Origin of the sequence: Streptomyces sp. NPDC007164 (assembly GCF_040634135.1) — a bacterium.
GTDB lineage: Bacteria > Actinomycetota > Actinomycetes > Streptomycetales > Streptomycetaceae > Streptomyces > Streptomyces sanglieri.
On the sequence record NZ_JBEYFB010000037.1, the window covers coordinates 1 to 57,671 of the forward strand.

37 protein-coding genes and 1 pseudogene are annotated in these 57,671 nt (G+C 70.7%); 31 read left to right on the plus strand and 7 right to left on the minus strand.

The annotated features are described in order from the left end of the window. From ABZ622_RS31855 to ABZ622_RS31865, 3 genes are all read left to right on the plus strand, one after another. The coding region (locus tag ABZ622_RS31855; protein ID WP_360549132.1) for a glycosyl hydrolase family 18 protein at positions 1-237 on the plus strand (237 nt) is incomplete at its 5' end. 215 nt (positions 238-452) lie between these two features. Further along, positions 453-3,782 (plus strand): right-handed parallel beta-helix repeat-containing protein, encoded by a 3,330-nt coding sequence (locus ABZ622_RS31860; RefSeq protein WP_360549134.1) that lies wholly within the window; start codon positions 453-455, stop codon positions 3,780-3,782. Further along, entirely contained in the window at positions 3,779-4,978 is a 1,200-nt protein-coding gene (locus ABZ622_RS31865; protein WP_360549136.1) for a S8 family serine peptidase, read from the plus strand. The genes ABZ622_RS31860 and ABZ622_RS31865 overlap by 4 nt, the downstream gene beginning before the upstream one ends. 61 nt (positions 4,979-5,039) lie before the next feature. On the opposite strand, the gene eccCa is transcribed toward ABZ622_RS31865, so the two are convergent. After that, a complete protein-coding gene (gene eccCa, locus ABZ622_RS31870; RefSeq protein ID WP_360549223.1) occupies positions 5,040-8,972 on the minus strand; it encodes a type VII secretion protein EccCa in 3,933 nt (1,310 codons plus the stop codon). Between the two features lie 299 nt (positions 8,973-9,271). Between eccCa and eccD the strand changes: the two genes are divergently transcribed. The 13 genes from eccD to ABZ622_RS31935 all read left to right on the plus strand — a co-directional run bounded on the left by eccD (position 9,272) and on the right by ABZ622_RS31935 (position 35,707). Continuing rightward, positions 9,272-10,672 carry a type VII secretion integral membrane protein EccD gene (gene eccD, locus ABZ622_RS31875; RefSeq protein ID WP_360549138.1) on the plus strand — a complete coding sequence of 467 codons (1,401 nt, stop codon included), beginning with the start codon at positions 9,272-9,274 and terminating at the stop codon, positions 10,670-10,672. 17 nt (positions 10,673-10,689) lie between these two features. Further along, positions 10,690-12,249 (plus strand): type VII secretion protein EccB, encoded by a 1,560-nt coding sequence (eccB, locus tag ABZ622_RS31880; protein ID WP_360549140.1) that lies wholly within the window; start codon positions 10,690-10,692, stop codon positions 12,247-12,249. A gap of 103 nt (positions 12,250-12,352) precedes the next feature. After that, positions 12,353-12,718, plus strand: a complete 366-nt coding sequence (locus ABZ622_RS31885) for a hypothetical protein (RefSeq protein WP_241196407.1) — start codon at positions 12,353-12,355, stop codon at positions 12,716-12,718. Positions 12,719-12,824: 106 nt separating this feature from the next. Then, positions 12,825-13,148: a WXG100 family type VII secretion target gene (locus ABZ622_RS31890; RefSeq protein ID WP_259930064.1), complete on the plus strand. Its 324-nt coding sequence runs from the start codon at positions 12,825-12,827 to the stop codon at positions 13,146-13,148. 13 nt (positions 13,149-13,161) lie between these two features. Next, positions 13,162-13,605, plus strand: a complete 444-nt coding sequence (locus ABZ622_RS31895; RefSeq protein WP_360549143.1) for a type VII secretion system-associated protein — start codon at positions 13,162-13,164, stop codon at positions 13,603-13,605. A gap of 135 nt (positions 13,606-13,740) precedes the next feature. Beyond that, positions 13,741-16,416: an AAWKG family protein gene (locus ABZ622_RS31900; RefSeq protein WP_360549145.1), complete on the plus strand. Its 2,676-nt coding sequence runs from the start codon at positions 13,741-13,743 to the stop codon at positions 16,414-16,416. Between the two features lie 101 nt (positions 16,417-16,517). Beyond that, positions 16,518-16,943 carry a YbaB/EbfC family nucleoid-associated protein gene (locus ABZ622_RS31905; RefSeq protein ID WP_360549225.1) on the plus strand — a complete coding sequence of 142 codons (426 nt, stop codon included), beginning with the start codon at positions 16,518-16,520 and terminating at the stop codon, positions 16,941-16,943. Beyond that, positions 16,940-17,284, plus strand: coding sequence for a hypothetical protein (locus ABZ622_RS31910; protein ID WP_360549147.1), 345 nt, complete (start codon positions 16,940-16,942; stop codon positions 17,282-17,284). The genes ABZ622_RS31905 and ABZ622_RS31910 overlap by 4 nt, the downstream gene beginning before the upstream one ends. Positions 17,285-17,303: 19 nt before the next feature. After that, a complete protein-coding gene (locus ABZ622_RS31915; RefSeq protein ID WP_360549149.1) occupies positions 17,304-30,335 on the plus strand; it encodes a hypothetical protein in 13,032 nt (4,343 codons plus the stop codon). Beyond that, a complete protein-coding gene (locus ABZ622_RS31920) occupies positions 30,332-31,042 on the plus strand; it encodes a type VII secretion system-associated protein (protein ID WP_360549151.1) in 711 nt (236 codons plus the stop codon). The genes ABZ622_RS31915 and ABZ622_RS31920 overlap by 4 nt, the downstream gene beginning before the upstream one ends. Further along, positions 31,039-32,514: a hypothetical protein gene (locus ABZ622_RS31925; protein WP_360549153.1), complete on the plus strand. Its 1,476-nt coding sequence runs from the start codon at positions 31,039-31,041 to the stop codon at positions 32,512-32,514. Before ABZ622_RS31920 ends, ABZ622_RS31925 begins: the two co-directional genes overlap by 4 nt. Before the next feature lie 141 nt (positions 32,515-32,655). Further along, complete coding sequence (gene argG, locus ABZ622_RS31930) at positions 32,656-34,104, plus strand: argininosuccinate synthase (RefSeq protein ID WP_360549155.1); 1,449 nt, start codon at positions 32,656-32,658, stop codon at positions 34,102-34,104. Positions 34,105-34,333: 229 nt separating this feature from the next. After that, positions 34,334-35,707, plus strand: a complete 1,374-nt coding sequence (locus tag ABZ622_RS31935; RefSeq protein WP_360549157.1) for an alkaline phosphatase — start codon at positions 34,334-34,336, stop codon at positions 35,705-35,707. Positions 35,708-35,822: 115 nt separating this feature from the next. On the opposite strand, the gene ABZ622_RS31940 is transcribed toward ABZ622_RS31935, so the two are convergent. Further along, positions 35,823-36,299, minus strand: a complete 477-nt coding sequence (locus ABZ622_RS31940) for an SRPBCC family protein (protein ID WP_360549159.1) — start codon at positions 36,297-36,299, stop codon at positions 35,823-35,825. Positions 36,300-36,629: 330 nt separating this feature from the next. Here ABZ622_RS31940 and ABZ622_RS31945 point away from each other — a divergent pair, with 330 nt between their 5' ends. Further along, positions 36,630-38,222, plus strand: coding sequence for an oleate hydratase (locus tag ABZ622_RS31945; RefSeq protein ID WP_360549161.1), 1,593 nt, complete (start codon positions 36,630-36,632; stop codon positions 38,220-38,222). 122 nt (positions 38,223-38,344) lie between these two features. Here the strand turns inward: ABZ622_RS31945 and ABZ622_RS31950 are convergent. Next, positions 38,345-38,485: pseudogene (locus ABZ622_RS31950) on the minus strand (peptidase C39 family protein); the annotation flags it as partial. Positions 38,486-38,738: 253 nt separating this feature from the next. Between ABZ622_RS31950 and ABZ622_RS31955 the strand changes: the two are divergent. The 12 genes from ABZ622_RS31955 (at position 38,739) to ABZ622_RS32010 (ending at position 50,055) form a co-directional block, all read left to right on the plus strand. Continuing rightward, positions 38,739-39,338 (plus strand): MFS transporter, encoded by a 600-nt coding sequence (locus tag ABZ622_RS31955; protein WP_360549163.1) that lies wholly within the window; start codon positions 38,739-38,741, stop codon positions 39,336-39,338. Further along, positions 39,314-39,679, plus strand: coding sequence for a hypothetical protein (locus ABZ622_RS31960; RefSeq protein ID WP_360549165.1), 366 nt, complete (start codon positions 39,314-39,316; stop codon positions 39,677-39,679). The genes ABZ622_RS31955 and ABZ622_RS31960 overlap by 25 nt, the downstream gene beginning before the upstream one ends. 231 nt (positions 39,680-39,910) lie before the next feature. Then, on the plus strand, positions 39,911-40,570 hold the full coding sequence (locus ABZ622_RS31965; protein ID WP_360549167.1) for a cyclic nucleotide-binding domain-containing protein: 660 nt from the start codon (positions 39,911-39,913) through the stop codon (positions 40,568-40,570). A gap of 157 nt (positions 40,571-40,727) precedes the next feature. Then, positions 40,728-41,693 carry a hypothetical protein gene (locus ABZ622_RS31970; RefSeq protein ID WP_360549169.1) on the plus strand — a complete coding sequence of 322 codons (966 nt, stop codon included), beginning with the start codon at positions 40,728-40,730 and terminating at the stop codon, positions 41,691-41,693. Next, complete coding sequence (locus ABZ622_RS31975) at positions 41,690-43,816, plus strand: hypothetical protein (protein WP_360549171.1); 2,127 nt, start codon at positions 41,690-41,692, stop codon at positions 43,814-43,816. Before ABZ622_RS31970 ends, ABZ622_RS31975 begins: the two co-directional genes overlap by 4 nt. Beyond that, a complete protein-coding gene (locus ABZ622_RS31980) occupies positions 43,813-44,697 on the plus strand; it encodes a hypothetical protein (RefSeq protein ID WP_360549173.1) in 885 nt (294 codons plus the stop codon). The genes ABZ622_RS31975 and ABZ622_RS31980 overlap by 4 nt, the downstream gene beginning before the upstream one ends. 230 nt (positions 44,698-44,927) lie before the next feature. After that, the gene (locus tag ABZ622_RS31985; RefSeq protein ID WP_360549175.1) at positions 44,928-45,173 is read left to right on the plus strand and encodes an S-type pyocin domain-containing protein; all 246 of its coding nucleotides are present in this window, start codon (positions 44,928-44,930) and stop codon (positions 45,171-45,173) included. Next, entirely contained in the window at positions 45,160-47,193 is a 2,034-nt protein-coding gene (locus ABZ622_RS31990; protein ID WP_360549177.1) for a hypothetical protein, read from the plus strand. The genes ABZ622_RS31985 and ABZ622_RS31990 overlap by 14 nt, the downstream gene beginning before the upstream one ends. 14 nt (positions 47,194-47,207) lie before the next feature. Next, positions 47,208-47,930: a hypothetical protein gene (locus tag ABZ622_RS31995; RefSeq protein ID WP_360549179.1), complete on the plus strand. Its 723-nt coding sequence runs from the start codon at positions 47,208-47,210 to the stop codon at positions 47,928-47,930. Beyond that, positions 47,927-48,199 carry a DNA-binding protein gene (locus ABZ622_RS32000; protein ID WP_360549181.1) on the plus strand — a complete coding sequence of 91 codons (273 nt, stop codon included), beginning with the start codon at positions 47,927-47,929 and terminating at the stop codon, positions 48,197-48,199. Before ABZ622_RS31995 ends, ABZ622_RS32000 begins: the two co-directional genes overlap by 4 nt. Positions 48,200-48,242: 43 nt before the next feature. Beyond that, positions 48,243-49,283 (plus strand): hypothetical protein, encoded by a 1,041-nt coding sequence (locus ABZ622_RS32005; protein WP_360549183.1) that lies wholly within the window; start codon positions 48,243-48,245, stop codon positions 49,281-49,283. Between the two features lie 385 nt (positions 49,284-49,668). Then, positions 49,669-50,055 carry a tyrosine-type recombinase/integrase gene (locus tag ABZ622_RS32010; RefSeq protein ID WP_360549185.1) on the plus strand — a complete coding sequence of 129 codons (387 nt, stop codon included), beginning with the start codon at positions 49,669-49,671 and terminating at the stop codon, positions 50,053-50,055. On the opposite strand, the gene ABZ622_RS32015 is transcribed toward ABZ622_RS32010, so the two are convergent. Further along, positions 50,003-51,361 carry a peptidase C39 family protein gene (locus tag ABZ622_RS32015; protein ID WP_360549187.1) on the minus strand — a complete coding sequence of 453 codons (1,359 nt, stop codon included), beginning with the start codon at positions 51,359-51,361 and terminating at the stop codon, positions 50,003-50,005. The genes ABZ622_RS32010 and ABZ622_RS32015 overlap by 53 nt on opposite strands. 198 nt (positions 51,362-51,559) lie before the next feature. Between ABZ622_RS32015 and ABZ622_RS32020 the strand changes: the two genes are divergently transcribed. Both ABZ622_RS32020 and ABZ622_RS32025 read left to right on the plus strand, forming a co-directional pair. Then, positions 51,560-52,189, plus strand: coding sequence for a hypothetical protein (locus ABZ622_RS32020; RefSeq protein ID WP_360549189.1), 630 nt, complete (start codon positions 51,560-51,562; stop codon positions 52,187-52,189). Between the two features lie 361 nt (positions 52,190-52,550). Next, entirely contained in the window at positions 52,551-54,464 is a 1,914-nt protein-coding gene (locus ABZ622_RS32025; RefSeq protein WP_360549191.1) for an AAA family ATPase, read from the plus strand. Positions 54,465-54,516: 52 nt separating this feature from the next. Here the strand turns inward: ABZ622_RS32025 and ABZ622_RS32030 are convergent, their stop codons facing one another. The 3 genes from ABZ622_RS32030 to ABZ622_RS32040 all read right to left on the minus strand — a co-directional run bounded on the left by ABZ622_RS32030 (position 54,517) and on the right by ABZ622_RS32040 (position 57,641). Beyond that, positions 54,517-55,623: a hemolysin family protein gene (locus tag ABZ622_RS32030; protein ID WP_360549193.1), complete on the minus strand. Its 1,107-nt coding sequence runs from the start codon at positions 55,621-55,623 to the stop codon at positions 54,517-54,519. Beyond that, positions 55,620-56,990 carry a hemolysin family protein gene (locus ABZ622_RS32035; protein WP_360549195.1) on the minus strand — a complete coding sequence of 457 codons (1,371 nt, stop codon included), beginning with the start codon at positions 56,988-56,990 and terminating at the stop codon, positions 55,620-55,622. The genes ABZ622_RS32030 and ABZ622_RS32035 overlap by 4 nt, the downstream gene beginning before the upstream one ends. Positions 56,991-57,176: 186 nt before the next feature. Continuing rightward, on the minus strand, positions 57,177-57,641 hold the full coding sequence (locus ABZ622_RS32040; RefSeq protein WP_360549197.1) for a PH domain-containing protein: 465 nt from the start codon (positions 57,639-57,641) through the stop codon (positions 57,177-57,179). Positions 57,642-57,671 lie beyond the last annotated feature (30 nt).

Consider the following 57,671-nt stretch of genomic DNA (forward strand, 5'->3'; position numbering starts at 1 on the left):
GGCACCTACGAGGCCGGCATCGAGGACTACAAGGTCCTCAAGACCAGCTGCCCCGCCACCGGCACCGTCGCCGGCACCGCGTACGCCCACTGCGGTACCAACTGGTGGAGCTACGACACCCCCGCCACCATCTCCACCAAGATGGACTACAAGAACCAGCAGGGGCTCGGCGGCACCTTCTTCTGGGAGCTGAGCGGTGACACCACCGACGGCGAACTGATCAAGGCGATCAAGTAGTCACGCGACTCCGGGACGGGGCGGAGGGCCGGTCGGCCCTCCGCCCCGTTTCGCCCGTGATGAGGTGATCCGCGCGGGGGCCGACGTGCCGTGGTTCACGCGCCGTTCCCGCTCCGGCCGAAGCTCTCGCGGCTCACTCCGGCATGATGGAGCCGCACCCGCTCCGACAATGTGTTCCCAGGACCGCGGTGTGGCCCCAAGGAGGAGGATTCCGCTTGTCACGCCAGGTTCTGACGGTCTGTCCCGAGCGGCCCGACGGCTTTCGAACGATCGGTGAGGCGCTCGCCAGGGCGCGCAACGGCGCCGTGATCAGCGTCCGTTCCGGCACCTACGCCGAGAGTCTGGTCATCACCGTCCCCGTCACCGTCGTCGCCGAACAGTCCCGCGGCAGCGTCGAGATATGCCCGCCCCACGGCAGTGCCGTGGTGCTCCAGGCCGAGGCCGTGATGCTCACCGATCTGGTGCTGCGCGGCCGTGACGAGGAGCTGCCGGTGGTGGACGCCCCGCGCGGTCAGATCGCGATGGACGGCTGCGACATCACCGGCACCTCGTGGACCGCCCTGCTGGCCCGCGGGTCCGGTTCGGTGGCGCTGCGGGACTGCCGGGTGAGCAATCCGCGCGGCGCCGGTCTGGTGGTGACCTCGGCGGTGGAGAGTTCCGCCGAGTCCTGCACGGTCGAGCACCTGGGCACCTCGGGCGTGGTGATCGGTGAACGCGGCCGGATCACGCTGCGCGGCTGCACCATCCGTGACGCGCGCGCCAACGGGGTGCTCGCCAACGGCGAGGGACAGGGCTCGGTGGAGGAGTGCGACATCTCCTCCACCGACAAGCCGTCCATCGCGCTGGAGGAGCAGAGCACCACCCGGGTCCTGCGGACCGTGGTCCACGACACCGGGGTGGGCGTCCACCTCTCCTCGTCGGCCCGGACGGTGCTGGAGGACCTCCGGGTGACCGGTACCAACGGGCCGGGCATCGTCCTGTCCAACGGCACCGATCCGCTGCTGCGCCGGTGCCGTACCGCCCGTACGAAGGGCCCCGGCCTGCTGGTGTCGGACCGGGCCAGGGGCACCTTCGAGGACTGCTGGCTGGATTCGGCCGAGGACGCCGCGCTGCACGTGCGGGGCTCGTCCTCGCCGGTGCTGGTCGGGCTGACCGTCCGGGACAGCGTGCAGACGGGTGTGCTGCTGGAGGAGGAGTCGGTCGCCGAGCTGGACCGGCTCGAAGTGCTCGACGCGGGCGGCGCGGGCCTGCGGATACGCAGCGGCGCCAATCCGCTGGTGCGCAGGGCCAGGATCGGCGCCGCGAAGGGACACGGCGTGGAGGTCGTCAAGGACGGCCGGGGCCGGCTGGAGGACTGCGAGATCGAACGGCCGGGCGGCGCCGGGATCCGGGTCGCCGACAACGGCAACGTCTATGTCGGCGGGGGCGCCGTGCACGGTGCCGCGCACGGCATGTCGGTGGCGGCGGGCGGCAGCGTCACCGTCCGGGACTGGGACGTCCGGGAGGCCACCGACTCGGGTGTGGTGGTCGAGGACGGCGGCGAACTGACCGCGACCCGGCTGCGGATCGCCGCCGCGGCGGGGCACGGGGTGCTGCTGGCCCAGGGCAGCCGGGGCGCCTTCACCGCCTGTGAGGTGAGCGGATCGGGCCGGGACGGCTTCCGGGTCGAGACCACGGCCGCGGTGTCGGTGGTCAACTGCACGGCGCGGAACAACGAGGGCGGCGGTCTGGTGCAGGCCCTGGCGGGCGACCGGCTGGCGGTCGAGCATCTGACCAGCACGGAGAACGGCAAGCGGGACGCCTGGGGGCTCGGCGAGGCCGAGGGCACCGATCCGGCCGGCACGGGCGCCTCCGCCACCGGCGCGGGGGCGGCGCGCGAGGACGGCCCGCTGGCCGAACTGGACGCGCTGATCGGCCTGGAGAACGTCAAGCACCAGGTGCGCACACTGGTCAATCTGATCCAGCTCGCCCAGCGGCGGGCCCGTCTCGGGCTGCCGGCCCCGCCGATGAGCCGGCACCTGGTCTTCTCCGGGCCGCCCGGCACCGGCAAGACCACGGTCGCCCGGCTCTACGGGGCGATCCTCGCCGAGCTGGGCGCGCTGCCCTCCGGCCATCTGGTGGAGGTGTCGCGCGCGGACCTGGTGGCGCAGATCGTCGGCGGCACGGCCATCAAGACCACCGAGACGTTCAAACGGGCGCTGGGCGGGGTGCTGTTCGTCGACGAGGCGTACAGCCTGCTGTCGGACGGACGGGGTTCGGGCGCCGACTTCGGCCGGGAGGCGGTCGACACGCTCCTGAAACTGATGGAGGACCACCGCGACGACGTCGTCGTGGTCGCCGCCGGGTACGCGGACGAGATGCGGGACTTCCTCGGCTCCAACCCGGGTCTCGCCTCGCGCTTCTCCCGGACGGTCGAGTTCGAGAACTACGCGGTCCCCGAACTCGTCGCGATCATCGAGAGCATGTGCGCCCGGCACCGTTACGAGCTCGACGAGTCGACGCTCGGCGCGCTCGCCGCGCACTTCGAGCGGATGCCCAGGGACGCCGGCTTCGGCAACGGGCGGGCCGCCCGGCAGGTGTTCGAGGAGATGGTGGACCGTCAGGCGTACCGGCTGGCCGCCCTCCCCGACGCCGACGAGCAGGACCTCACCCGGCTGCTGCCCGAGGACGTCGGCGAGGAGGCCGCGGCCGCGGTGTCCGGGCAGCCGGCCGACGGCGGGGCGGAGAGCGACCCGCTGGCCCGGCTCGGGGACATGGTGGGTCTGGCCGCCGTCAAGCGCGATGTCACCGACCTGGTCAATCTGCTGGCCACCGCGAAGAAGCGGGAGGCGGCCGGGCTGCCCGCGCCGCGGATCAGCCATCATCTGGTCTTCACCGGGCCGCCCGGCACCGGCAAGACCACGGTCGCCCGGCTCTACGGCGAGCTGCTGAAGTCACTCGGGGTGCTGCCGCGCGGCCAGCTCGTCGAGGTGGCCAGGGCGGACCTGGTCGGCCGGTACGTGGGACACACCGCCCAGCTCACCCGGGAGGTCTTCGACCGGGCCAGGGGCGGGGTGCTGTTCGTCGACGAGGCGTACACACTGACCCCGGAAGGGTCCGCGGGCAGCGGCGACTTCGGGCGCGAGGCGGTGGACACGCTGCTGAAGCTGATGGAGGACCACCGCGACGAGGTGGTGGTGATCGTCGCGGGCTACACCGGTGAGATGGAGCGCTTCCTGGCGTCCAACCCCGGTCTGTCCTCGCGGTTCTCCCGGCGGGTGGAATTCGCCGACTACTCCTCGGACGAGCTGGTCACCATCGTCCGCCAGCACGCGGCCGCGTCCGGCTACGAGTGTGCCGCGGGCGCCGGTGCGGTCATGCGCGAGTACTTCGACGCGCTGCCCAGGGACCGTTCGTTCGGCAACGCGCGGCTGGCGCGGCAGGTCCTGGAGGGCATGATGACCCGCCAGGCGGGCCGGCTCAGCACCATGGCGGCGCCCGGTCTGGACGATCTGCGGCTGCTGCTCCCGCAGGACGTCGTACGCCCGCAGGCGGTGCCCGAATGAGGGCCGGACGGGTTCCGGCCGCGGCCCTGCTCGCCGCGGTGATGGTGCTGCCGGCCGCCGGTCCCGCCGCGGCCGACGGCGAGAAGGTCAGGCTGCCGGTGATGCCCGCCCGGCTCGGTGCCGGTGATCCGTGCACCGGCGGGTCGAAGGCGCGGGCCACGGCGGTGCCGTGGGAGCAGCAGAACCTCCAGCTCGCCCGCACCTGGACGTTCGGCAGCGGTGCGGGGGTGAAGGTCGCGGTGGTGGACACCGGGGTCTCGGCTCAGGCGCCGGCACTCGCGGGCCGGGTCTCGGCGGTGGGTTCCGCCGGGGCGGACTGCGTGGGCCACGGAACGTTCGTGGCCGGGCTGATCGCCGCCGCGCCCGCGAAGAACGTGCGGGTCGCCGGGGTCGCCCAGGAGTCCCGGATCATCGCGGTGCGGGGCACCGACGAGCGCGGGGCGGCGACCGCGGCCTCGGTGGCCGCCGGGATCCGGGCGGCCACCGACTCGGGCGCGAAGGTCGTCCAGGTCTCCCCCGCGCTGGCCGCCGACTCGGCCGGGCTCGCCTCGGCGGTGAAGTACGCGGCCTCCCACGACGCGCTGATCGTGGCCGCCGCGACCCCCGACCCGGCGCGTTCGTCGCCGGGCCGGGAGCCCGAGCCGCCGCGCGACTACTGGCCCGCTTCGGCGCCCGGGGTCCTCTCCGTCATCGACATGGACGCGCGGGGCACCCGCCCGGACGGCGCACCGGCCACCCGTGGCGCGGACCTCGCCGCCCCCGGTGACGGGGTCGTGGGCGTGGGGCCGCGCGGGACGGGGCACTTCATCGGGTCGGGGGCGTCGTTCGCCGCCGCGTACGCGGCGGGCACGGCCGCGCTGGTGCGGTCGGCGCATCCGGAGCTGTCGGCCGCGGAGACGGCGCGGCGGCTGACCCGTACCGCCTACCCGGCGGACGTGCCGCGGCTGGACCCGTACGCCGCCGTCACCTCCGTACCTGATCCGGTGCGGCGCACACGGGCGGTGCGGGACGACTCGGTGGTGATGCCGCCGGGCAACGGCAGCGGGGGTGCCACCCGCAGGGCGGTGTGGATCGCGGTGGGCGGCGGCTCGCTCGCGCTGCTGGTCGCGTGGGCGGCGCTGGTCGCGCCTCGCGGCCGTGCCCGCGGCTGGCGTCCGGCGGGCCGCCGCCCGGTGGCCGGCCCGACGGGCGACTGAGCGGCCGGGCAGACGCGAAGGGCCCCGGGGTGCGCGCACCCCGGGGCCCTCGCCGTGTCGCTCAGGCCCCGGCCTCCTCGGCCAGTGCGGTCTGTACGAGGGTGGCCTTGCGCCGGACGATGTACTGGGCCCTGCCCGGCGGCAGGTTGCGCGGCTTCACATTGCCGAACACATAGCCCTCGGACGGCGGGCAGGACAGCAGCATGCCGGGCGTGTTGACCTCGTCCAGGCGGCGCAGCAACTGGTCGTTGAGACCGCGGCCGGAGCCGGTGGCCGACCGAACCGCCACCACGTGCAGCCCGACCTCATAGCCGAGCGCGAGGTGGTCCAGGAGCGGGGCGAACGGGTGGTCGTAGGAGCCGGTGCCGCTGACCATGTCGTAGTCGTCGATCAGGACGAACAGCCGGGGCCCGGTCCACCAGTCGCACTGCCGCATCCGGGACGGGGCGATGTCCGGGCCGGGGAGCCTGGTCTTGATGGCGCGGGCCGCGCCGCCGACCATTTCGCGCAGGGCGTCGACGGCGACGACGTGTCCCAGGCGGTACTCCTCGGGTACGGCGTCGACCAGTTCGCGGCGGTAGTCCACCACCAGGACGCGGGCCTCGGCCGCGGTGTACCTGGCGGTGATGGAACGGACCAGCAGACGCAGCAGGTTGGTCTTGCCGCTCTCGCTGTCGCCGATGCCGATCAGGTGCGGGGTGCGCCCGAAGTCGTGCCAGACCGGCGAGAGGGTCTCCTCGTCCAGGCCGATCGGGACGCGCAGCCCCTCGGTGCGCTCCGGCTCCGGGAGTTCGGCGGCCGGGAGGCGGTGCGGCAGCATCCGTACCGGCGGGGCCGGCGGTCCCTGCCAGTGTTCGGCGATCCGGTCCACCAGGTCGGCGACGCCCTCGGCGAGGTCGTCGGCGCTGTCGCTGCCGTCGATGCGGGGCAGGGCGGTCAGGAAGTGCAGCTTGCCCTCCATGGTGAGGCCTCGGCCGGCGCCGCGCGGCACGGTGGCCGCCTTGCGGATGTCGATCATCGAGTCCATCGGGTCGCCGAGCTTGAGCTCCAGCCGGGTCAGTGACTGGTCGCGGACCTGGGCGGGGAGTTCGATCCAGCGGGCGGTGGTGACGACCAGGTGGACGCCGTAGTTGAGGCCGCGGGAGGCGATCTGGTGGAAGGTGGGGATCAGCGAGTCGAAGTCCTGCTTGACCGTGGCCCAGCCGTCCACGACCAGGAAGACATCGCCGTGCGGTTCCTCGGGGAACTCCCCGGCGGCGCGACGGCGCCGGTAGGAGGCCATCGAGTCGATGCCGCTGTCCTGGAAGAACTGCTCGCGTTCGTTGAGCACGGCGGTCACCTCGGCGACCGTACGGCTGATGCGTTCGGTGTCGAGCCGGCCCGCGACGCCGCCGACGTGCGGCAGCCGGGACAGTGCGGAGAGGGCGCCGCCACCGAAGTCGAGGCAGTAGAACTGCACTTCGCGCGGGGTGTGGGTGAGGGCGAGGGCGCTGATCAGGGTCCGTACGACGGTCGACTTGCCGCTCTGCGAGCCGCCCGCGACCGCGACATGGCCGCCGGCGGCGGAGAGGTCCACCGTCAGCGGGTCGCGGCGCTGCTCGAACGGCATGTCCACGAGCCCCAGCGGCACCTTGAGCCTGCCCGGCCCCGAGGTGCCCGCCGGGGTGAGGCCCCGTTCCGGGTCGGGCTCGGGCGAGGGCAGCAGCAGGTCGAGGGCGGGCGGCAGGTCCAGCGGCGGCAGCCACACCTGGTGGGCGGCCGGTCCGGAGCCGCGCAGCCGGTCCAGGGCGACGGAGAGCAGTGTGTCGCCGGTGTCGGGCTCCTCGGCCGAGGCGGCGGGTTCGGGGTCGGGGGTACGGGCGGGGGCCCGCGGCACGACCCAGTCGGTGGTCCAGGGCATCACCTGGCTGGCGACCCTGGCCTGCACGGCCGCGCCGCGCCGCTTGCGGTAGGGGCCGGAGACGTACGCCGCCCGGAAGCGGGTCAGCGCCTCGACGCCGCTCTTCAGGAAGCCGCTGCCGGGCTGGGAGGGCAGCTGGTAGGCGTCGGGCACGCCGAGCACACCGCGCGACTCCATGGCGGAGAAGGTGCGCAGCCCCACCCGGTAGGAGAGGTGGCTCTCCAGCTGGTGCATGCGGCCCTCGTCCAGCCGCTGGGAGGCGAGCAGCAGATGGACTCCGAGTGAACGGCCGAGCCGTCCGATCATCACGAACAGGTCCATGAACTCGCGGTGCGCGGAGAGCAGTTCGCTGAACTCGTCGACGACGACGAAGAGGCTGGGGAGCGGTTCGAGGTCGGCACCGGCCGCGCGGGCCTTCTCGTACTCCAGCGCGGAGGTGTGGTTCCCGGCGCTGCGCAGCAGTTCCTGGCGGCGGACGAGTTCGCCGTGCAGGGCGTCCTGCATGCGTTCCACCAGGGCGACTTCGTCGGCCAGGTTGGTGATCACCGCGGAAGTGTGCGGGAGTTCGTCGAGGCCGAGGAAGGTGGCGCCGCCCTTGAAGTCCACCAGGATGAAATTGAGTGTTTCGGAGGAGTTCGTGAGGGCGAGGCCGAGCACGAGGGTGCGCAGCAGTTCGCTCTTGCCGGATCCGGTGGCACCGATCAGCATGCCGTGCGGGCCCATGCCGCCCTGTGCGGACTCCTTGATGTCCAGTTCCACCGGGATTCCGTCGGCGCCGACGGCGACCGGGACGCGCAGCCGGGCGGCGCCGGTCGAGCGTTCCCAGAGGGTGGCCGGCTCGTGCCGGTAGAGGTCGGGTATGCCGAGCAGGGTGGTGAGTTCGACGTCGGTGTCCAGCGGCTGGGCGGCGTCCGCCGAGAGGCTCATCCGGTACGGCGCGAGGAGCCTGGCCAGCGATTCGGCGGCGGCCGGGCCCATGGCGTCGGGACGGCCGAGGAGGGTGGTCTGTTCCTTGCGGCTGCGGTCGGTGCGTACGAGGTTCAGGGCGTCCGGCTGCACGTCGAGGCGCAGGGTGGTGCGGCCGGGGCGCCAGCTGAGGGCGCCGGACAGGTCGAGCACGACGACGTTGCGCAGTCCGGGGCCGTCCAGGCGGTGGCCGGTGGGCACGGTGGTGCCGTCGACGACGATCACGGTGAACGGTTCGTCGCGGCCGGGAACGGCCTCGGGGTCGAAGACGGGCCGCTCGGAGAATTCGGCGCCGAGCAGCTCCTCCAGGTCACGGAAGGCGGAGGCGACCAGCCGGGAGGGGCCGGCGCCGTCCTGCTCCTGGGCGTGCTGGCTGTGCGGGAGCCACTTGACCCATTCCCATTCGGCGCGCCGCTCGTCGGCGACGCACAGGGCGATCCACAGCTCCTCCGGCGGGTGGAAGAAGGCGAGCTGGGACAGGACCGCGCGGACGGTGTCCCGTACGGCCCGGTCGTCGCCGCGGAACAGGATCCGGGTCCAGGACCGCAGGTAGAGGCCGGTGGGCTGGTCGGGGACGACTCCGTACGCCTTGATGAAGCGGCGCAGCGCGTGGGCGCAGAGCGGTTCGAGGTCCTCGACCGGTTTGGTCGCCGTCGGGGTGAGGCGCAGCGCGAGCTGCTGGTCGCCGACGGCTATGCGCACCTCGGCGAAGTCGTCGTCGGAGACCCGGCGTTCCCAGAGCCGGGTGGAGCGCACCATGGTGCGCAGCACCCGGGGTTCGGGGTGCCGCCAGGCGAGGGCCTCCTGCTGGTCGCTGACCGCCTCGTGGACGCTGCGCCGGATCTGCGACAGATAGCGCAGGTAGTCGCGTCGTTCGCCGCGCAGCCGTTGTTTGCGCTCGCCGCCCTTGCGCATCATCTGGCCGATGAGCATGGCGGCCGAGGCGGTGACCATCATGCCGAGTGCCAGGTAGGTGAACACACTGCTGCCGCCGCCCGGACGCATGAACATCAGCATCATGGACACCGACATCATGGCCATCGGGAGGTAGGTCCAGATCGCCGAGGAGTCAGGAACCGTCTCCGGCAGGGTCGGTGGCTCCTGGAGGTTCAGCTCTCCTTCGGGCATGTCCGGGCCGCGACGGCGGGCTGGGCGGCGGAAGAGGACCACACTCAACGAACAGACTCCTTCGACGACGGCGACGGCAGGCCGCGGACGGCGGCGGGCCGCCCGCCGTGACGGGTGGACCGGACCGGGATGGGCGCACAGGAGTGCCGACCGGCGCACAAGCCAGACGGTTCCGGACCAACAGGGACTCGTGAGAGGTCCGTTGACGACGGCCCGGATGATGATCAGTAGTCTGCATCCGAATCACCAAGCGCGTCCACGTCGCATCCGACAAGTCCCCGAGAACGCGAGCCCTGACCTTGACCGACAGCTCCGTGGCGGGCCTGTGCCGCCTCACCATACGTGCCCCCGAAAAGACCATCGACCTTGCGGTGCCCGCCGATGTGCCGGTGGCCGATCTCCTTCCCACCGTGTTGCGTTACGCGGGTGAGGAACTGGAGGAGAACGGCCTGGACCACAGCGGCTGGGTGCTGCAACGGCTGGGCGGACCGGCCCTGGACGACGAGGGGACGCTGGAGACCCTCGACCTCAAGGACGGCGAGGTGCTGTATCTGCGTCCGCACACCGACGCCCTGCCCGAAGTGCGGCTGGACGACCTGGTCGACGGCATCGCCAGTGTGGTGCGCGACCGGCTGCACGGCTGGAGTGCCGGCTCCAGCAGGCGGCTGTTGCGGGCCCTGTGTGTGCTGTCCCTGATCGCCGGACTGGCCCTGCTGGCCTGGCCGGGCGGCCCGGCCGGGGTGCGGGCCGCCGGGGCGGGTGCGGTGGGGGCGCTGTTGCTGGCCGGGGCCGCCTCGGCGAGCCGGGCGGTGGGTGACGCGGCTGCCGCCGCGGTGCTCGGATCGATGGCGAGTCCGTATCTGGCGCTGGCCGGCTGGCTGCTGCCGGGCGGCGATCTGGGCGGACCCGATGTGCATCAGGTGCTCGGGGCAAGGCTGTTGGCGGCGGGGGCCGCCGGTGCGGGCGGTGCGGTGCTGGGGCTCGCGCTCGCGGCGGTGTCCGTGCCGTTCTTCCTGGCGACGGCGGTGTTCTGGTGCGCCGTCGCTCTGGGCGGGGCGCTGGCCGGGCCGGCCGGTCTGACGATGGACGGGGCGGCGACGGTGCTCGCCGCGCTGGCGGTGGTGCTGGGCGGTTTCGTACCGGCCCTGGCGTTCAAGCTGGCGGGGATGCGGATGCCCTCGCTGCCGACCAACTCGCAGCAGCTCCAGGAGGGCATCGAGCCCTACGCGGGTGGTGATGTGACCACCCGCACCGAGCTGGCGAGCGGCTGGATGACCGCGCTCTACGGGGCGGCGGGCACCGTCTGCGCGGCCTCTCTCGTGGTGCTGGCGGACGATCCGAACCTGCCGGAGACACTGACCGCCTCGGTGCTCTCGCTGCTTCTGCTGCTGCACGGGCGCGGCATGGTCAATGTGCCGCAGCGGCTCGCGCTGCTGCTGCCCGGCATCTGGGGCGCGGCGCTGCTGACCCTGGCCCTGGCGGCGTCCCTGACGCCCGACGAGCGGCCGCTGCTGGTGGCGGGGCTCGTGGCGTTCACCGCGCTGCTGGCGATCGTGTCGTGGACGGTGCCCGGGCGCCGGCTGGTGCCGTACTGGGGCCGCGCGGCCGAACTGCTGCACTCGGCACTGGCGATCAGCCTGCTGCCGCTCGCGCTCTGGGTGCTCGGCGTCTTCGCCGCGCTCCGGGCGATCAACGGCTGACCCGGAAGGTATGCGACATGCAGTCCAAGCGTGACCAGGTCCAGGCCCACACCTTCGTGATGGGCCGGCTGACCTCGGGGATGCTGCTCGCCGACCCGGACGCCCCGGAGAGCCCGCTCGGGCGGACCACCCGCGGGGTGCTGGTCGGTGTGGTGATCACCGCGCTGGTGGCCGCCGGTTCGCTGGTGTACGGCCTCATGTCCCCGGGCGGCAACGACGCGTGGCGGGCGTCGGGGACGCTGGTGGTGAACCGGGAGACCGGCGCGCGTTACGTGTACGTGGGCGGCCGGCTGCGGCCGGTGCGCAACTACGCCTCCGCGCTGCTGGTCGGCGACGGGAAGCTGAAGTCCGAGGACGTGAGCACCTCGTCACTGAAGGGCACCGCGGTGGGCGCCCCGGTCGGGATACCGGGTGCGCCGGACTCCGTACCGGGTGCGCAGGACCTGGAGAAGGACCCGTGGCAGGTGTGCTCGGTGCTCGCCTCGGAGGCCGGTGCGGGCGCCGGGGGTTCCGGCGGTGCCACCGGCAAGGGCGGTGCGTTCACCGCGTTGGTGGCCGGTGCGCCGGTCGAGGGGCGCGGGATGAGTGCCGGGCAGGGCCTGGTGGTGTCGGGGCCGGACCGGGCCCGGTATCTGGTCTGGCAGGGCAGCCGGCTGCGGCTGGACCGGAGCGGGAACGCCGCGGTGTCGCTGGGGTACGGGTCGGTGACGCCCCGGCCGGTGTCGGCGGCGTTCCTGGACGCGCTGGTGCAGGGGCCGGACCTGGTGCCGCCGGCGGTGCCCGGGCGCGGTGGGGCGGGGCCGTCGTTGGGCGGGCGGCCGTCGAAGCTGGGGCAGGTGTTCCAGTCGCGGACTCCGGGGGCGGCGCGCCAGTACTACCTGCTGCGCAAGGAGGGGCTGGTTCCGCTGACGGAGACCGGGGCGGCGCTGGCGCTGGGGTCCGCCGAGACCAAGGACCGGGCGTACGGCGGCGCGGCTCCGGCCGCGGTGGTGATCGGCGCGGCCGAGGTGAAGGCCGGGCTGGCGCCCGGTGCGGAGGGCAGCGAGCCCGTGCCGGCCGGTCTGCCGGCCACGCCGCCGCGCGCCGAGGCCGTGCCGGCCGGCTGGGCGGCCTGTGCCCGGGTGCGGCCCGACCAGGGGGACGGCACCCGGGTGACCGGCGCGCTGGTCCCGCTCGGCTCACTGCCGCCGGCCTCCGAGGCGTCGCCGGAGCACATCGCCCCGGCCTGTCTGCCGGTGGACGCGACGGCGATGCGACCGGGGCACGGGGCGCTGGTCAAGGCGCTCGGCGCCGGTGGCACCGATGTCGGCTCCACCACGTACTTCGTCGCCGACAACGGGGTGAAGTACCGGCTGCTCTCCCAGGCGGCGCAGAAGGCACTGGGGTACGACGGGGCCGCCGCCCAGGCGCTCCCGTCACCGCTCCTGGCGATGCTGCCGTCCGGCCCCGACCTGAGCACGGAGGCGGCCGCGGCGGGGCGCACGGCGGGCACCACTGCGCCGTCCTGCCCGCAGGCGGAGGGTGACGGGAGCGGCGACAAGGGCAACGGAACATTGCCGACGGGTGAAAGAAGTTGATGGATCCTCAGGAAAAGCTCAGATGCGGACGAGGATCATTGAGCACACCACGGATCTGATCATAGGATCACGGCCATCCAGCAGTTGAGGCATGGGAGACACCGTGGCAGACGCAGGCGCTCAGGCGGCACCGGGCGGCAACCTCCAGCAGTCGAGCGAGAGCTCGACCAGGAACGGCATTCAGGCGCTTGAGGCCGCCTACAGCGGAATCCTCAAGTCCCGCCAGGACGTCGACGACACCCGCAACAACCTGAGCAAGGGGTACCAGGGCAGCGACGGCGGCCAGTACGGGGCCCTGCTGAAGCAGTGGGACGACCAGGTCAACATCATCCTCCGCAACCTGGAGGACATGGTCGACAAGCTCAACACCAGCCTGGTGGAGCACGGCAAGACGCAGGGCTCGTCCAACGACGCGATCAACCAGGCGTACAGCGCCTCGCAGAAGGCGTTCGACGACCTGATGGCGTAGGACCCGCCCCGGACGACGGATCCCGTCGTTCCGTCCGCCGGACGACCGGCACCCCTCGCCGCCACCGCGGCGGGGCCCTCCCAGGCAGTGAAGCGAGGTCTCCCCGATGCCCGACAACCTGACCGACGGTTACATCCTGGTCGACTACGGCCACATGAACAACGCCGGCGACGACATGGTCCGCCAGACCCAGGCGATCGCCCGGACCCTCGCGTCCCTGGAGGCGGAGCTCGGCGAGCTGCGCAAGACGTGGTACGGCTCCGACGCCGACACCTACCGGCAGAAGCAGGCCGCCTGGGACCAGGCGGTGCGGAACATGGAAACGCTGCTGAACTCGCACGCGGCCCTGCTGACCGACATCTCGGGCAACTACAAGTACAGCGAGAACTCGCTGTCGCAGATGTGGTCCGAGATCGCCATCGGCCGCTGAGCGGGAGCCCCCGATGGCCGATCTGACCCACCTCGACGGCAAGAGTCTCAAGTCGTTCGCCGAGAACGACATCACGGATTTCCAGACGGCGCTGGACAAGATCCGCAAGGACGACCCCAACGGCCTCAAGGCTCTGAAGAGCATCCTCGACGGGCGTACCTCCCCGACGACGCTCCAGCAGGACCCGGCGCTGGCCATCGGCCTGATGGGGACGGACGACAGTGTGCACGGCCAGTCCCTGGTGGCGGCGGTCAAGAAGGCGGCCGGCTCCGTCGACGACATCTTCGAGAGCCAGGAAACACTGTTCAAGCACATCAAGAGCGATCTGCTGACGACCATCGAGAAGCTGCTCAGCACTCAGGGCAAGAGTCTCGAATCGATCGACGGCGCCGCGCTGCTCGACATCTTCTCGGACGTGGACAAGGAACTGAGCCCGACCACGAAGACCGGCACCTGACCCGCCGCCCCCTGCCGGGGGCAGTCCGCTCCGGCGATCCGCCCGGGCCGCTCCGGCGGTCCGGGCCGGCCCGTCTGCGCACCACCTCTTCTCCGCCCGCCCCGACCCTCCTTCTTCGTCCCCGGAGCGTTCCGCATGTCGACCCCCACTTCACAGAACTACGACGCCGACGACTACTGGGGGCAGGCCGTCACCAAGCTGACCGGCTATCCGATGCCCAGCCGCAAGGGCCTGTTCACCGGCCTGAGCAGCAAGGAGAAGAGCCCGCTCTTCCGGATGAGCCTGGACAAGATCGGTGTCCAGTCGGTGGTCAACGCGGCCACGCAGGGTTCGCTGAAGAGCGACGGCCAGGACTACGACCTGTACTTCTACTCCAACAAGAACGGCCACGTGGAGATGTACCACGCCCGGCTGGTCTTCATCGGCTCCTTCATGTCGGAGAAGGGGCGCAGCCGGGGACTGGAGGCCAATGAGTCCCTGAGCGGCGGGAAGTACAAGGGCAAGTACGGCGACGACTTCGACATCGGCCCGCTCGGCCAGTACATGGGAGGCCCGGGGGCGGCCCTGGGCGCCCTCATCGATTCGAAGACCACACAGGGTGCGTCCTTCAACGGCGCCTCGGTGCCGGACGCCAATGTGGTGGACCTCAACTCCTTCCGGAGCACCGCCCAGGCCTTCGACCGGGCGGCCCAGTTCTTCGTGGACCAGACGGCGATCCTCGCGGGGTGGGAGAAGTCGCTGGGGAGCGAGCAGTCGGCCTGGAAGGGACAGGCGGCGGGAATCTTCTGGCAGTTGGTGCATCAGCTGCACGGGAACTACGACAACTACAAGGAACAGCTGGGCGCGGGCGACAAGTTCGACGCCGTCGGGGATCCCGCCTTCACGCCGAAGTCCAACCATTCCAAGCAGCTGATGGCGGCGCAGCAGACGCTGCTGACCCAGGCGAAGTCGCTGCGAACGGCCTGGAACGCGTGGATGGGGCGTAACGAGCACGACCCGCACTTCCACCTGATCAAGGTCCTGAACGGCATCCTGGACTGGCTGACCCAGCACAACATTCCGTACATCACGTCGACGACCTCCACCGGGAACGTCATCACCCCCACCACCACGACGACGTACTCCACCAAGGACGGTTTCCAGGAACCGCATCCCACCTACGGCGATCTGACCGACATCCAGAACTGGGCCGCGGTGGGCAATGAGGCCGTCAGGTTGTGGAACGAGTACATCGAGCAGCCGCACCCCGACGTCGAGGGCCTCCAGGCCGGTCTGAACGGCACGGCGATGACGGTGCTGTCCGATCTCAACAACAGCTGGATCGACGCCACCAAGCCGTTCGAGTCGCCGCTCACCACCAAGAACACCGGGTCGCTGACGGAGTTCTACACCAAGGAGAAGACCGAGAAGGCGAAGGAGGAGGCGGACAAGAACAACAAGGACCTCAACACGACCCTGGAGAACCTCAACAAGGGCATCGGTGACATGGGAAACAACGTCACCAAGTCCCTCAACGACTTCGGGGGCGGGCCGGGGGGTCTGAAGGACCTGCTCGGCAACAACGGGACGAAGGATCTCAACGGTGACTCGGGCAACGGTCCCGGCGGTGGCACCGGGAAGGATCTGACGAGCGACCTCAACAAGAACATCGACGACATCCTCAACCCCAACGGCGACTCGACCCAGGGCAACGGGGACACGACGCACACCGGCCCGCTGAACCCGACGGTTCCGCCGCCCAACCTCCCGAACACTTCGGTCCTGAACCCCGGTGGCGGTACCACCTCGCTCGACAAGAACCACAACCTGGTCACGACGTACCCGAACGGCGACCGGGTGACGTACGACCCGAAGACCGGGAAGTACACGGTCACACCGCACCAGGGCAAGACCACGGTGCAGGACCTCAACCCGGGCCAGAGCGTGACCAACCCGGACGGCAGTGTCACCAAGCTGAACAAGGACGGCACGCTCACCACCACGTTCAAGGACGGCAGCCGGCAGATCGTCGATCCGGAGACCGGCAAGGTCACGACCATCGACAAGAACGGCAAGGAGACGGTCACCGACCTCAACCCGAAGAACGAGTTCCAGTGGCCGCCGAACACCAACAACCACCTCACTCCCCCGCCGACCCACCAGGATCTCAATCACAACCTGAACCGTGACCTGAACCGCGATCTGAACCACGACCTGGACCGGGATCTCCACCGGGATCTCAACTCCCTCGGCGGGAACTCCCACACCTCGTTGAACAACTCCTCGTCCGGCGGCGGTCAGAACCGTTCCGGCAACGGCGACTACGAGGAGTACGACAGCACCTTCCATCCCGGCGGGACGCTCGGAGCGCCGCCCGGCGCCACCGGCAACCAGCCCCCGGCCTCCCTGCCGGACACGGGCATCGGTACGGGCTCGGGTTCGGGCGCGTCGTCGGACGGCTCCACACCTCTCAACCCGATGATGCCGATGGGTGGCATGGGCGGGATGGGCGGGATGGGTGGCATGGGTGCCGGTGGGCAGGCAGGCGGCTCGTCGGGCGAACGCGTCCGCAACGTCCTGACCGAGAGCGGCCCCGCCACACGCGGCGGATCGTCCCGCTCCGGCGGGCGGCGTGGCGCGGACGAGGAGCGCAGCGCCCGCAGGGCCCGTACGGCCACCAGCTCCACGGCCGTCGCGGGCGGTGCGGCCGGCGGCACCCAGGGCGGGCAGGCGACCGGCAGCGGTGAACGCGACCGGGTGCACTGGGTGGCCGAGGACGAGGACGTGTGGGGCGCGGAAGAGGGCGGCACGCCCACGGTGATCGGGCGGTGAACGGGCGGATGGGCGGAGCGGCGGACGAGGCGCCGGACAGCGCGGGACGCGGAGAGGTGTCGCCGTACGCCAGGTCCGTGGAGGCCCGGCTCGCCACGGCGATGGCCGAACTGGAGGCCACCGAGAAGGGTGTGGCGAAGGCCGAGGCCGAACTGCGGCAGGCGACCCGCACCGTGCGGTCGGCGGACCGGTCGGTGGAGGTCACGGTCGGGCCGCAGGGCGAGCTGACCGCGCTGCGGTTCCTGGAGGGGAAGTACCGGACGATGTCGCCCGGCGAGCTGTCGGGTGCCGTGCTGGACGCGTTCGGCCGGGCGCGTACGGAGATGGCCCGGCAGGTGATGGAGACCTTCGAGCCGTTCACCCGGCCGAGCACCGAGGTGCCCGAGCTCACCGGCGTGGACATCGACTGGGCGCGGATCTTCGGGCCCGAGGTGCTCCAGGACCCGGAGGAGCAGGCCCGGCAGGAGTCGGGGCGCCGGCTGCGGGACGAGATCGACGAGGACGAGGAGCGCCTGAACACACCATGAGCGACGGCTACTTCGCCGAACCCGCCCGGATCCAGGCCGGGTTGCGGCAGATGTTCTCGATCAGCACCTCGATCGGCGCGATGGTGGACGACTTCGTCGTCGACGTACGTGCCACGAGCGACTGGCCGGGTCAGGACGACAGCTTCGCCAAGGAGGTCATCCCGCAGGAGCAGAAGGAGCGGGAGAGCAGCAGCGAGACGGCGATCGCCCTGTCCGAAGCGGTCAACGGTGTGGCGCACGGGACCTCGGTCAACCTGAAGTCGATCAAGTCCAACCAGAACAACATCCTGGACGCGATCCGGGACCACCGGATCAAGCCCAACAACAGCGGAAAGCGCTGACGGCAGAGAGCACGGCCCCATGTCGATCAAGGCGACGCCCGAGCTGAACAACCTGTTGTTCGTCCTCATCGGCGAACGGTTGTTGCAGGCGGACGAGGATCTGGCGTACGCCAGCCGGCGGCCGTACCACCGGCTCGCCGACCGTCTCACCGACCTGTCCGGCGAGATCGAGCAGTCGGTCGTCGGGATCAGCAGGTCGCTCCCGCCCAAGGTGGGCGCGAGCTATCTGCAGTCGATGAAGCTGTTCATCGACAACGGGGGCACCAACCATCTCCGGGACTTCTCCGACCAGTTGAAGACCATCGGCGACGGTCGCACCGACACGTCGATGAACATCATCGAGTCGAAGTGGCAGATCATCGCCGAGCTGATCCGGCTGATGATCGAGCTGCTGGTCATCTTCGTGATGTCGTTCTTCTCGGGCGGGGCCTCGGCGAGCGACGCGGCGGTGGCGAAGGCCCGCAGCCGGGTGGTGCTGCTGACGGTGCTGGACACGCTGTTGAAGCGTACGCATCTGATGCCGAGCCTGAGCGAGGCGTTCCAGGAGGCGTTCCAGACCTTCGCGGTCCGTCTCGCCCTGATGATGGCGGGGCCCGACGGGCGGCGGCCGAAGGGGTTCGACTGGAAGGCCATCGCGCAGGACGGTGTCTTCGGCGCGTTCGCGGGTCTCTTCCACGGCGCGTTCTCGTCCGGGCTCGGCAAACTGCTGAAGAACTTCACGGGCAAGGGCCCGGTGAAGAACCTCACCAAGGACGTGACCGACAAGGCGCCCCGGCCGAGCAAGTTCTCGCCCAAGAACCTGGCCAACACCGCGCTGAACGACACGAAGGACTTCCTGACCTCCGGTGGCTCGGAGGCCGTCGCGGAGATCGTGGCCGGCGGCCTCATGACGGGGAACTGGACGACGAGCTGGGACACGTTCCTGGGCTCCGGGATCAGCAGCAAGGCCGAGCACCTGCTCGGGAACGGTGCGTCCAAGCCCGGTACCTGGGTGAAGAACAACTTCACCGGGAAGAACGTGCCGACGTCGAGCCAGGCCGACGGTGACGGCACGGGGTCGAAGTCCGGGAGCGGAACGGACTCCGGCGCCGGGAACGGAACGAACACCGGGAACACGGCCACGACGGGCACCGGGACGGGGACGGGGGCCGGGACCGGGGCCGGGACCGGGACCGGCGGGGGCTCAGGGAGCGGCAAGAACGGCGGCAGCACGAACGGCGCCGGTTCCCAGAACCAGACGGATTCGACTCAGGAGACCGAGGGGACGCAGGAGACCGAGACGACGGACGAGTCCGGGCAGACGGGGAACAACGAGCACACGGGGCCGGCATCGAAGTCGCCGTCGTCGGGCTCGTCGGGACCGTCCGGCTCGAACGGACCGGCCACCAAGGGGTCCGTCAACACCTCCAGCAACGGCGATCACGACTACACCGCTCCCACCGACGACACGAACGCGGCCGAGGAGGAGTCCCAGCAGACTCCCGACGAGCGCACGGTCCCCCCGACGCACACCGATTCGCGCGGCGGCCCGACGCCGAACCACAACCCGGCTCCCACCCAAGGCCACCGGACGCCCGACGCACAGCAGGACGAGCAGCAGGACAAGCAGCAGAAGTCCGGGCCCGAGTCGGAGCAGGAGACCGGCACACCACCCACGCAGCCCAACACACAGCCCGATTCGCAGACCGATTCGCAGACCGATTCGCGCACCGACGCCCCGGAGAACGAGAGCGAGACCGAGCCCAGCACCGGGCTGCTCACCGAGGACGGCTCCTCCGACAACGAGCAGTCGCCGTCCGACGCCGGGTCCCCGTCCACCTCGCAGGCCGCCCCCCACACCGTCACGCGGCCGGAGCATCAGCTGTGGTCGGAGCTCCTCGGCACCCCCGGTCCCCCGTCCCAGCAGTTGCTCGACGACATCGCCGCCCACCGTCGGGGGGCCGTGCCGTCACCGGAGGAGATCGACCTCCGTAGGGAGCTGCGCCAGAAGCTGAACGACACCTCGGGCGGTGTCACGATCTTCATCGACGACGCGGCCAACTTCGGCCATCAGGCCGCCGCCACGATGCTGATGGACTCCCTGAACGAGCTGGGACACCAGGGGCCGATCACCGCCATCGCTCCCGCCAACGTGCAGCAGAAGCTCCAGCTGCTGCTGAGCGACGAGCTCAACTCCCGTGTCACCTGGCAGACGCAGACCTTCGACCCGGACCGGCCGGCGTCCGATCCCCGGGCCGCTGGACAGCCGGGGACTCAAGGGCTGGTCATGGTCGCGGCGAGCGACCGGCTCGACGGCGACGAAGAGGTGGCGGAGCGGTTCCTGAACTTTCTGGGGGCCGACCGGGCCATCGTGCTCAAGCCCTACGCCTGGGGAACCTCGCACCGCTATCTGTACAGCAGGCCGTCCCCGGACTCCGGTGTCGTGGTCACCGATCTGGAGGGCACCGAGTCGCCCGGCAACACCATCGCGCCCGACGCCCTGTTCAACTTCCACACCCCGCTCCTCACCCATGACGAACTCAATGACCTGATCGACCGGCGGGTCACCGCCACCGATGTCGCCGACGGGCTCAAGGAGATCGTCCGGGCCGTGCACGAGAACGGCACCGAGGTCATGCCGGTCTACGGCCTCCACAACGTCACCGAGTCGGGCCGGGTGTCGGCGCTCAGCACCCTGGCCGCCGGAATCAGCAGCTCCGGGATCGGCAAGCCGTCCGTGATCCTCTCGTTCGGCCGCACCACGGTCGACTTCTCGCCCGTGTACACGAATGCGCAGCTGAGCCGGACCGATATCACCGCCCCTGATCTCCGCGAACAGCTCGAACGACTGGGGCCCGACGACGTCCTCGTCGTGCAGAGCGCGGGCCTCCCGCAGGACGTGTTCCGGCAGGTCTTCCAGCTCGGCACACTGCCGGCGGTACTGGAAGGCGCCAACACCACCAACCTGATGCAGTTGCTGGGCCGCCCGTACTTCTCCGCGCTGACGAACCACACCCCGTACGACCAGCTCGACGGGGTCGCTGCGAGCCACCTCGAACAGGTGACCAAGGCCATCACCCATCCCAGCCAGTGGGGGCGCAGGGCCGCAAAGCTGACGAGCGAACAGCCGACGCCCGCGTGGAAGGCGCTCCAGAACGTTCACACGGCCCAGTCCGTGGCGTCGGCCCTGCCCAGGGACGGGGAAGGACACGTCCTGACGCAGGACGAGTGGGTGCGCCTCAAGGCGGACGGAGTGCTGAGCGTCGCCGAACTCAAGTCGGTGCTCGGGGACGGCGCGGACGTCGTCGCCATGATCGCGGACGTCGGGTACACCGGCCGCACAGCGACCATCAGCAACGAGCAGCTGGCCACGCTTCAGACCCGGCTGGGTGAGCTCCGGGCCGGGCATCTGGTCAAGGTTCGCAGCGCGATGGACCATCTGTCGGTCGTACCGGAAGCGGGAGCGACCGAGGTCGTCGCGGAGGCCATCGCCGAGCTGACACAGACCGACTCCCGACTCCACAACTACTTCGCCGGCCTCCGGGCCAAGGCGCACGACCCGGACAACGACCAGACCCTGCAGGCCCTTCGCCTGGTACTCACCGATCGTCCGGCCCTGCCCCGGACCGAGTCCCTCGCCCAGGGCCAGGAAGGGTACAACCAGCAGGAGACACCTCGCTGGCAGACCGACTGGGAACGGGTCGACGACTCCGACGACGAGAGCGAGCACTCCGAGAGCTCGGGGCCCCACTCCGTCGCGACGTCAAGCAGGTCCACACCGACGTCCAGCCGTTCGCAGAGCCCCGTCGCCAATCGGCCGATCACTGAGAGCCGGCAGCAGAACACAACCCAGGCCGAGAGCGAGAGCGAAGACGAGAGCGAGGGAGAGGGCGAGGCCGCCATTGCCGACACCGGCGGCGACAACAACAGCGAAAACAGCAGCGACTTCGGTGGAGACATCGACTTCAGCTTCGGGTTCTTCGGCGACACCGGACCCGAAACAACACCGGACAACGCCTCCGGCCAGGCCGTGAAGCCGTCCGACAACACCGATTCCTCCGAAACACCTCCCCGGCTCGTGCTCAGGTCCGCCCGCTCGGCGGACGACGCCACGACCGACTCGGACGACATCGTCAAGCAGACGGTCGCGACCGGCTCGTCCGACTCGTCGCTCCTCGCCTCGTACACCCCCTCCGACTGGGCCGACCGAAACGAGCGCTACAACACCGTCATCGCCTCCGACACCTTCCAGGACCACCACCACAGCGAATCGTCCATGTACCGCAAGCAGCGCCGGACGCCCTGGAGTGGCCAGAAGGTGTCCTTCTTCGCGGCACACGGCACTCCCACCCGGGTGAAGCTGACGCGGCAGGACGGGACGACCATCGTGGTCAGCGGCAGGGAGCTCGGCCGCTACCTGGAGCACTCCGCCGCCCTCGGTCCGAAGGACCGCCCCATCGTGCTGTACGCCTGCTCCACCGGCGCCTCGCCCACTCACGGCGGGCTGTCCGTCGCCCAGCACGTCGCCAATGTGACGGGCCGGCCGGTGTACGCACCCACCACGTCCACAGGTACGGCGCTCGACTCCGAACAGCGGCCGCGCCCGGTCCTCTTCCGCGACGACGCGGAGAATTCCGGCCAGTGGATCACGTACACCCCCGAGCCGGCCGGCGCCGAACTCCTCGCGCTCGCCCGTACGGCGGGCCTGCACCCCCCGGCAGGGACCACGGAGGCCATGGACACCGCTGCCGGGACCGGCTCCACCGGTTCCGCGACGGCATCGGAGGACGCCCCCGGCCCCTGGGTCACGACGCGGACGCTCCAGCTCGTACGTACGCTGCGCGGCACCTTCGGTACGCAGATCGGGCAGTCCCCCGACCACGATGCGCTGCTGGCGGCGCTCGGCGCACTGGACAGCGAGCGTTTCGGGGGCGACGACACCGTCTGGGCGCCCTTCCGTGACGGGCGGATGACGCCCGATCTGCTGCGCCGCATCACCGAGGAGCTGGCGGGGAGGGGCACACCCGGCCTGGACCGGTACGCCGCCCTCTTCGACCGGGTCAACCAGACGCCCGGCGGGAACGGACCGGCGGCCGGATCGTCGCAGGACGACCTCCATTCCCCGTCCCGCGACGTCACACGGGACGTCATCGAACCCGCGCCGGCACAGCAGACGCAACAGACCCAGCAGACGCAGGAGACGCAGCAGGTACAGCAGGCGTCCACGTCCACGGACACCGATGTCTCCACCGATGTCTCCACCGATGTGGTCCGGCTGGTGGCGGCCCAGCTCGACACCGATCGCCCCGCCCGGGTCGACGACAACATGCGACCGGCCCCGGCCCGGGGCGCGGTCCAGCGGTTCCCGGGCGATCTGACGCTGCCCACGTACATCACCGGGGACGGCGTGGATGACGATTCGGCCTTCACCTACGGTCAGAGCCAGGTGATCCAGCGGGGCATCGGCGACGTACTGAGGCGGATAGCCGGTTCGGCCCTGCCGGTCCCCGCCCGGGGCTCCGGCGCCGCCAACAACCCGCTCGCCGAGCTGGAGCGGGCGCTCAAGCAGACGCCCCATCTGTTCCACGGGGACGGCTGGGTCTCCGCCCCCTTCAAGGACACCTCGGGACGCATCCGCCAACTGCGGGTCTCCCAACGGCCGCAGGGCCCCTGGTCCATGATCACCAACGAGAAGGGCGGGGCGATCTCGCTCGACCCGGTGAAGGTGGACCAGATCCATCGCAGCCAGATCACCTCCGGGAAGTCCGAAACGGCAAGCTCTTCGAGGCAGTTGGGCGTGGCGGTGCCGCTGGGGCCACCGATCGGCCCCGCGAACATGTTCGGGCGGGTGGGCCTCACTCTGGGCTTCACGAAATCGGTCGACTTCAACCTCCAGGACCAGACCCTGAGCCAGGCCGAGAGCCGTCACTCCGACGAATCGCATCTGTATCTGGGCGATGTGATGTACACGGTCGAGCTGACGGACCCGGCACCCGAGAAGTACGGAAAGCTGAAGCGGATCACCGAACGGATCAGCAGGCCGCTCACCCGGTCCACGGCACCGGTCGAGGACACCGGGCCGCAGAATCCGGTCACGTTCGGTGTGAAGGACGGGCTGCTGCTGCGTCTCCCGGACAATCTGACCGCCAACCGCACCCACGAGCACGCACCGCAGAGGATGCGGCTCGGCGAGCACAGCGACTACCGCATGGTGCAAACCGAGGGGTACGGATCGGTGGCGGAGATCCAGCAGTGGGCGGTGGACCAGGCCGGGGCGGTCGTGGGCTCGTCGATGCACGCGGAGATCACCCGGTTCTTCAGCTCGGAGAACTTCATCCGGACCGCGGACCGGATGGCGCACGGAACGGTCACCAGTCAGCCGATGTTCACGGAATCCGGGCAGCCCGGCGGTGTGTTCGCCGTGGACAAGATCGTGCCGGTCGAGGCCACCCAGATCTCGGAGACCGACGCGGCAGAGCTTCGCAACGCCATTCAGCGGGTCATCAAGAACGACCGGAGTACGTCGACGGCGTACAGTCAGGACCTCCAGTTCACCGTGGGTCCGAGCATCTCCTTCGACGAGTACGCGACGAGCTCGGCCCAACCGCGCCTACAGGTGGGCGGCTTCGCCCAGTTCGGCAACCGGTCGACCCGCACCACCGGCTTCGGCGGCTCGGGCAGCCGCAAGATCGTCGGACGTGCCAAGAAGGTGCGTACCGAGCTGTACCTGGTGAAGAAGACCGTCCACGTCCGCAAATCCGGACAGGAGAGTGCCGAGACGTTCGGCGTCTGGACCCTCGACCGGATGACCCGTGCGGAGGCACGCCGCCTGGCCGGCTGGGACGACGGTACGCAACTCCGTACCCGCTCCGCAGAACACGCGGCCCTCAACTCCGCCCAGGCCGAGGGCGACAACGGCGGCAGCAGCAGTTCCGTCACCCCTGTCACCCCCGTACCGCCGAACACCGGTGAGCCCCCGGCCCCGGTCTATCTGCCCCAGGATCATCCGACGCTGCTCGGCATGGCGCGGGTGGAGGCGTTCCTCCCCGACACCGACTCCGTCGAGGGCGCTGCCACGGACACCACCGGACCGCCCACGACACCGCCCGCGACACCCCCCGCGGCCCAGCCCGCGACACCGCCCCCCGCGGCGTTCCTCAACGGGCTGACGGACAGTGTGATCGCCGCCATCGCCCAGCAGCACCCCGGCCTCGTCGCCCCGCTGGCGGACTTCACGACCCCCGACGACAAGGCGAAGGGCTGGCGGGGCAAGAACCACTTCAGCGCCGCCCTGCAGAACACACTGAGTGTGATGGACGCCCTGAGCCATCACAGTGTGGCGGGGCAGCTGGAGTCGTTCACCACCGACGGAATTCCGATCCGGCTCGTCGACACCACGGGCACCAAGCGGAAGTACCGCTGGATCCGGGCCAAGGGCGAACTGACCGGCCGCCGCTACGAGGGCACGCGCAACGAGCTGATCCTGCGGAGCAGCACTCCCGGAACCCAGCGGCTGGACAGCTCGGCCACGGTGTCCCACACCAGGGAGTTCGGGGTCGACGTCGGCGTATCGGCGCGTGAGAACAACGCCGACGCGTTCAAGCAGCCGATCAACAGCGGAGTGATCACCCCGGCCGGCCGGTTCGGCTGGCAGAAGGCCCGGAAGACCGGCTCCGGCGCCACCGTCTCGTACGAGCCCCTGCACGCCACGTCGGGCCCGTCCCATGTGTTCAGCTACCAGCTGTCGGTGACCGTCACCAGCGGCGGGTACTGGCGTTTCCGGGAGCCGCTGCGGGTGCTCGGGGTGCTCGGCACGGGGCTCTCCGTGGGACGCAACGCAGAGGTCGACCTCATCGGTGGCACGGCACGCCGTCCGGCGGTGACCGGACGGATCCTGCTCGACGTGCCCGACGAGCACATCCCGCCGACCGCCCGACGCCCGCGTCAGGAGCAGGTTTCGACGCCCCCCGCTGCCGCCCCCGTCGCCGTCACGCTGAACACCGAGGACGTCCAGAAGTTGCTGGGCGAGCCGAAGAAGCCACTCGTCGCGACCGACACGGGCCGGGGCACCGGCCCGGAGGCGAACGCGCAGGAGAACACCGGGGAGAACGCCGAGGAGAACGTTGAGGAGATCGAGCTCCTGGAACGGGAGCCCGCACCGACTCCGTTCGGCGATCTGCCCCACCAGGTCATCGCCGTCGCCGGCGGCTCCGAGCTGAGCCAGGGCGTGGAGACCGCGCTCAAGGAGGGTTCCGGCGACGCCTGGCAGTTCAGCCTGTACGGAGCCGCTCCGCACGACGCGGTGATGCGCCAGTTCCAGCCGCAGGTCCTGGCCTCGTTCCTGGACCAGTCGATCAGCCGTGCGGGCATGCGCATGGTCGAGCTGTTCGGCGCCGGACCGTACGTCAACCGGATCGGCCGGCTCGTCCACCGTGTCACCCTGCGGAATCCGGTCGTGCAATCGAAGCCCGTCGCGGTGGAGACCGAGGTGACACTCGGCGCCGAGACCCAGGTCACCCATGCGCGGACCTCCGTAACGGTGGCCAAGCTCAACCTCGGGGTCGCCTACGCGCGCAGCCACGACCAGGGGCCCTCGCTGGTCGGTACGTACGGACTGGCCCTGAACGGGACCTGGACCAAGGGAAGCACCGCGACCGCGACGAACACGGTGTCGGTGGAGAACGACCGGGACGACGAGAACCTGAAGTACCTGGTCACCGCAGATGTCGATCACGAGGTCGGGTTCACGACACGCGCCAACGGGCTGGCCGGTCCGCTGCGCGCCCTGCTGCCGACGCTGCGCACCCACTTCGCGGGGTTCACGCTCACCATGCCCGGCGGCTGGCTCGGCCATGTGCCGGAGAAGGTCGCACACCGCCTCGGCCTGGTCGGCAGCACACTGCCCGCCGCGCCCACCTACAGCGAGGACGCCTGGTCCCCCTCGCCCTGGTTGAAGGACACTCCGTTCGGTTCGTTCCCGGTCAACTCCCTGGACTCCTCCGCGGCCGCGCGGCACTTCGCCGAACTCCTCAGATCGCGGGGAGTGGACGACGCCGGCCGGGACCACATCCTGGACATGATGACGCCCCGTGCGCTGCTCGCCCTCCGACAGCAGATGGCCGCCGCCAAGGGCGGGGTCACCGCGGTGACCCGCACCGCCTGGACCAAGCTCGGCGAGGTGTCCATCGGCTCGCAGCGTGCGACGGTGCGCATCGAACTCATCCCGGGGGATACGACGTTCGACGGGATCGATCACAGTGTCACGTTCCAGGAGACCCTGGGCATGACCGAGACCGTCGAGGTGAACAGAGCCAAAGCGGTCACGACCACGACCGGGCTCTCGGTCACCGAAGCGGTGCGGACCCACAACACGGTCGCCCCCACCGCCGGCCCGAGCCTCTCCGAATCGCTCGCCGTCACCCAGCAGAAGACAGCCGCCACTTCGGCGAGCCGTATGAAGAACTACACGTTCTACCCCAACGAGCCGTTCGCCGACTTCCTCACCACGTACCGGATCCGCATGGTGCTGGTGAACGCCGACGGGACGGAAGTGCCTTCGCAGGACTTCACGGTCGGCACCCTGCGGGAGCAGCTGCCGCTCAGCCTGGCCGTGCCGAACGCCGCGGAGAACACCGGCGGCAACCCGGTGACGGAGGGGAACCAGCCGCCCGGGGTCACGGTCCGAAGGCCCGGACAGCTCACGAACGAGGCCATCGAACGATGGCGACGAGAGGGGCAGACGCAGGCGTTCACCATGCCGGCCAACGGCTTCATGCCACGTCGGATCACCGACACCGACATGGCGTTGGACGCCGCCCACCTCGCCCTGGCCAAGGCACACAACACCGATCTGCCGCACCTGCCCAAGCCCGGCAGCGGAACCGTCGAACTCTCCGGTACGAATCTGGCCGCGGCAACGGGCAAGGCCCGGAAGTCCGGTCTCGCCCGCCAGGGACGGGCCTCGGGGCAGGCCCTGTCCGACGGGCTCGCGAGCACCCAGACGGCGGCATTCTTCGGCAACACCGCGACGGGCAACGGCTACCTCGCGGCCACCATGCACGACGCCACCATCGCGCTGGACACCCAGGGCAGTTACCGGCTGTTCTCCCGGCCCCGGCTGAGCGAGGCGACTCTGTTGAGCGTGGCGGCGGACGCCACGATGGAGAGCCCCGAGCGGCAGACCGTGAGTTCGGACCTGTCGGTCACGGAGACCGGCGCGCAGGGCACGACGCTCGGGGCGACGGTCGGGACGTCCGTACCGTCGGTCGGGACCGTCTCACCCGGGCCGACGGGCAGCGGGGGGAACACCGGTGAGTCGACGACCCTCAAACTCGCCTCCGCGGACGGCACCCAGCAGAACATAAAGCCCAAGACGGGCCGGGCACTGCTGTTCTCGATACCCACGGACTGGCTGGGCGAGGCGACGGTCACGTACGGCCGGGCCGCCAGCGTGTTCGTCCGGGGCAGCAGGTCGCAGACCGTCGAGTACCGGAGCAATGTCCTGGCCTGGGTACGGGAGGACGTGGCCCGCGATCTCGGGCTGATCGACGACACGAACTTCCCGTCCGACGTCACCGCCGCCTGGACCTCGGTGACGAAGGCGAGCAAAGCGTGGGTGGACGCGGACAAGGCGTACTGGAAGATCAGGCGCGCCGTCACCGAATCGGCCGGGGACGCCGACCCCACTCCCGAGCAGGTGGAACAGATGGCGGTGCCGGCCGCGCGCGCCCACGCCGCGATGCGGGAGTTCCGGCGGGTACGGGCGGCGACGGACCAGCTCACCCAGTGGTACCACCGCACTCCGCGCAGTGGCCCCAGGCCTCCCGCGGTGAGCTTCACTGCCCCCGAAACGCCGTCGACGACGTTCCCCAAGTACACCGGGACGGCGTTCACCCCCGACCCGGCGACGGCGACGCCCTCCGTCGACGCGCCGCACACGCTCGTCTCCCCGGACGGCGAGACGTACACACTACACAACGTGCCCGAGGACGGCGACGCGTTCTACCACGCGCTCGCTGCGGGGATGCGGCACACGAACACCACGCTGCCGGGCGCGACCGGCAGCGCCGCGGACACGACGCCGGACGTCACCGACCTGCGCAACCGGCTGACGGACACCCTGACGAACGACTCGGGCGACCTGCTGGACTTCATGACTCCGGACCTCCTCGACCGGTTCGACCCCGAGGAACTGGCCAACGGCGGCCCCACGTTCGCCCCAGGATCGCCCGAGGCCCATGAGTTCGAGGACGATGCGCACACCCTGCCGCTGTACGCACGGCTGTCGGCCGGGGAGCGCAGGGCGCTCGCGCTGGCACAGCTGCAACGCGCCGGGAACTCGGGCGGTGAACGCGGCTGGAACCACGGGGCCGCGGACCTGTTGCCCGCGCTCGCCGCCCGGACCCTCGGTGTCAAGGTGACGGTCGTCCGGGACGACGGATCGTTCCAGGATTTCGAACCCGAGAACACCGGGACGCCCCCGGCGCATGTCGTGCTGTACCTCAAGGACCGCCACTACCAGGCGGCCCTGGCTCCCGTACCCGCAGCCTCCGAGACGATCCATCAGTCGGAGTCGGAGGACGACTCGGAGGGCCTGGAGGATCTGGAGGATCTGGAGGACCACAAGGCCCCGGAAAACTCGGAGAACTCGGAGCAGGAGGACGACGGCCGGCAGAACGACGGGAACGTCCAGGAGACCGAGGCCGACGCGGAGGACGACGACCAGGACAACGACGGGAGCGCGTCGGAGGCGGGCAACGACGGGGACAGCGACACAAGCACGTCCACAACGCCACCGGCACAGCGGACGAAGCGAATACACAAGCGCAAGTCCCCCGAGCAGAATGACGACTCGACGACAGACACGGACACCGAACCGGTGCCACCGTGGACGTCCTCCGTCTCCACGACCAACTCTCCGACCCCGTCCGGGAACGAAAACACACCCGACGACGAAACAACCCCGGCCCCCGCAACCACAGCCTCCGAAACCAACTCCCAGACGGACTCCGAGGACGACACCACCACCGACAGCGACAGCGCGTCCGAGACGGGCTACGACGGGGACAACGACACGAACGCGTCCACAACGCCCCCGTCGCAGCGGGTGAAGTACATACGGAAGCGCAAGTCGCCCAAGGGGTACGACGGTTCGACGACGGACACGAACACGGACACCGAACCGACAGCTCCGTGGACGCCCTCCGTCTCCACGACCAACTCCCCGACCCCGTCCGGGAACGAAAACACACCCGACGACGAAACAACCCCGGCCCCCGCAACCACAGCCTCCGAAACCAACTCCCACACCGAATCCCGGACGGAATCCGAGCGCGACACCACCACCGACGACGAGAGCGCGTCGGAGGCGGGCAACGACGGGGACAACGAGACGAACACGTCCACAACGCCACTGGCACAACGGACGAAACGTATACACAAGAGCAAGCCCCCGGTGCGGAACGACGACTCGACGACAGACACAGAAACAGGCACGGACACGGACACGGGCGCAGAAACGGACCCGGAATCGACACCGTCTCGGACACACACCGAGGACGAAGCCACCGACGGGTGGGTGACCGAGCACGACTACGGGCCCCTCAGCGACGGCTCATCGCTGCCCCCGGCCCCGCCGCCGACCCCGGTTCCGGCGGCGCCCCCGGCGTCCCCGGTCCTGTCGGCCGTCCAGTCGTCCCCGGACGCGTCGACTCCCCCGGCACCACCGCCGCCTCCGCCCCCGCACACGGGCGGCGGCAACGGCGCGCTGGACTCGGACGGTTCCTCCCCCGATGCTCTCGGCCGGGTCCTTGACACGTACGCGGTACGGGACGTCGTCGTGCGGCAGGTGAATCTGCGCCACCTCCACGATCCGCTCATCTCCGCGAGAGCCGCGCTGGACCTCGCTCCCGGTGGCCTGACGATGCGCGAGCTGGCGCTGACCGACGCGCAGGTACTGACGGTCCTCGCCCATCACCGCCACCTGTCCCCCGAGGCGGTGGCGGAGTTGCTCAAGCACCCGTCGTACGCAGCGGTCCTCCAGCACGAAGACGAGGCTCCCCAGGCGTCATGACGGACACGAACCGAGGCACCCAGATGCAGCACACCGACGGGCCGGCCGGGCAGGACCTTCCGCCCGTTCCCGACCACATCCGCGAGGCCGCGCGGGAGGCGCCGGACCACTGGATCGGCGTCGTCGATCCGGCCTGGACCGATGCCGCCCCGCCGCCGCCCTGGGCCGTGGCCGGGGAGTGGCGTTCCGGGCTCGACGGCGAAGTCGCCGAGTGGCAGCCCAACGAGGACTACCGTCCGTCCCCGTCCGCCCTGGGCTGGCCCGAGCCGACCGATCCGGTCGATGCCGCCGTGCAGTTGGCCGTCACCGGGTACGGCCCGCTGAACGACGCCCTGGAGGCGCTGGCGGGTGCGGAGGCGGTGGTGCTCCGGGCGCCCGGCGGGGGCCCGTTGACGGTCGCCGGGGCCGACGGTTCACCCGCCGTGCCGCTCTTCACCGCCGTACCCCACCAGCCGTTCGAGGGTGCCCTGGCGCACGACACGGTCGCCGTCGCCGACCTGGTGCGCGACCTCGCCGCGGACGAGGGCCGCATCTCGGTCAACCCGGCGGGCCCGGCGCGCATCCTGCTCGACGCGCGTCTGATCCTCGACGCCGTCCGGCCCGCCGTCCCCGCCTCCGTCCCCGCCTCCGCCACCGGCTCCACCGGTGGCTCCCCCGATCCGTCCCACCAGCTCCCCACCAGTCCCGTCACCCAGAGGACCCCATGACCACGTCCAGGAACGAAGAAACAGCGGCCGCTTCCGAGCCGGAGGCGCACGCCACCGCCGAGGCCGCCGCGGGCGAGACCCCGGCAAGGACCGCTCGCGCGGCTTCCGCGAAGGGCAGCGGTACGGCCGCGGCGGCGGAGCCGCCCACGGCACCGGAAGAGGCGGCCGGAAGGGCATCCGGCGAGGCATCCGGCAAGGCGTCCGGCGAGGAGAAGAAGACCGCGTCCACGGCAGCGGCAGCGGAGGAATCCGGGCGGAAGAGCGAGTCGGAGCAGGAGCCGGAGGCAGAGGCAGAGGCAGAGGCAGAGGCAGGGACCACGGGCGCCGCTGCCACCGCCGAGGGCGAGGGCGAGAGCGAGGGCGAGAGCGAGGCGGCCACCGCGACCGCCGCCGCCGGGGCGGACGCGGAGGCGGAAGCCACCGCGACCATGACCGCCACCACCACGGCCGACGCCCCCGAGAAGACGGGGCGTCCGAACAAGGCGCTCCTCGCGGGCGCCGCCATCGCCGGTGTCCTGCTGGTGACCGTTCCGTTCCTGGTGCACACCGGCGGCGGCAACGACGGCAAGCGCTCGGCGGGCAGCGGCGAGGCCCCCGGCACGATGCTCGGCGCCGGAAACGGCGACGTTCCCGGCGCGTTCGCCTCCGCGGCCCCCTCACCGCGCGCGGGCTCCGGCAAGCAGCCGCCCGCAGGCAAGGGCGGGAGCGGCGGCACGGGGCCCTCCGCCGACGGCGCGGGCGGGTCGAAGCCGCTCAATGAGGGCGGCGGAAGCACGGGCGGGGGCACCGGTGGCACAGGCGGGGACACCGGTGGCACGGGCGGCGGCTCCGGGGGCGGGAAGTCCACCGGCGGTGAGAAGTCCACGGCCCGGAAGACCACCACGGGCAGCGCCGGCGGCGGCTCGGGCAGCGCGGCGGGCGGCACCGCGCAGAAGGCTGCCCCGCAGTCGACCGTCGTCTACTCCGGGGTCACCGGCCACGGCTGCCCCACCCCCTCCGGCGGCGGCTTCCAGCAGGACCACTACTTCACCGACGGCAGCGCCGGCTGGTACACCCGCTCCTCCGGCGGCTGGACGGGCAACGGCTGCAACGGCAGCTACTCCTCCATACCGATGTCCGGCGACACCTCCACCGACATGCAGAACCGCGTCAAGTGGTGGTGGAAGCCCGGCACCCGGGCCCGGACGTGCCAGATCTCCGTGTTCATCCCGAACAGCAACACCAACCTGTACGTGGGCGGGCACCCCACGAAATACCACGTGCTGGTCAACGCCAACGACCGTACGACCATGTACAGCAGCTTCTCGATCAACCAGACCGCGCACCGCGGCCAGTGGGTCGACGCGGGCACCTTCGCCATGAAGGGCGCCACGATCGGGGTGAAGCTGCTCGACCGTGGTGACGACTGGTCCAAGGGGTGGGAGAAGGCCCATCACGCCGCCGCGCAGATGCGGGCGACCTGCCGTTCCTGACCCTCCGGCGCTCCGGCGCCCCTGTTGACGCACCGTTCCTGAGCGCGTTCCGCTTCGGGCCGGCCCCTCCCCGGGGCCGGCCCTTCGTGTTTCACGACGCCAAATGTTGCATGATCATGCGAAGTGATGCATAGTCTTCCCATGTCCAAAGTCCTCACCTCCCTCCCCACCGGCGAGCGCGTCGGCATCGCCTTCTCCGGCGGGCTCGACACCTCCGTCGCCGTCGCCTGGATGCGCGACAAGGGCGCCGTCCCCTGCACGTACACCGCCGACATCGGCCAGTACGACGAGCCCGACATCGCGTCCGTGCCCGGCCGCGCCTCCGCGTACGGCGCCGAGATCACCCGGCTCGTCGACTGCCGTGCCGCGCTGGTCGAGGAAGGGCTTGCGGCGCTCTCCTGCGGCGCGTTCCACATCAGGTCGGGCGGCCGCCCGTACTTCAACACCACGCCGCTGGGGCGCGCCGTGACCGGCACGCTGCTGGTGCGGGCCATGCTTGAGGACGGGGTGCAGATCTGGGGCGACGGCTCCACGTTCAAGGGCAACGACATCGAGCGGTTCTACCGCTACGGCCTGCTCGCCAACCCGCACCTGCGGATCTACAAGCCCTGGCTGGACGCGGACTTCGTCACGGAGCTCGGCGGCCGCAAGGAGATGTCGGAGTGGCTGCTCGCGCACGGGCTGCCGTACCGGGACTCGACGGAGAAGGCGTACTCCACGGACGCCAACATCTGGGGCGCCACGCACGAGGCCAAGACCCTGGAGCACCTCGACACGGGCGTCGAGACGGTCGACCCGATCATGGGTGTGCGGTTCTGGGACCCGTCGGTGGAGATCGACACCGAGGACGTGACGGTCGGCTTCGACCAGGGCCGTCCGGTCACCGTCAACGGCAAGGAGTTCGCCTCCCCCGTCGACCTCGTCATGGAGGCCAACGCGATCGGCGGCCGCCACGGTCTCGGCATGTCCGACCAGATCGAGAACCGGATCATCGAGGCCAAGAGCCGCGGCATCTACGAGGCCCCCGGCATGGCGCTGCTGCACATCACCTACGAGCGCCTGGTCAACGCGATCCACAACGAGGACACCCTGGCCGCGTACCACAACGAGGGCAGGCGGCTCGGCCGGCTGATGTACGAGGGCCGCTGGCTGGACCCGCAGGCGCTGATGATCCGCGAGTCCCTGCAGCGCTGGGTCGGCGCGGCGGTCACCGGCGAGGTGACGCTGCGACTGCGGCGCGGCGAGGACTACTCGATCCTCGACACCACGGGCCCGGCGTTCAGCTACCACCCGGACAAGCTCTCCATGGAGCGGACCGAGGACTCGGCGTTCGGTCCGGTGGACCGGATCGGTCAGCTCACCATGCGGAACCTGGACATCGCCGACTCCCGTGCCCGGCTGGAGCAGTACGCCGGCCTGGGCCTGGTCGGCGGCGGCCACCCGACGCCGATCGGCGCCGCGCAGGCCGCCTCGACGGGTCTGATCGGCGCCATGGACCAGGGCGGCGCCCAGGCGATCGCCTCCCGAGGCGAGGCCACGGACGAGGAGACGATGCTGGACCGCGCCGCGATGGAGTCCGGCACGGACTGACAGCGGTCACGGACCGGCACCGGTCACCGGCCTCCGGCCGTACGCATCCGGGCAGTGGGCCCCGGCGGATTCCCTTCCGCCGGGGCCCACTGCCGTACGGCGGCCGGACACGTGCCCCGATGCCATGTGCCGGCAGGAAGAACCCGGTTTCCACGTCACCGATGGTTCACCCGCCGCTGGTGAGGTGGTCCTCGTCGGTGCTCCCCGCCGGCCGGATCAAGGAGATTCCATGCCCAGTAAGCGCCTTTCCCGCAGTCACCTGATTGCCACCGGTGCGGTCCTCGTCGCCACCGCCACCGCCGCTGTCGCCCTCACGGCGACGGCCGGTGCGTCCGGCACGAAGGAGCACGCCGAGGACGCCATCAAGGGCGGCAAGGCGAAGAACGTCATCCTGCTCATCGGTGACGGCATGGGCGACTCGGAGATCACCCTCGCCCGCGACTACACGGTGGGCGCGGCCGGCCGCCTGAGCATGGACAAGTTCCCGCTGACCGGCGCGTACACGACGTACGCCGTACACGCCGACGGCACGCCGGACTACGTCACCGACTCCGCGGCCAGCGGCACCGGCTGGGCGACCGGCGTGAAGACCGTCAACGGCCGGATCTCCAAGACACCGGGCAAGGACAAGGCCGTGCCGACCATCCTGGAGCTGGCGCAGAAGGGCGGCTACGCGACCGGCTCGGTGACCACCGCCGAGCTGACCGACGCCACCCCGGCCGTCCTCGCCTCGCACGCCACCGACCGCTCCTGCCAGGGCCCCGCCGACATGGCCAAGTGCCCCACGGACACCATCGCCAAGGGCGGCCCCGGCTCCATCGCCGAGCAGAGCGTGAACCACAAGGTCGACGTCCTCCTCGGCGGCGGCAAGCAGCGCTTCGACCAGAAGATCACCGAGGGCCGGTACAAGGGCCTGACCGTCACCCAGCAGGCCCGGAAGCTGGGCTACCGGGTCGTCACCGACAACGCCTCGCTGAAGGCGGTCAAGGGCGGCAAGCCGGTGCTCGGGCTCTTCGCGCCGGGCAACGTCGCCACCGAGTGGACGGGCAAGCCCGCCGCGGTCGGCGGCACCGCCCCGCAGCGCTGTGTCACCTCCAACCCGAGCCGCCCCGCCGGCACCCCGAACCTCGCCGACCAGACCACCAAGGCCATCCAGCTCCTGGAGGCGAAGCAGAAGCACGGCCGGAGCAAGAAGGGCTTCTTCCTCCAGGTCGAGGGCGCGTCGATCGACAAGCAGGACCACGCTGCCGACCCGTGCGGCCAGATCGGCGAGACGGCCGCGTTCGACCGCGCGGTGAAGACGGCGCGCGCGTACGCCGCCAAGCACCCCGACACCCTCGTCGTCACCACCGCCGACCACGGCCACAGCAGCCAGATCGTGCCCCTGGAGGCCCAGCCGCCCGGCCTGACCTCCACGCTGATCACCGACGAGGGCCAGCAGATCAAGGTCAACTACTCGACCAACACGCCCGGCCAGTCGCAGGAGCACACCGGCACCGAGGTCCGGATCGCGGCGCAGGGCCCGCAGGCCTACCGGGTCCTGGGCGTCACCGACCAGACCGACCTGTTCACCACCCTCCGCGAGGCGCTCCGGGTCCGCTGACCCCTCGGAGTACCCGCCCCGGCCCCGTCGGCACACGCAGGACGCCGACGGGGCCGGGGCGAGGGCGTGACGGGCATGACGGGCATGACGGGCGTGTGATGCGGTGTGCGGCTCCTCATCGGCTCCGGGTGCCCGGTCGAGGGCCATCGGTACTGCCGTAGTGCTCGCGCACCGCGATCCGGGCCAGCTTCGTCAGCATCATGCCGTTGCGGATCGAGACGATGTAGTCCACCGGAAGCCCGTGCATCCGGATGCCGGGGCCCCTCAGCGGGTGCCATTCGAGAACAAAAAGAGTGTTCTCGCCCCAGGGGATCAGGTTCATGGCGATGCGGGCCGCACCGAAGGGATCTGCCTTCGCCTCCAGCTCCAGACGGCGTTCCGGCTCACAGATGCGTACGACACAGGTGTCGTCGAGGACCAGAGGGCCGACGCCCACCCGGACTTGCAGGCGGGCCCCCACTTCCGGCCAGTGCGGGTCGGCGGCGATGATCTGCCGCGTTCCCGAGACCCATTCCCCATAGCGATGGCCGTCGGACAGCAGGTCCCAGACCCTGGACGGCGAACTCAGGATCAACCGGCGATTCCGGGACACCCCGACCACTCTCCTTCTCCGTCGGGACCGGCGCCCATGACCGCTGTCGGGCGTGGAACCCCTCGCCGGCCGCTGAGCGCGCTCCTCGACCGTAGCCGCGCCGTGCACCTCCGGCACTCGCAGCAGTGGTCATGCTCGGCGGGCAACGGCCGAGTCCACGCCGTCGCTCCTCCTGGAACCACGGTGAGCGGCAGCTACGGGGCATCGCGACCGGGGGCGCGCTCCGTTCGCGGGATGTGCGCAGGTGCGAGAGGCTCGGTGAGGTCCGACGGGCCGCACAGCCCGCCGCGATCGCTCCGCGCTCGTTTCCGCCGTACCGGAGGTCAGCTCGTGCCGGCATCGAAGAACTCCCAGATCTACCTCGTCGGAGGCGGCGTGGCCTCGCTCGCCGCAGCCGCCTTCCTCGTACGGGAGGCCGGGGTGCCCGGCGAGAACGTGCACATTCTTGAGCAGCTGTCGATCCTCGGCGGATCGATGGACGGAGCCCCCGCTCCGGTGCCCGAGGGCGGATACGTCACCCGTGGCGGCCGGATGTTCGAGGAAGAGCACTACGTGTGCCTGTGGAACCTTCTGGAGACGATCCCGACCCTGGACGATCCGGCGATCTCGGTACGGCAGGAGATGCTCGCCTTCAACATCGAGCACCCCACCAACGCCAAGGCCCGGATCATCAATGGCGACCGCACCGTCGCCGACGCCTCCCAGCTCGGTCTGGACACCCGCGATCGCGTCGACATGACCCGGCTCCTCGCACTGCCCGAGCGGGTGATCGGTGCGCGCCGTATCGACGACTTCTTCCAGCCGCACTTCTTCACCACGAACTTCTGGTGCATGTGGCGCACGACGTTCGCGTTCCAGACCTGGCACTCGGCGATCGAGCTGAAGCGTTACTTCCTCGCCTTCGTCCAGGAATTCGACCGCATCCACACGCTGTCCGGGGTGCGGCGCAGCAAGTACAACCAGTACGACTCCGTCATCCGTCCGATCCAGGAGTGGCTCACCGCCCAGGGCGTGCGGACCGAGTTCGGGGTGACCGTCGCCGATGTCGACTTCTCCGACGCCGCTGCCCGCAGGGTCTCCCGGCTCCACCTGGAGCGCGACGGCGCCGAGGCGGGTGCGATCGAGCTGGGCGAGGAGGACTACGCGTTCCTGACGATCGGGTCGATGACGGCCGACACCACGTACGGCGACCGCTCCACGGTTCCCGAGCTGATCCGCGACAAGCGGGACGGTTCCTGGCGGCTGTGGGAGTCGATCGCCAAGAAGGCCCCGGACTTCGGCCGCCCGACCGCCTTCTGCGGCAATATCGACGAGACCAAGTGGGAATCCTTCACCCTCACCATGACCGGCCGCACTCTCCTGGACCGCATCCAGGAGTACACCGGCAATGTCCCCGGCGAAGGCGCCCTGATGACCTGGAAGGACTCGCGCTGGCTCCTCTCGGTCGTCGTGCCGGCCCAGCCGCACTTCCGGGACCAGCAGAAGGACACGTACACGCTGTGGGGATACTCGTTGTTCGGCGACGTCCCCGGCGACCATGTGCCGAAGAAGATGGACGACTGCACGGGGACCGAGATCCTCGACGAGCTCCTCGGCCACCTCGGTTTCGACGACATCGCGGACGAGGTCCGGGCCACCACCAAGGTGACCACGGTCCAGATGCCCTATATCGACGCCCAGTTCCAGCGCCGCACGGTCGCCGACCGGCCTTCGGTCGTCCCCGACGGCGCCGAGAACTTCGCGTTCCTCGGCCAGTTCGTCGAGATCCCCGAGGACGTCGTCTTCACGGTCGAGTACTCGGTCCGCGCGGCCATGCTCGCGGTCTACCACCACTTCGACGTCGACAAGGAGATCCCGGCGATGTACCACGGTCTCTCCGACCCGAGGATCGCCTGGTCCGCGCTGCGAACGGCCTTCGCCTGATACGGGTGCGGTGGTGGGCCGAGGCCGGGCCGCCGGAAGGCTCGGCCACGGCCACCTCGCCCGGGACGGCCGGGAACGCAGCCGTCAGGTGGTCGAGGAGGCGGCCGTGCCGCCGCGCATGCTCAGAGCAGGCCGAACGCCCGCAGAGCGCGCCGCTGTCTCGGTGACGGGCTGGACGGCCAGTAGAGGTAACAGACCCCGCCCGTGCCGCTCTTCACCTTGCCGTTCGCGTCGTAGCGCTTGGTGCGGAGCCAGATGTTCTCCAAATGGGAGGGCGCCGCTTACCACGCGGCACCCTCCCGCACAAACATGCAGGTCACAGGCCCGGACCGCGTGAGACAAATCGAGCGAGGACGCGCTGGTGCTGACCTGGTGCTGACTTCCGCTGGCGTCCGTTCCGGTCCGTTCGGGTGCGTCGTGCTGGATCGGTGCCGACTCCGGGGCCCTCGCCGACCGCGCTCTCCCTGATCCCCACCACCTTCGAGGAGGGGCCCGAAACACACCCGAGCCTTCGGCGTGTTCGCGGGAGTGTCGGCGGGCGGCGGAGCGATCGGCCTGCTGGCGGGCGGAGTGCTCGTCGAATGGCTCGACTGGCGCTGGGTCTTCTTCGTGGACGTGCCGATCGCCCTGATGATCGCACTCCTGACTCCCCGTCATGTCAAGGATTCGGAACGTCACCCCGGCCACTTCGACCTGGCGGGCGCGCTCACGTCGACCCTCGGCATGGTGGCGCTGGTGTACGGCTTCATCCACGCGGCGCAGGAGGGATGGAGCGATCCGTACACGATCGCCTCGTTCTGCGCCGCGTCGTCCTGCTGGCCACGTACATCCTGGTGGAACACCGCTCCCGGCAGCCGAGCCCCCCTCCACATGTTCGCCGACCGGAACAGGGCGGGCACGTACGGCATCATGCTCTGCCTGGCGGCGGCGATCTTCGGCATGTTCTTCTTCCTGACGCTCTTCGTGCAGCAGGTGCTGGGCTTCAGCCCACTGGAGGCGGGCCTCGCCTTCCTGCCGGTCAGTACGGTGATCGAGGTGGTGGCCGACCTCGCCTGCCAACTCCTGCCGAAGTACGGCCCCCGAAGCACTTCATGGTCCTGGGCTCGCTCTGCCTGACCCCGGGCCTCTCCTGGCTGCGTCTGACGGACGTCCGCTCCACCCACGAGGGCTCGTTCCTCGGCCCGATGCTGGTGTTCAGCGCGGGGATGGGCATGATGTTCGTCTCGCTGACCCTGATGGCCCTCTCCGACGTCCGGCCCGCCGAGTCCGGCGCGGCCTCCGGCCTCCTCAACGCCACCCAGCAGGTCGGCAGCTCGCTGGGCCTCTCCATCCTGGTGACCGTCTTCGGCACCGCCAGCCGCAACGAGGTAGACCAGCAGATCCCGACCTTCCTCGCCCGGGCGGACCCGGCCGAGAAGGCCCTCTTCGCCCGCACCGGCCGGCTCCCGCCCGCCTGAGGCAACCAGATCCTCACCTCCGACGTCTCGGCCGGCTTCATCGTCGCCGCCGCCTTCGCCTGGTCGCCCTCTTCGCCATCCAGGTCCGCCCCTCCGAAATAGAACGGCTCAAGGGCGGCGGGATGATACCGGGCGGCTAAACAGAAATAACTCGGCCGTTCTATTTGTGATGCGCGCGCCGACTTGTGAATTCCATGCCCATCCGGAGTTTTTCTCCTCTAGCTTGACCGCATGAGCGAAGATGATTCTCTTCCGCCGGCTCCTCTGTGTGCTCTGGTGCCGGACGAGGAGTGGGCGCGACTGACGCGGTATCCGGAGCAGACCTACCTCGCGGGCCGCGCCCTGCTGCAGCAAGGGGACCGGGGGACGCATGTGCTTGCCCTGGTGGAGGGGCTGGTGAAGGTCGTCAGGACCGAGCCCGACGGGCGGCAGCGAGTGCTCGGTTTCCGGGGGCGGGGCGAGATCCTGGGGGAGATGGCTCTTCAGCCCAAAAGCGTCCGGATGGCCGATGTGCGGGCGCTGAGGAAAAGCAGGGCATGCATTGTGCCCGCACAGGATTTCCATCGCTTCGTCCAGGAGAACAAGCTCGCACGCCCCATTTTCGAATTGGCCTGGAATCGTATGCGCGAACAGGTCGAGCTGTGCGAGGGGGCTGTTCACGAACGTCTCGCCCTGGCCCTGCTCCGCCTGGTCGCGGCCGCCGGTGGAGGGAAGCCCTGCTTCTCCCTCACCAGGGAGGAGCTGGCCCAGCACATCGATGTGGGCCGCAAAGCCGTCAGCAAGGCGCTCGAACGGCTCGGCCCCGACTGCGTGAGAGTGGGAAACCGCCGGATCGAGGTGGTCAGCGTGGAGGGCCTGCGCAAGGCGGCCGGCGGCCACGCGGGCGGCTGACACCTCCGTCGGGAATGTGGTCCACGTCACTCCCTATCGGGTCCTGCGGAACGGAACGGCTCCCCGCCCGCTGTGAAGCTCGACGTGCTCGACACCGCACGCGACAGCGTTCCCGCCCGGCCCGAGAGCGGCCGGGCGGGCTTCACGGAGGAGTGACATGCCCGAGTTCAGCAGCGCCCTGCCCCAGCGGATCGCCGCCCCGTACACCCGCAGCCGGCCGCTGCCTCCCTACCGGGGCATTCTGGCTGTCGACGCGAAGGACTTCACGGGCCGCCCGGCGATCGAGCACGAGGCCGTCAGCCGGGTCGTCCCCGAACTCCTCAAGACCGCGCTGCTCAGGGCCGACCTCGGAGACCTGTGGGAGGACCGTACGTTCCCGGCCACCACCGGGGACGGCTATGTCTTCGGGTTCGACCCGGCACGCATGCCCTTCGTCATCCACCCCCTGCTGCTCGCCCTCCAGGAAGTTCTGACCGACTTCAACGTCCTCTCCCACGGGGCGGTGCCGATCAGGCTCCGCGTCAGTCTGCACGTCGGCCCGCTGCCGGAGACCGGGGACGAGTTCGGCGGCAACGGCACAGTGCGCAACGACACCCACCGGCTGCTCGACTCGCGCCCCGTCAAGGCCGTGCTCACCTCCCACAACGAGAACATCACCCACGTCGCGGCCATCCTCTCTGAGCGGTGCTACGAGGACGCGGTCGCCGGCGGGTACACGGGGCGCCACCCCGACCACTTCGTGGAGGTGGCCGCGACGGTCGAGGGCAAGTCGTTCTCCCGACGGGCATGGCTCTACGTCCCCCAGCCCTCCGGCCCCCTCTACGAGGGCACCCCCGTCGACGGCGCCGCTCCGGAGCCTGTACGGGAGCCCTCCCCGCGGTCCGCCGAATCGTCCGGCGACGACACGACGGCCCGCCGCACGGATGCCATCGCCGCCCCCCGCGGCAACATCAACACCGGTACCGTCCACGGCGGTCAGAGCGTGCGCAATCACCACGTGGCCGGTGATCACGTGGCGGGCGACCGGATCGCCGGTGATTACGTGGAGGGCCACAAGATCGGCGAGATCCGCCGCTTCCAGGGCGACCAGGTCCGCGGCGACAAGCGCCAGGGGCGCAAGTGACGGGGGACGGGAGAGCGGGGGAGGCCGGGCTGCCCGGCCCCCTGCCCGAGGACGGGGCTCCGCGATCCGAAGCGGATTACGACATCACCGAGTTGATCGGCGGGGCCAAGGAGTGGGCGTCCGTCATCTACGCCCCCGGAGGGAACATCAACAACGGTTCCGTGTACGGCGGGCAGGGCGTACGCAACGGCTCCGGGCCGGAAGGGCGGCTACGGGAAAGCAGAGTGCGCGAGGGGCCGATCCCGGACATGGAGAGGGAGGCCGCCGCGCACGGTTTCGCACGCCCCGACTGGTTCGAAGCAGCCCTCGCGAAGCTGAAGCAGGGGCCCCTGTTCCTGGCCGGCCGACCAGGAACAGGCCGTCGTACCGCGGCGCTCAACCTGCTACGGGAGAGCTGTGGGGCTGATGCGCCGCTGCGGGCACTGGACGGCGTCACCGAACTGGACCGCTGGAAGCCCACCGACGCCTCGGCGCGGGGCTACCTGATAGACGGGCTGTTCCCCTCCCGGCCTCTTTCCCCGGTCATGCTGAGAAACGTGCGGGAGCTGCTCAAGAAGGCCCATGCGTGCATGGTGATCGTCCTGCCCGACGACACGGCCCTGCTGCACCGCCTCGAACGGGACCTCCACATCAGCCCCACCGTGTGCTCCCCGCCGTCACCCTCCCTGGTGTTCGGCAGCCGCTTCGAGGCGGTGGTGCCGGACCGGTGGGAGCGGGACCGGCTGCTGTCCGCGCTCTCCGGCCGTCATGACCTGGGCGAACTTCTGGTGCCGGAGCTGGTACCCGCAGAAGTGGTGGAGCTGGTGACGGCCCTCGTCGAGGCCGACGGCGATCCGGAGGCTCTCGGCGACCTGGGGCTCCGGCTGAGCTACCGGGCCGAGCGGGAGGTCCCGGAGCTCATCAAGAGCTTGTGCGACGAGCCGGAATCACTGGCCTTCCTGCTGGCCGCTTCGGTCTACGAGGGGCTGGACCAGCAGATCGTCAGGAATGAGGCCGACCGGTTGACGAAGCTGGCGGGCGACCGGCTGACGGCGGTGCTGCCCGGCACAGACACCGACGGGGCCGCGAAGCCGGACCGGCCCAATCCGAAGTTCGTCTTCCGGCACTCCCTGACGGAACTGCTGCACGCCGTGCGCGCGGTCCGCCAGGACCGCGAGATCCGGGCGGAGGGAGCCTACTCGCACAGTGTGGAGGCTGTGGCGTTCATCAGGCATCGACAGGCCGAGGCCGTTCTCAGACATGTGTGGCGCGAGTACGGGCAGTTGTCAGAACTGCTCGTCGAGTGGTTGCGGGACGTACCCCGCTCCGGCGGACTCGCCGGACCGGCGGGCCGGGCCATGGGACGGGTGGCGAGCTGGGGCGGCGGGCACAACGCCCTGGTGCACCTCCGGGAACTCGCCCGGTCGGACCGTGCGACCAGTCGGCTCGTCGTGGCGAACGCGCTGGGTGTCGCGGCCGAGGACCCCGTGCTCGTCGCCGAGATTCGTTACCGGCTGCATCGCTGGAGCACGGCGGCCGACTTCCGTCTCAGGACGACGGTGGCGCACGCGTGCGGCGAGGAATTCGGCCTGGCCCGGCCCGACCTGGCCCTGCGGCTCCTTCAAAGTCTCTTCCGCGCGGCACAGGTCCGGAAGGAAGAGGAGTACCAGGTGAAGGTGGCGGTGGAAGCGGCGATCCTGCGGCTGTTCCAGGCCGGCAACGAGGCGAAGGTATTCGACTTGCTCCGGAAGTGGCTGGACGAAGAGGGGTACGACCAGGAGCAGGTGCTCTCGCTCTTCAGCCGAATGCTCTGGTCTCCCCAGTGGTTCATGAGGAACCTCGCCCTGTGGACGCCGGAGGCGCAGGTGCTGGCCGACCTCACGGGCCGCGCCCTGAACACGGAGAATTCCTTCGAAACGACGTGCGGGACGTTGCTGCGCTGGGCGGAGTCGGGCCAGTGGGACGACGAACAGTTCCGGGCCGTCGAGAACCTGTTCGCGGCCATGGCCCATTCCATGCGCTCCGGTGAATTCCGCTTGTTCGTGGAAATGGACCAGGCGGGTGCGAACGGCTGGCCCGGCCTCGTCACCGCCCGCGGCGCGCTCCAGCGGTGGCGGACCGGCGCGCAAAGGGAGGCAGCATGAACGACGACACCACCGACCGCCTCTTTCACCGGCTGGACAGGCCGCCCTGGCGGGAGATCCTCGGCCACCGCTGGTCCGCGTCGAAGGACTGGGCACTGGTGCTCAGGGACGAGGCAGGAGAGTACTCCTTCCTCGGCCGGCGAGGGGACCCGGAGGGTTCCGGCGCCTATCCGCCCCTGGTGGACGAGGCCCCCGCTCCCCACCTGAACGGGAAGTACAGCGACGTCTTCCGGGTGGACACGACGGAGCACGTGGACACGCGGGCGGTCGGCCTCCCCACGGTCTACGGTACGGAGTCGGTCGACCTGTGGGTCTCCTGGTGGGTCCACGACCCCGTACGCGTCGTCCGTGCCAGGAGTCTGCACGGCTGGCACCTGGTACGGACCCATCTCGCCTCTGTCCTGCGTTACTTGGAGGATGCCCAGGACGCCTCCGGCAACGGGCTGGGGGCGCCGGAGATCATGCAGCATCTCGGTCTGCCGCAGCGTCTGGAGGAACACGGTCTGAGCTACCGGGTGTTCGACGTGCGGCTCCGGGAGAATGGTGAGGAGCTGCTTCTCGGCCGACGGGAAACCGACGGGGTCCCTTACTCCTGGACGGCCAGCCGTCGGGGCGAGTACGAGTTCTGTCTCCAGGCCCTCCACGCCGGCCCGGTGTCGCTGGCGGCACTGTGGTTGCTTCGTCACCCCGAAGAGGTGCGGCAGGTGCTGGACTGGGCGGTCGGCCACCAGGATCTGCTGAGTCCGCCGCGTTCCGACTGGCAGGAGGAGCTGGCCTCCCTGCTGGGCACGTTGCCCGAACAGGAGCGCAAGGAGCTCTCCAGCCTGCTGCGTGACCGGATCGGGGCGCTCGGGAGGCCGGTTCCCGGCGAGTACATCTGACCCTGGGGAATATATTCGAATATTGAATTTCTGAGCGGGTGTGTCGCCTTTCGGTGACACACCCGCTCTTCTTCTCCATGCCGTTCCGTAAACCCTTTCCGTGTGTGACTGGGGTTACTTGATTCCTGGTCCTCCGGAGCGGCTTCGGGGATGAATCCGCGGGAATCTCGACGTGTCCGAAAGGAAGGCGCCCGCACGATTCCCGGGCGCCCACGGAAGGAAAGGGCGACATGCGAGCAGAAGAACCCCAGGCCCCGGACAATGTCCTCGCGTTCCGCCGGCGACGAGAGACCGCAGGCCCGGCACACGAGCCCGAGGCAGCCCCGGACGCCGCTCCCCGGGCGGCGACCTCCCCCGCGACGGTGCTGAACGCCGAGCGCGGCATCATCAACACCGGAACCGTCCACGGCGGTCAGCACGTCACCACCATCGGACTCTCCGGCCACACCGGCGGAGGAACCGATGGCGACAGCTGATCTCCCCAGCGAGACCGAGACCGACTTCGCTGGCTTCGCCGAGTTCGCGATGGCTCTGGCGGGTCGGGGGCCGACGATCTGGGCCCCCAACGGCGTCATCAACGCCGGATGGCTGACAGGCGGCCAGCACCAGCGGCTCGCACCTTCGGCGGAGGGCGGCGCGGTCCCGAGGCCGATACGGCAAGGCCCCGTACGGGCGAAGCATCTGCAGGCGGCGCGGCGGCGCTTCGTGCCGCCGCCCGGCTTCGAGGAAGCCCTCGCGGTGCGCGAATCCGGCATCGTGGTGCTCGTCGGCGAGGCCGGGACGGGGCGGGAAACACACGCGCTCAACCTGCTCGCGCACGGCCACGAGGCCCCCGTCCTCGTCCAGGTCGACGGAACGGCCAACCTCTCCCGGTGGTCGCCGCGCGCCCAGGGCGTGGACGGATACCTGGTGACGGAGCCCGCGGATCCCTTCGCGCTCCGGGCGTGGGACCTGGCCCGCCTCGAAGGGCTCCTGACGGAGGCGGGCGCCCGCCTCGTCATCGTCCTGGTGGAGGCCCCCGGCCTGGTGGGCGCACTGGAGGACCACCTCGGCGTGCCGGTCGTGCGCCACCGGTCGCCGGACCCCCGGAAGGTCTTCACCACCCACCTCGCGGACGGCTGCCCCGACGAGGCGGTACGCGCCCGGTTGCTGCGGGCCCTGGAACCCGGCGATCTCGACGAGCTGTTGCCCGACGGCTTGCCGCCACGCCACGCCGCACAGGCCGCGGACACCCTGCGGCGCCTGGGGGCGGCGGGCGGACCGGCCCCGGGGGAGCTCATGCGCACCCTGGCAGGGGCCGAGGGCCCCGAGATCCTGGCCCGGGCCCAGCGCGATCCCGCCCTCCTGGCCTGTCTGCTCTCCCTCGGCGTCTACGGAGGGCTGCACCGTGCCGTCGTGATGGAACGGGCGCGGGAACTGCTGCGGCTGGCAGGCACGGACAGGATGCGGGGTCCCGGCTCCCACCGTCATCCGGACGAGGACCCCCCGCCGAGGCCACCGGCCGAGGTCCTGCGGATCCTCGGAGCCCAGCGCGTGAGCCGCGCCGATGACGAGGCCACCGACACGGTGTCCTTCTTCTGGCCCGCCGTGAGCGGGGCCGTGTGGGAGAGCCTGTGCCGGGACCGTGCGGACCTCGTGCCGGTGGTGCACGCCTGGCTCGCCGACCCCGGCCCGGAGGAGGACCAGATCGAGCGGGCCGGCCGGGCCGCCGCCGCTCTGGCGGAAGCCACGAGCGGCCAGTCCCTGGAACTGCTGCCCGCGCTGGCCTCCGCTCCGGTCCTTCCCGCCCCGCGGGTGGCTGCGCGATGCCTGGCGACCCGCTTCCGGGACCGGGCGGTGGCACAGACGGCGGCCGACCTGCTCGACCTGTGGAGCGTCACGCCCGAAGCCTCCTTGAAGCACGCTGTGGCGTACGCCTGTGAGGAGCCCGAGGGCCTCGGGGACGAGCAGGCGTTGCGACTGCTGGAAAAGCTCACGGAGACCCTGGGCGCCGGGCCGGACGATCTCTCCGTCTTCGAGGCTGCCAAGGGGGCACTCGTACGACGCTTCAACAGAGGCGACCACACCACCAGGGTGACCGTCCTGCACCGGATGCGGGACTGGGCGCGGACCGACGCCACGGCCGGCCTGCTGACCGCCTGCGCCTTTCCCGTCCTGGCCCGCACCGACTTCCTGTGGTGGAGCGGACGGGCTCTGGCCCGCGCCGGGTCGGCGGCGGTCGCCGTCCACCTCGTCGGACACTCCCTGAACGAGTCGGTCGCCTTCTCCAGCATGGGAGACGCCCTGCTCACCTGGTGCGCCGGGGCGGCCGGCGCCAAGGGCCGGTCCCAGGCGGTCGCCCGGCTCCTCGACGGGCTGGTGACCGCCCGGGAGCCGGGCTTCCTCCGCTGGCTCCTGGCCGTGGAAAGAGGCCCGGACACGATGCCCGGCAAGGTACCCGCCGCCCGCGCGCTGAAGACCTGGCGAGACAACACCCCGGCCCCACAGGCCGGTTGAACAGGAGGCAACCCGTGACTTTCTTCTCTCGCCCCGGCATCTTCACCACCGTCGAACGCCGGTGGGCCGACAACGACCCCACGCCCCCGCTGCGTTTGTTCGACGGCACGGAACCGGCGGGCGTACCCCTTTCCCTGAACCGGGCCCGTGCGTTGCTCTACGACCGCACGGCGTGCTCCCTGGCACGGGCTTCCCTGTGGCACCAGGTCGCGGAGCGCTTCCGGACCGGAGGGACCGACTGGCGGGAGGCGGTGGTGTGGCTGGGGCTCCAGGGGTTGCGCCGCAACGCGTCCCGGATCACCTGGTGCCGCCGTGCCGACCGCGAGGACGTCGAGGCGGAGCTCGTCACCTGCTACCTCGAAGAGCTGGCGAAGCTGGAGCCGCGGGACCCTGAACCCGGGAGGACGGTGCTGCGGTCGGCCTGTTCCCGCGCCTGGGAGGTCTGGCGCGACACGCACCGTGAGAACACGGTGGAGGACGTGGAACGCGCGGGCGGTACTTCCCCCGGCGCGGGCAGCGACGACGTCTGGCGGGCGGACTACGACCCGGCCCCGCGCTGGTCGGGGCTCTCCGCGAGCCTGCGGATCTCCGTACCCGCGCACCGCGTCGAAGGCGTACGGATCGGCGCTCTCGCCAGTGCCTGGGGCGTGGCCGGTACGGCCACGAGCGTCGGGCACTCCGGCCGGGGCCGCCGGGTCGCCACCCTCTCCCTGCGCCGGGTCGGGAAGAAGGGATGAGCGGCCGCCAGGACACCCCCCTCACCTTCCGCGAGATCTTCGACCTGCCGGTGAGCGTGGACCTGCGCACGGCGGCCCGGGCGTTCGGTATGTGCATGGGCACCGCCTACCGGTTGGTCGCCCGTAACGAGTTCCCCTGTCCCACTGTGCCCGTCGGCCGCCGCCACCGGGTGCGGACCGTGGAACTGCTGGCCGCGCTGGGCATCGAGGAGCGTCCCGTCTTCGCCGACGAGATCGCCGACGGCGTGGCACTCACGCTCTTCGACTGACCCCTTTCCCGCCCTGCCGGACCACCACCGAAAGGAATCCACCATGCCCACCTGCCTCGTCATCGACGGGACCGCGACCACCACCTACTCCGCCGCCCCCTGCCTCCCGGAGGCGCGGCACCGGTCCGCCGTCCTCCACGAGGAAATCGTGCGCCCGGTGTGCGAACAACTCGGCCTCACCCTGCTGAGGGCGGGCAGCCTCGCCGAGGCCGGCCTGCCCTTGGACCAACTGCTGCACCTGCTCACTGAGGCGGACGTCGTCGTCGCGGACCTCGGCGGTTCCGACCCGGAGCTGACCTTCGCCTTCGGCGCGCGCCACGCGCTCGGCCGGCGCACCGTCCGCGTCACCCAGGACGCCGAGTGCCGTCCCGCTCCCGGGACGGTGCTCCACCTGGCCTTCCCGTCCCACCCGGGCGGCACCGTCACTGCCCGGAAGCAGCTGCTGGACGCGCTGGCGGCGGACCCGCTGCGGACGGACCGCCCGATCGAGACGGGCTCCGCGACCGGAGCGGAAAGCGGCCCCGACGAGAACCTCCCGGGTATGTTCGATCTGATCGTGGAGGCCGAGACCCAGTGGGAGGCACTCGCCGACGACACGGCCGACGTGGACGCGGCCATGTCGGACCTCACGGAGCTCATGATGCTCCTTGGGGAGGAAATGACCCAGGCCAGCCACTCCGGGGCCCCGGCGAGCAAGAGGATGGCCGTGGTGAACCGTCTGGCCAAGGCCATCGAGGGACCGACCGGAGAACTGGAGGCTGCGGCGGACCGCTTCGTCGAACGTATGCGCACCTCCCGCACCGCCTTCCAGGCATTCCTGGACTGGCTGGCCACCACTCCTCCCGCCGAATGGCCGGAGGACGCGGAGGAAACGCTGGAACAGATCGCCTTGATGGACTGGGGCGCCGAGATCGAATCGGCTTCCGTCCAGGAAGGCATGGCCATGATCAACATGCTCGGTGCCGCCAGCCGCCTCATGCGCCGCCCCGCACGCAGGATCACGTCGGCCTTCCGGAAAATGCTCCACAGCATCGCCATGATGCAGGAACTGCACTCCAAGGCAGTGGAGTTGCGTCGCTCCTGAACAGTGCCCCCTGCGCGGCGCGGCCCCTGGGATTGTCGAACTCGCCGACCATCACGGCGCTGTCCGACGTCGAACCGAAGGGGTCGGGTGCGCTTCCCCCTGCTCAACACCATGCGGCAGGTGGTGGGTTCGTTCGCCCTGTCGACCCTGGGTGACGGTCTTCGGCACCGTGAGCCGCAATGGGGGAGGCGGAGACCTTGGTCTCCGCCTCCCCCGCCCGGGCGCCTCCCCCGCCCGGGCGCCTCCCCCGCCCGGGCGGCCCCGCGCAGCAGGCCGTATTCGCCCAGGTCGGCCAACTCCCCTCCCCACTGGGGCGGCCAGACCCTCATCGCCGCCGTCGCGGCCGAAGTGTCTACGCTCCCTTGAAGCACCGGAAGGAGGGTGAATGGCGCGACATCCCGGTGCCGGCCTCACCTTGAGCAGTTCATCGGTCGACTTCCTGTCCGAAACGCGAACGGTGGATTGCCGTACCTCGATCTCCTGCGCAGGTCGTGGTGCCGCGCTGTCAAGCGGCTCGAATCTTCCCGAATACAACCCGCACAACTTGCGGCACAAGTGGACCACCGTGACCATGACGAATGGCGTGTCCATCCACGAGGTGTCCCGCTGGCTCGGACATCGTTCGATCAAGGTCACGGTGGACCGGTACGGCCACCTCGCCCAGGACGGCCAGGAGCGCTGCCGTCAGGTCGTCGAGACGGCCGTGGGGCCGTACCTGCTCACAGCAGGCCCAGCGAGCGCAGCACGCGGTGCTGGGTGCCAGTCGACTTGAAGGGCCAGTAGACGTAGCAGACCCCGCCCGTACCGCTTCTGACCTTGCCGTTCGCGTCGTAGCGCTTGGTGCGGAGCCAGATGTTCTCCCACTCCCGGCGCTTGTAGATCCGGCGCACCGCCTCGTTGTCCGGCGAGGCCGGGTCGTTCGCGATCACGTCGCCGGCCTCGGTGAAGCCGATCACGGTCATCAGATGGCCGGAGGTCCCGTACCCGGCGCCGGTCAGCTCCTCCTTGAGGAAGGACTGTGACGTGATGACCGGGATGCCCGCGCGGATCAGCGTCTCCAGGTCCCTGAGCGAGCCCAGCCGGGTCACCGCCGAGCTCATCTCGTCGTACGTCGCGGCGTAGGCGGCGTTGAACGGCCAGTTGCCGCAGCCCTCGTACTGGTAGTCGTAGGTGAACCGGGCGGCGTGGCAGACCTGCGGGTCGGCCAGGCCGGGCTTGACCCAGGCGAGGTCCTCGGCGGTCGGCCGGCGTCCCCAGTACTCGATGATCATCTGCGAGGAGGTGGGGCTGCACCAGGCCTCGCCGCCGTTGTCGTACTCGGGGTACTGGCCCGCGTGGACGTTCTGCGAGTAGCGCGGCACCCGCAGCTCGCGGTCGAGGCCGGGGGTGGCGGCCGGGACGGTGAAGCGGTCCGGGATGTCGGAGGCCATCGCGCCGATCCGCCGGACGGTGGGCGTCAGACGGCTGCCCGGGGTGCGGTACAGGGTGAGCCGCAGCCGGTAGGAGACCAGCCGCAGTCCGCTCGCCGCGTCGTCCACCGAGAAGGTGTCGGTCCAGATCGAGCTCTTGCCGTCGCTCTGGTCGTCGACCGACGTACGGCGGATGTCGCCGTCGCCCGCGGCCCAGCGGCCCATCACGTACCAGGGCGTCGAGGCGCCGTCCGAGTAGCGGCCCTGGAGGTCGATCCCGATCCAGGTGCCGGCCGGGGTCTCCGCGTTCCAGGAGGCGATCACCTCGGTCGCCGGGACCGAGGACCGGTGGACCGGGGAGGTCCAGGTCGCGTACTCCCAGGTGGCGGTCGTACCGGTGTGCGGGTCGGTGTGGTCGGTGCGTCCCGCGGCGTGGCCGATCACCAGCCCGGGGCGGCGGCCCGCGACGGCCCGCGTCCCGGCGCCGGAGCCGGCCCGCCAGTCGGTGTAGGTGTGCCAGAAGCGGTTGTCCACGGCAGGGGCCTTCGCCGAGGGGGCGTGGGGCGGGGCGGCGGCGGTCGCGGAGCCGGCGGACGACACCGCTCCGGCGGCGGCCGCCGCCGCGATCGCGGCGGTCAGCACGGTCCTGCGTGAGGTCGGTCTGTTCATGGGCGAGACCCCCGGTCGTAAGCGGAATGGGGCTGCGAGGTGCACGACAGTGCGCCAACTATCGCGGGTCGTGGCCTGATCCGGCCAGCGATTCGACCCGCGCCAATGAACCAATATTGGTCTGGTCCACTGGCGTGACCTGCGGCTGTCGCGGACGCGGGCGGCGGCCGCCCGGGACCGGCTCGTAGGCTGGTGACCATGAACGACCTCTCGCTCCTCGCCCGGCGGCTGCGCACCCTGACGCCGTCCTGCGGACCGGTCCGGCTGATCGCCGTCGACGGCCACGCGGGCTCGGGGAAGAGCACCTTCGCCGCCCGCCTGGCCGCCGCGTTCGGTGACGCCCCCGTCCTGCACCTGGACGACGTGGCCACGCACGACTCCTTCTTCACCTGGGTGGACCGGCTGCGGGAGCAGGTGCTCGTACCGCTGGAGCGCGGCGAGTGCGCGCGGTACGCGCCGTACGACTGGACCGCCCGGGGTTTCGGGGCGCCGCGCGACCTGGAGCCCGCGCCGGTGGTCCTGATCGAGGGGGTCGGGGCCGGCCGCCGGGCGCTGCGGCCGTACCTGGCCCGGCTGCTGTGGATGGACCTGCCGGCCGAGCGGTCCTGGGAGCGCGGCCGCCGCAGGGACGGGCCCGCGCTCTCGGCGTTCTGGGACGGGTGGACGGCGGCCGAGGCGGAGCACTTCTCGGCCGACCCTTCCCGCACCCACGCGGACACTCTGGTACGGCAGTTGCCGGTGGGATACGAGTTGCTGGAGGGGCCCGGAACAGCAGCAGGAACGAACCATTCCGTCACGGACCGTGAGCGCGTGGCACCGTCGTACTGAATGGTGAGAAATCGCCCCGCAAGTACCTCAACTCCGCTTGACCCGGGGGCGGTACAGGTCTTACGTTCTCAATGTGCGGCTTTTCGGAGCCCCTACAGACGCGAAGCCCCCGATTGTTCCCCCGTGATCGGGGGCTTCGTTCTGCCCTCACGCCCCCTCCCGCACACCCGCCCGACGGATTCCGCTCACCCTGGGTCACGGTCTCCCTTCGGCCTGCGGCGCTCTTAATCGCACACTCCCTGCGCAGGTACGATGCCTCTCGGTGCGGTCAATTCCCGTCCGTGGCAAAGTGATTCGGTGCGCCCGGCTGGGCAGAATCGTGCGGCGGGACATCCTGGGGGCACGGTTTGTGGGGGACCAGATGGACATCGGCACGCAGGGCGCACAGGCCCCGGCCGACCTCGCCTGGCTGCGCGGCGTGGACGCCTACACCATGGGCGCCTACCCACAGGCCGAGGAGGAGTTCAGGGCCGCGGTCCGGCTCGATCCCGGCATGGCGGACGGCTGGCTCGGCCTCCATGCGCTGAGGGTCGACACGACCGCGGCGCTGCTGCACATGTACCGCCATCGCGAGCGTTTCGGCGAGCAGCGCGCCCGGCACCGGCGCACGCTCAACTCCTGGTACTGGCTGGGCTGGTGGGTTCAGCCGGTGCTGGAGAGCGCACGGGACCTGCTGCTGGCGCACGCCTCGCACTGGCTGGACGGCCGCCACGTTCCCGAACTGGACCGGGCGCTCGCGGGCCTGCCACCGGTGGACACCGACCCGCAGGTGCGCTTTCTGCACGCCTGCCGCTCGTACCTGGTCAAGGACTGGGAGCAGCTCGTACGCAACACCGAGCAGTTGGTGGACGATCCGCTGCTGGGCATCGAGGCGGGGCTGTTCGGCGGCATGGCCCGGGTGCGTCTGGAGATGTACGGGCAGGCCGAGCCGCTGCTCTCCACCGCGCTGATGCGCTGCCGCAGTGAACAGCCGCAGCGCAAGGAGCTGCGCTACTGGCTGGCCCGTGCGCACGAGGGCACCGGTCGCAGCGCCGCCGCCCTGCCGCTCTACCGGGCGGTGCACCGGATCGACCCCGCGTTCATGGACACTTCGGCGCGGCTCGCCGCGATCGCGGACTACGACGGCCTGGAGGGCTCCGACGAGGCGGCCGGCCTGGCCGCCGTGTCGCTGGCCGGGCTCGGCACCGACGGCACCGTCTCGGAGGCGCAGCCGGACGCGGATCCGCTGTTCGGCGCCGATCCGGTGGACGGGCGGGAGCTGCGGCCCGGCGGTGAGGTGCCCGGTTTCGTGGACGTCGGAATGCCGCCGCCGTCCGGCAGAACGCGGCGCAGGGCGGCGGTGCCCGGCCAGCCTGCGTCCCCGTTCCCGGCGGGGCCCAGTGATCCGGTGCTGCTCGCCGAGGCGCTGGCCGAGCTGGAGCGGATGGTGGGGCTGGAGCCGGTGAAGCGCCAGGTCAAGGCGTTGTCCGCACAGCTGAACATGGCACGGCTGCGGGCCGGCCAGGGGCTTCCCGTGCAGCCGCCGAAGCGCCATTTCGTCTTCTCGGGCCCGTCCGGCACCGGCAAGACCACGGTGGCCCGCATCCTGGGGCGGGTCTTCTACGCGCTGGGGCTGCTCGGCGGCGATCATCTGGTCGAGGCCCAACGGGCCGATCTGGTGGGCGAGTTCCTCGGCCAGACCGCGGTCAAGGCCAATGAGCTGATCGACTCGGCGCTCGGCGGGGTGCTCTTCGTCGACGAGGCGTACAGCCTCGCCAACAGCGGCTACAGCAAGGGCGACGCGTACGGCGACGAGGCACTGCAGGTCCTCCTCAAGCGGGCCGAGGACAACCGGGACCATCTCGTCGTCATCCTCGCGGGCTACCCGGAGGGCATGGACCGGCTGCTGGCCACCAATCCGGGGCTCTCCTCGCGCTTCACCACCCGGGTGGACTTCCCGAGCTACCGGCCGCTGGAGCTCACCTCGATCGGTGAGGTGCTGGCGGCGGAGAACGGCGACGCGTGGGACGAGGAGTCACTGGACGAGCTGCGTTCCATCAGCGGCCATGTGGTCGAGCAGGGCTGGATCGACGAGCTGGGCAACGGCCGGTTCCTGCGCACCCTGTACGAGAAGAGCTGCGCCTACCGCGATCTCCGGCTCTCCGGCTACGCGGCGGTGCCGAGCCGGGACGATCTCGCCACGCTGCGGCTGCCGGACCTGATGCAGGCGTACGGCGAGGTGCTGTCCGGGCGGGGGCCGGTGGACCGGGGGCAGCAGGAGCCGCCGCCCCTGTGAGGCCCGGTCTGCCGGAGGGACCGGGCAACGGCCCCTCCGGCAGTGATTGCACCTAGCGGACCGCCGCGGTGAGTTCGCCGTAGCCGGTCGTGGTGCCCGCGGGTTCCGCCGCACGGCGCGGGACCGCGATCCGGTGGGCCGGGTCGCGCACCTCGCCCACGAGCATCTCCAGGACGTCCTCCATGGCGACCAGGCCGAGGATCCGGCCGGAGGCGTCGGCGACCTGCGCCAGGTGCGTGGCCGCCCTGCGCATCACGGTCAGGGCGTCGTCCAGGGGCAGTTCGGCCCGTACGGTCGCCATCGGGCGCCATACGTGCTGGGGGACGGCCCGCTCGCCGTCCTCCAGGTCCAGCACGTCCTTGACGTGCAGATAGCCCATGAACGGACCGCCGCCCTCCGCGCACACGGGGAAGCGCGAGTAGCCGGTGCGTACGGTCAGCTCCTCGATCCGGTGCGGGGTGACGGACGGGTCCACGGTCACCAGGGAGGCCCGGCGGAGCAGCACATCGGTGACGGGCCTGCTGCCCAGCTCCAGCGCGTCCTCCAGCCGCTCCTGCGCCTCCGGCTCCAGCAGTCCGGCCTGGCCGGAGTCCTCGACCAGCCGGTTGAGCTGCTCGCTGGTGAAGACGGCCTCGACCTCGTCCTTCGGTTCGACGCCGAAGATCCGGAGCACCAGCCGGGCGCAGGCGCCCAGCGCGACGGTGACCGGGCGGCAGACGCGGGCGAAGCCGACGAGGCCGGGGCTGAGCCAGAGCGCGGTCTTCTCCGGCGCCGCCATCGCGAGGTTCTTCGGGACCATCTCGCCGATGACGAGGTGGAGGAAGACCACGAAGACGAGTGCCAGGACGTAGCCGAGCGGGTGGATGAGACCCTCGGGCAGGTGGACCGCCTGGAAAACCGGCTCCAGCAGATGGGCGACGGTCGGTTCGGCGACGGCGCCGAGGGTCAGTGAGCAGACGGTGATGCCGAACTGGGCGGCGGCCATCATCCGCGGCAGGTTCTCCAGCCCGTACACCACCTGGCGGGCCCGGCTCGAACCGGCCGCCGCGAGGGGCTCGACCTGGCTGCGCCGTACGGAGACGAGGGCGAACTCGGCGCCGACGAAGAAGCCGTTCGCCAGCACGAGGAGTGCGGCGAAGAGCAGTTGGACCAGGCTCATCGCACAGCCTCCAGGACTTCGTGGGCCGCCGGGGCGTCGGAGTCGGCGCCGGGCGCCTCGGCCATACGGACGAAGCGGACCTTCTCGGCGCGGTAGTGGCCGACCTGGCGGACGGAGATCCGCCAGCCTGGCAGCTCGGCCCGGTCGCCGGGGGCGGGGATCCGTCCCAGCAGATCGGCGACGAGTCCGGCCACGGTCTCGTACGGTCCGTCGGGGACGTCGAGTCCTATCCGGCGCAGAGTGAGGACCCGGCAGCTGCCCTCGGCGTCCCAGGCCGGGCGGCCGTCCTCCGGGGCGGCGGGGGCCAGCTCGGGCCGGTCGGCGCCCTCGGCGTCGTGCTCGTCCCTGACCTCACCGACGAGTTCCTCGATGATGTCCTCCAGGGTGACGACTCCGGCGGTGCCGCCGTACTCGTCGACCACCACGGCGATCGGCTGCTCTTTGCGCAGCCGCTGGAGCAGCTGTTCGACGGGCAGGGTCTCGGGGACCAGCAGCGGCGGTACGGCGATCCGTCCGGCGGGGGTGCGCAGCCGGTCCTGGGCGGGCACGGCGAGCGCGTCCTTGAGGTGGATCATGCCGACGACCTCGTCGATCCGCTCCCGGTAGACGGGGAAGCGGGAGAGGCCGGTGGCGCGGGTGAGGTTGAGGACGTCCTGGGCGGTCGCCGAGGACTGCAGGGCGCTGACCTTCACCCGCGGGGTCATGACGTGCTGGGCGGTGAGCCCGGCGAGCGACAGGGTCCGCACGAAGAGGTCCGCGGTGTCCTGTTCGAGGGTGCCGGCCTCGGCCGAGTGCCGGGCCAGGGAGACCAGCTCCCCGGGGGTGCGGGCGGAGGCCAGCTCGGCGGTGGGCTCGACGCCCAGCAGCCGCACCAGCCGGTTGGCCACGGTGTTCAGCAGGCTGATCACCGGCCGGAACACGGCGGAGAAACGGTGCTGGGGGCCGGCGACGAACCGGGCGACCTGGAGCGGCCGGGAGACCGCCCAGTTCTTCGGTACGAGTTCGCCGATCACCATCTGGACGGCGGAGGCCACCATCATCCCGATCACCACGCTGACGCCGGGAACGGCACCGTCGGGCAGCCCGGTCGCGGTGAGCGGGCCGTCCAGCAGCTGGGCGAGCGCCGGTTCGGCGAGCATGCCGACGACCAGTGAGGTGATGGTGATGCCCAGCTGGGTGCCGGAGAGCTGGAAGGAGAGTTCACGCAGGGCCCGGACGACGGTACGGGCCCGCCGGTCGCCCTCGGCGGCGGCGCGCTCGGCGTCCGGCCGCTCCACCGTGACGAGCCCGAATTCGGCCGCCACGAAGAATCCGTTGGCGAGGATGAGAAGGAATGCCGCGCTGAGAAGCAGCAGGGGGGTGGTCATGCCGCCGCCTCCGGGGAAGGGGCGGCGCAGGTACTACCGGACGATCCGTCCATTGCTGGAAGGAGTCACTCCTTGGGTCGCAGGAAAGCCCCGCCGGTCTCGTGGACCTCTGGGTGCGGGGCGGGGTGCGCAGGGGCACCGCCGCCCTCCAGAGTAATCAAGAAGAGGCCGTACGGGGCAGGGGGCTCAGCCGATGTCCGTTCCGGTGCCGTGGCTCTCGGCGAGGGCGCGGAGCGTACGGGCGTCGCGGATGGCCTGCTGTTTGGCGATTCCCGGCTGGATGCCGAGGGCGGGCATGCTGGTCCCGTCGCTGAGGTCGAGGAAGACCCAGGGGTCGCCGACGCGCAGGTTGACCCGGAGGATCTCCGCCCAGGACAGCCGGCGCGTCCGGGTGAGATTGACCACGGTCACCCCGTCCTCGTTCGCGACGACCTTCGGGCGGCTGAGGAGCGCGAGCACTCCGAAGAACAGCAGTGCCGTGAAGACGAAGCTGACCCGCTCCCCCGGGCTCAGCTGTTCCAGGGTCATGGCGACGGCGGTGATGACGAGGAACATCGCCGCCCCCACGGTCAGCAGGACCACCCGGGTTCGGGTCGGCCGGAACGTGACCGGGAGGGTGGGGAGTTCGGGCCGGGGTGCGGGGGCGGACATGATGTTCTTCTGTCTTCCGGGTGGGCGCCC

What these genes read in the sequence shown, in the direction of transcription:
- ABZ622_RS31865 (WP_360549136.1), top strand. Translation starts at nt 3,779, where the DNA reads ATGAGGGCCGGACGGGTTCCGGCCGCGGCCCTGCTCGCCGCGGTGATG.
- eccCa (WP_360549223.1), bottom strand. Translation starts at nt 8,972, where the DNA reads ATGCCCGAAGGAGAGCTGAACCTCCAGGAGCCACCGACCCTGCCGGAG.
- eccB (WP_360549140.1), top strand. Translation starts at nt 10,690, where the DNA reads ATGCAGTCCAAGCGTGACCAGGTCCAGGCCCACACCTTCGTGATGGGC.
- ABZ622_RS31890 (WP_259930064.1), top strand. Translation starts at nt 12,825, where the DNA reads ATGCCCGACAACCTGACCGACGGTTACATCCTGGTCGACTACGGCCAC.
- ABZ622_RS31895 (WP_360549143.1), top strand. Translation starts at nt 13,162, where the DNA reads ATGGCCGATCTGACCCACCTCGACGGCAAGAGTCTCAAGTCGTTCGCC.
- ABZ622_RS31900 (WP_360549145.1), top strand. Translation starts at nt 13,741, where the DNA reads ATGTCGACCCCCACTTCACAGAACTACGACGCCGACGACTACTGGGGG.
- ABZ622_RS31905 (WP_360549225.1), top strand. Translation starts at nt 16,518, where the DNA reads ATGGCCGAACTGGAGGCCACCGAGAAGGGTGTGGCGAAGGCCGAGGCC.
- ABZ622_RS31910 (WP_360549147.1), top strand. Translation starts at nt 16,940, where the DNA reads ATGAGCGACGGCTACTTCGCCGAACCCGCCCGGATCCAGGCCGGGTTG.
- ABZ622_RS31915 (WP_360549149.1), top strand. Translation starts at nt 17,304, where the DNA reads ATGTCGATCAAGGCGACGCCCGAGCTGAACAACCTGTTGTTCGTCCTC.
- ABZ622_RS31920 (WP_360549151.1), top strand. Translation starts at nt 30,332, where the DNA reads ATGACGGACACGAACCGAGGCACCCAGATGCAGCACACCGACGGGCCG.
- ABZ622_RS31925 (WP_360549153.1), top strand. Translation starts at nt 31,039, where the DNA reads ATGACCACGTCCAGGAACGAAGAAACAGCGGCCGCTTCCGAGCCGGAG.
- argG (WP_360549155.1), top strand. Translation starts at nt 32,656, where the DNA reads ATGTCCAAAGTCCTCACCTCCCTCCCCACCGGCGAGCGCGTCGGCATC.
- ABZ622_RS31935 (WP_360549157.1), top strand. Translation starts at nt 34,334, where the DNA reads ATGCCCAGTAAGCGCCTTTCCCGCAGTCACCTGATTGCCACCGGTGCG.
- ABZ622_RS31960 (WP_360549165.1), top strand. Translation starts at nt 39,314, where the DNA reads ATGGTCCTGGGCTCGCTCTGCCTGACCCCGGGCCTCTCCTGGCTGCGT.
- ABZ622_RS31965 (WP_360549167.1), top strand. Translation starts at nt 39,911, where the DNA reads ATGAGCGAAGATGATTCTCTTCCGCCGGCTCCTCTGTGTGCTCTGGTG.
- ABZ622_RS31970 (WP_360549169.1), top strand. Translation starts at nt 40,728, where the DNA reads ATGCCCGAGTTCAGCAGCGCCCTGCCCCAGCGGATCGCCGCCCCGTAC.
- ABZ622_RS31980 (WP_360549173.1), top strand. Translation starts at nt 43,813, where the DNA reads ATGAACGACGACACCACCGACCGCCTCTTTCACCGGCTGGACAGGCCG.
- ABZ622_RS31985 (WP_360549175.1), top strand. Translation starts at nt 44,928, where the DNA reads ATGCGAGCAGAAGAACCCCAGGCCCCGGACAATGTCCTCGCGTTCCGC.
- ABZ622_RS31990 (WP_360549177.1), top strand. Translation starts at nt 45,160, where the DNA reads ATGGCGACAGCTGATCTCCCCAGCGAGACCGAGACCGACTTCGCTGGC.
- ABZ622_RS32000 (WP_360549181.1), top strand. Translation starts at nt 47,927, where the DNA reads ATGAGCGGCCGCCAGGACACCCCCCTCACCTTCCGCGAGATCTTCGAC.
- ABZ622_RS32005 (WP_360549183.1), top strand. Translation starts at nt 48,243, where the DNA reads ATGCCCACCTGCCTCGTCATCGACGGGACCGCGACCACCACCTACTCC.
- ABZ622_RS32010 (WP_360549185.1), top strand. Translation starts at nt 49,669, where the DNA reads ATGGCGCGACATCCCGGTGCCGGCCTCACCTTGAGCAGTTCATCGGTC.
- ABZ622_RS32015 (WP_360549187.1), bottom strand. Translation starts at nt 51,361, where the DNA reads ATGAACAGACCGACCTCACGCAGGACCGTGCTGACCGCCGCGATCGCG.
- ABZ622_RS32020 (WP_360549189.1), top strand. Translation starts at nt 51,560, where the DNA reads ATGAACGACCTCTCGCTCCTCGCCCGGCGGCTGCGCACCCTGACGCCG.
- ABZ622_RS32025 (WP_360549191.1), top strand. Translation starts at nt 52,551, where the DNA reads ATGGACATCGGCACGCAGGGCGCACAGGCCCCGGCCGACCTCGCCTGG.
- ABZ622_RS32030 (WP_360549193.1), bottom strand. Translation starts at nt 55,623, where the DNA reads ATGAGCCTGGTCCAACTGCTCTTCGCCGCACTCCTCGTGCTGGCGAAC.
- ABZ622_RS32035 (WP_360549195.1), bottom strand. Translation starts at nt 56,990, where the DNA reads ATGACCACCCCCCTGCTGCTTCTCAGCGCGGCATTCCTTCTCATCCTC.
- ABZ622_RS32040 (WP_360549197.1), bottom strand. Translation starts at nt 57,641, where the DNA reads ATGTCCGCCCCCGCACCCCGGCCCGAACTCCCCACCCTCCCGGTCACG.